This window comes from Rhodococcus sp. NPDC057529 (genome assembly GCF_042802055.1).
Taxonomy (GTDB): domain Bacteria; phylum Actinomycetota; class Actinomycetes; order Mycobacteriales; family Mycobacteriaceae; genus Rhodococcus_F.
On record NZ_JBHVEY010000017.1, the window covers coordinates 1 to 55,030 of the forward strand.

General features: G+C 67.8%; 57 protein-coding genes, 1 tRNA gene and 1 pseudogene (1 of these 59 cut by a window edge). 32 read left to right on the forward strand and 27 right to left on the reverse strand.

What is annotated here, in order from left to right:
• Positions 1-154 precede the first annotated feature (154 nt).
• Positions 155-1,771, reverse strand: coding sequence for a 4-hydroxyphenylacetate 3-hydroxylase family protein (locus ACFU5V_RS28960; RefSeq protein ID WP_378703337.1), 1,617 nt, complete (start codon positions 1,769-1,771; stop codon positions 155-157).
• Between the two features lie 24 nt (positions 1,772-1,795).
• Positions 1,796-2,356, reverse strand: a complete 561-nt coding sequence (locus tag ACFU5V_RS28965) for a flavin reductase family protein (RefSeq protein WP_378429810.1) — start codon at positions 2,354-2,356, stop codon at positions 1,796-1,798.
• Between the two features lie 165 nt (positions 2,357-2,521).
• On the opposite strand from ACFU5V_RS28965, the gene ACFU5V_RS28970 reads away from it, so the two are divergent.
• Complete coding sequence (locus ACFU5V_RS28970; RefSeq protein WP_378703338.1) at positions 2,522-3,460, forward strand: AraC family transcriptional regulator; 939 nt, start codon at positions 2,522-2,524, stop codon at positions 3,458-3,460.
• A gap of 59 nt (positions 3,461-3,519) precedes the next feature.
• On the opposite strand, the pseudogene ACFU5V_RS28975 reads toward ACFU5V_RS28970, so the two are convergent.
• Positions 3,520-3,735 (reverse strand): annotated as a pseudogene (locus ACFU5V_RS28975) (multicopper oxidase domain-containing protein); the annotation flags it as partial.
• Positions 3,736-3,786: 51 nt separating this feature from the next.
• The gene (locus tag ACFU5V_RS28980) at positions 3,787-4,734 is read right to left on the reverse strand and encodes an acyl-CoA thioesterase (protein ID WP_378703339.1); all 948 of its coding nucleotides are present in this window, start codon (positions 4,732-4,734) and stop codon (positions 3,787-3,789) included.
• A gap of 235 nt (positions 4,735-4,969) precedes the next feature.
• On the opposite strand from ACFU5V_RS28980, the gene ACFU5V_RS28985 reads away from it, so the two are divergent.
• Entirely contained in the window at positions 4,970-5,506 is a 537-nt protein-coding gene (locus tag ACFU5V_RS28985; RefSeq protein WP_378703340.1) for an intradiol ring-cleavage dioxygenase, read from the forward strand.
• Positions 5,507-5,520: 14 nt separating this feature from the next.
• On the opposite strand, the gene ACFU5V_RS28990 is transcribed toward ACFU5V_RS28985, so the two are convergent.
• A complete protein-coding gene (locus tag ACFU5V_RS28990; protein WP_378703341.1) occupies positions 5,521-6,291 on the reverse strand; it encodes an IclR family transcriptional regulator C-terminal domain-containing protein in 771 nt (256 codons plus the stop codon).
• A gap of 206 nt (positions 6,292-6,497) precedes the next feature.
• Between ACFU5V_RS28990 and catA the strand changes: the two genes are divergently transcribed.
• Genes catA through catC form a run of 3 tightly spaced genes read left to right on the forward strand, consistent with a single transcriptional unit; the run spans position 6,498 to position 8,788 of the window.
• Positions 6,498-7,340: a catechol 1,2-dioxygenase gene (gene catA, locus ACFU5V_RS28995; protein ID WP_206013314.1), complete on the forward strand. Its 843-nt coding sequence runs from the start codon at positions 6,498-6,500 to the stop codon at positions 7,338-7,340.
• 29 nt (positions 7,341-7,369) lie between these two features.
• Positions 7,370-8,491: a muconate/chloromuconate family cycloisomerase gene (locus ACFU5V_RS29000; RefSeq protein WP_378703342.1), complete on the forward strand. Its 1,122-nt coding sequence runs from the start codon at positions 7,370-7,372 to the stop codon at positions 8,489-8,491.
• Positions 8,492-8,506: 15 nt separating this feature from the next.
• A complete protein-coding gene (gene catC, locus ACFU5V_RS29005; protein ID WP_072947638.1) occupies positions 8,507-8,788 on the forward strand; it encodes a muconolactone Delta-isomerase in 282 nt (93 codons plus the stop codon).
• 49 nt (positions 8,789-8,837) lie between these two features.
• Here the strand turns inward: catC and ACFU5V_RS29010 are convergent, their stop codons facing one another.
• Positions 8,838-10,031 (reverse strand): ROK family protein, encoded by a 1,194-nt coding sequence (locus ACFU5V_RS29010; protein WP_378703343.1) that lies wholly within the window; start codon positions 10,029-10,031, stop codon positions 8,838-8,840.
• 151 nt (positions 10,032-10,182) lie between these two features.
• Here ACFU5V_RS29010 and zwf point away from each other — a divergent pair, with 151 nt between their 5' ends.
• From zwf to ACFU5V_RS29035, 5 genes are all read left to right on the forward strand, one after another.
• Entirely contained in the window at positions 10,183-11,661 is a 1,479-nt protein-coding gene (gene zwf / locus ACFU5V_RS29015; protein ID WP_378439872.1) for a glucose-6-phosphate dehydrogenase, read from the forward strand.
• Positions 11,658-13,511, forward strand: coding sequence for a phosphogluconate dehydratase (edd, locus tag ACFU5V_RS29020; protein ID WP_378703344.1), 1,854 nt, complete (start codon positions 11,658-11,660; stop codon positions 13,509-13,511). Before zwf ends, edd begins: the two co-directional genes overlap by 4 nt.
• 10 nt (positions 13,512-13,521) lie before the next feature.
• A complete protein-coding gene (gene eda / locus ACFU5V_RS29025; RefSeq protein WP_378703345.1) occupies positions 13,522-14,148 on the forward strand; it encodes a bifunctional 4-hydroxy-2-oxoglutarate aldolase/2-dehydro-3-deoxy-phosphogluconate aldolase in 627 nt (208 codons plus the stop codon).
• 28 nt (positions 14,149-14,176) lie between these two features.
• Positions 14,177-15,355 (forward strand): ROK family transcriptional regulator, encoded by a 1,179-nt coding sequence (locus ACFU5V_RS29030; RefSeq protein WP_378439867.1) that lies wholly within the window; start codon positions 14,177-14,179, stop codon positions 15,353-15,355.
• 226 nt (positions 15,356-15,581) lie between these two features.
• Positions 15,582-17,033 (forward strand): sugar porter family MFS transporter, encoded by a 1,452-nt coding sequence (locus tag ACFU5V_RS29035; protein ID WP_378703346.1) that lies wholly within the window; start codon positions 15,582-15,584, stop codon positions 17,031-17,033.
• 37 nt (positions 17,034-17,070) lie between these two features.
• On the opposite strand, the gene ACFU5V_RS29040 is transcribed toward ACFU5V_RS29035, so the two are convergent.
• Positions 17,071-17,802 (reverse strand): FadR/GntR family transcriptional regulator, encoded by a 732-nt coding sequence (locus tag ACFU5V_RS29040; protein ID WP_378439863.1) that lies wholly within the window; start codon positions 17,800-17,802, stop codon positions 17,071-17,073.
• A 167-nt stretch (positions 17,803-17,969) separates the two neighbouring features.
• Between ACFU5V_RS29040 and ACFU5V_RS29045 the strand changes: the two genes are divergently transcribed.
• The 3 genes from ACFU5V_RS29045 to ACFU5V_RS29055 all read left to right on the forward strand — a co-directional run bounded on the left by ACFU5V_RS29045 (position 17,970) and on the right by ACFU5V_RS29055 (position 21,039).
• Positions 17,970-19,364: a GntP family permease gene (locus tag ACFU5V_RS29045; RefSeq protein ID WP_378703347.1), complete on the forward strand. Its 1,395-nt coding sequence runs from the start codon at positions 17,970-17,972 to the stop codon at positions 19,362-19,364.
• Positions 19,365-19,397: 33 nt separating this feature from the next.
• Positions 19,398-19,949 (forward strand): gluconokinase, encoded by a 552-nt coding sequence (locus tag ACFU5V_RS29050; protein WP_378432394.1) that lies wholly within the window; start codon positions 19,398-19,400, stop codon positions 19,947-19,949.
• A 118-nt stretch (positions 19,950-20,067) separates the two neighbouring features.
• On the forward strand, positions 20,068-21,039 hold the full coding sequence (locus ACFU5V_RS29055) for an alpha/beta hydrolase (protein ID WP_378703348.1): 972 nt from the start codon (positions 20,068-20,070) through the stop codon (positions 21,037-21,039).
• 47 nt (positions 21,040-21,086) lie between these two features.
• Here the strand turns inward: ACFU5V_RS29055 and ACFU5V_RS29060 are convergent, their stop codons facing one another.
• Complete coding sequence (locus tag ACFU5V_RS29060) at positions 21,087-22,583, reverse strand: MFS transporter (protein ID WP_378703349.1); 1,497 nt, start codon at positions 22,581-22,583, stop codon at positions 21,087-21,089.
• Positions 22,584-22,647: 64 nt separating this feature from the next.
• Here ACFU5V_RS29060 and ACFU5V_RS29065 point away from each other — a divergent pair, with 64 nt between their 5' ends.
• Positions 22,648-23,028 (forward strand): MarR family winged helix-turn-helix transcriptional regulator, encoded by a 381-nt coding sequence (locus ACFU5V_RS29065; protein ID WP_124391110.1) that lies wholly within the window; start codon positions 22,648-22,650, stop codon positions 23,026-23,028.
• 4 nt (positions 23,029-23,032) lie between these two features.
• On the opposite strand, the gene ACFU5V_RS29070 is transcribed toward ACFU5V_RS29065, so the two are convergent.
• From ACFU5V_RS29070 to ACFU5V_RS29130, 13 genes are all read right to left on the reverse strand, one after another.
• Positions 23,033-23,836 carry a transglutaminase family protein gene (locus tag ACFU5V_RS29070; protein ID WP_378703350.1) on the reverse strand — a complete coding sequence of 268 codons (804 nt, stop codon included), beginning with the start codon at positions 23,834-23,836 and terminating at the stop codon, positions 23,033-23,035.
• Positions 23,837-23,886: 50 nt separating this feature from the next.
• Positions 23,887-24,726: an alpha/beta hydrolase gene (locus ACFU5V_RS29075; RefSeq protein WP_378432331.1), complete on the reverse strand. Its 840-nt coding sequence runs from the start codon at positions 24,724-24,726 to the stop codon at positions 23,887-23,889.
• A 70-nt stretch (positions 24,727-24,796) separates the two neighbouring features.
• Positions 24,797-26,395: a phytoene desaturase family protein gene (locus tag ACFU5V_RS29080; protein ID WP_378703351.1), complete on the reverse strand. Its 1,599-nt coding sequence runs from the start codon at positions 26,393-26,395 to the stop codon at positions 24,797-24,799.
• Positions 26,396-26,434: 39 nt separating this feature from the next.
• Positions 26,435-27,658: a cytochrome P450 gene (locus tag ACFU5V_RS29085; RefSeq protein WP_378703352.1), complete on the reverse strand. Its 1,224-nt coding sequence runs from the start codon at positions 27,656-27,658 to the stop codon at positions 26,435-26,437.
• Between the two features lie 104 nt (positions 27,659-27,762).
• A tRNA-Met gene (locus ACFU5V_RS29090) sits at positions 27,763-27,839 on the reverse strand.
• 61 nt (positions 27,840-27,900) lie between these two features.
• On the reverse strand, positions 27,901-28,539 hold the full coding sequence (locus ACFU5V_RS29095; protein WP_378703353.1) for an LON peptidase substrate-binding domain-containing protein: 639 nt from the start codon (positions 28,537-28,539) through the stop codon (positions 27,901-27,903).
• Positions 28,539-29,012, reverse strand: a complete 474-nt coding sequence (locus ACFU5V_RS29100) for a DUF309 domain-containing protein (protein ID WP_378432339.1) — start codon at positions 29,010-29,012, stop codon at positions 28,539-28,541. The genes ACFU5V_RS29095 and ACFU5V_RS29100 overlap by 1 nt, the downstream gene beginning before the upstream one ends.
• A gap of 16 nt (positions 29,013-29,028) precedes the next feature.
• Complete coding sequence (locus ACFU5V_RS29105) at positions 29,029-29,802, reverse strand: ESX secretion-associated protein EspG (RefSeq protein WP_378703354.1); 774 nt, start codon at positions 29,800-29,802, stop codon at positions 29,029-29,031.
• Positions 29,799-31,136 carry a hypothetical protein gene (locus tag ACFU5V_RS29110; protein WP_378703355.1) on the reverse strand — a complete coding sequence of 446 codons (1,338 nt, stop codon included), beginning with the start codon at positions 31,134-31,136 and terminating at the stop codon, positions 29,799-29,801. Before ACFU5V_RS29110 ends, ACFU5V_RS29105 begins: the two co-directional genes overlap by 4 nt.
• A 3-nt stretch (positions 31,137-31,139) precedes the next feature.
• On the reverse strand, positions 31,140-31,712 hold the full coding sequence (locus tag ACFU5V_RS29115) for a DUF3558 domain-containing protein (protein ID WP_378703356.1): 573 nt from the start codon (positions 31,710-31,712) through the stop codon (positions 31,140-31,142).
• Positions 31,713-31,720: 8 nt separating this feature from the next.
• Entirely contained in the window at positions 31,721-32,062 is a 342-nt protein-coding gene (locus ACFU5V_RS29120) for a hypothetical protein (RefSeq protein WP_378703357.1), read from the reverse strand.
• 97 nt (positions 32,063-32,159) lie between these two features.
• The gene (locus tag ACFU5V_RS29125) at positions 32,160-33,503 is read right to left on the reverse strand and encodes an HNH endonuclease (protein WP_378703358.1); all 1,344 of its coding nucleotides are present in this window, start codon (positions 33,501-33,503) and stop codon (positions 32,160-32,162) included.
• Positions 33,504-33,593: 90 nt separating this feature from the next.
• Positions 33,594-34,193, reverse strand: coding sequence for a TetR/AcrR family transcriptional regulator (locus tag ACFU5V_RS29130; protein ID WP_378432351.1), 600 nt, complete (start codon positions 34,191-34,193; stop codon positions 33,594-33,596).
• Positions 34,194-34,333: 140 nt separating this feature from the next.
• On the opposite strand from ACFU5V_RS29130, the gene ACFU5V_RS29135 reads away from it, so the two are divergent.
• The 6 genes from ACFU5V_RS29135 to ACFU5V_RS29160 all read left to right on the forward strand — a co-directional run bounded on the left by ACFU5V_RS29135 (position 34,334) and on the right by ACFU5V_RS29160 (position 39,774).
• On the forward strand, positions 34,334-35,479 hold the full coding sequence (locus ACFU5V_RS29135) for an acyl-CoA dehydrogenase family protein (protein WP_378432353.1): 1,146 nt from the start codon (positions 34,334-34,336) through the stop codon (positions 35,477-35,479).
• A 41-nt stretch (positions 35,480-35,520) separates the two neighbouring features.
• Entirely contained in the window at positions 35,521-36,282 is a 762-nt protein-coding gene (locus ACFU5V_RS29140) for an SDR family NAD(P)-dependent oxidoreductase (protein ID WP_378703359.1), read from the forward strand.
• Positions 36,283-36,326: 44 nt separating this feature from the next.
• Positions 36,327-37,022 carry a TetR/AcrR family transcriptional regulator gene (locus ACFU5V_RS29145; protein WP_378703360.1) on the forward strand — a complete coding sequence of 232 codons (696 nt, stop codon included), beginning with the start codon at positions 36,327-36,329 and terminating at the stop codon, positions 37,020-37,022.
• A 123-nt stretch (positions 37,023-37,145) separates the two neighbouring features.
• Positions 37,146-37,955 carry an SDR family oxidoreductase gene (locus tag ACFU5V_RS29150; protein ID WP_378703361.1) on the forward strand — a complete coding sequence of 270 codons (810 nt, stop codon included), beginning with the start codon at positions 37,146-37,148 and terminating at the stop codon, positions 37,953-37,955.
• 67 nt (positions 37,956-38,022) lie between these two features.
• Entirely contained in the window at positions 38,023-38,781 is a 759-nt protein-coding gene (fabG, locus tag ACFU5V_RS29155) for a 3-oxoacyl-ACP reductase FabG (RefSeq protein ID WP_378703362.1), read from the forward strand.
• 3 nt (positions 38,782-38,784) lie between these two features.
• Entirely contained in the window at positions 38,785-39,774 is a 990-nt protein-coding gene (locus ACFU5V_RS29160; RefSeq protein ID WP_378703363.1) for an NADPH:quinone oxidoreductase family protein, read from the forward strand.
• On the opposite strand, the gene ACFU5V_RS29165 is transcribed toward ACFU5V_RS29160, so the two are convergent.
• Positions 39,771-40,229, reverse strand: a complete 459-nt coding sequence (locus tag ACFU5V_RS29165; protein ID WP_378432364.1) for an SRPBCC family protein — start codon at positions 40,227-40,229, stop codon at positions 39,771-39,773. The genes ACFU5V_RS29160 and ACFU5V_RS29165 overlap by 4 nt on opposite strands.
• Positions 40,230-40,348: 119 nt before the next feature.
• On the opposite strand from ACFU5V_RS29165, the gene ACFU5V_RS29170 reads away from it, so the two are divergent.
• From ACFU5V_RS29170 to ACFU5V_RS29185, 4 genes are all read left to right on the forward strand, one after another.
• A complete protein-coding gene (locus ACFU5V_RS29170) occupies positions 40,349-40,969 on the forward strand; it encodes a TetR/AcrR family transcriptional regulator (RefSeq protein ID WP_378703364.1) in 621 nt (206 codons plus the stop codon).
• 99 nt (positions 40,970-41,068) lie between these two features.
• Positions 41,069-42,280 carry an acyl-CoA dehydrogenase family protein gene (locus tag ACFU5V_RS29175; protein ID WP_378432366.1) on the forward strand — a complete coding sequence of 404 codons (1,212 nt, stop codon included), beginning with the start codon at positions 41,069-41,071 and terminating at the stop codon, positions 42,278-42,280.
• Positions 42,277-43,302, forward strand: a complete 1,026-nt coding sequence (locus ACFU5V_RS29180) for a phosphotransferase family protein (protein ID WP_378703365.1) — start codon at positions 42,277-42,279, stop codon at positions 43,300-43,302. The genes ACFU5V_RS29175 and ACFU5V_RS29180 overlap by 4 nt, the downstream gene beginning before the upstream one ends.
• On the forward strand, positions 43,299-44,036 hold the full coding sequence (locus ACFU5V_RS29185; protein ID WP_378703366.1) for an SDR family NAD(P)-dependent oxidoreductase: 738 nt from the start codon (positions 43,299-43,301) through the stop codon (positions 44,034-44,036). The genes ACFU5V_RS29180 and ACFU5V_RS29185 overlap by 4 nt, the downstream gene beginning before the upstream one ends.
• On the opposite strand, the gene ACFU5V_RS29190 is transcribed toward ACFU5V_RS29185, so the two are convergent.
• Positions 44,033-44,584 carry a ribulose 1,5-bisphosphate carboxylase large subunit gene (locus ACFU5V_RS29190; protein ID WP_378432371.1) on the reverse strand — a complete coding sequence of 184 codons (552 nt, stop codon included), beginning with the start codon at positions 44,582-44,584 and terminating at the stop codon, positions 44,033-44,035. The two genes, ACFU5V_RS29185 and ACFU5V_RS29190, sit on opposite strands and share 4 nt — an antisense overlap.
• A 94-nt stretch (positions 44,585-44,678) precedes the next feature.
• On the opposite strand from ACFU5V_RS29190, the gene ACFU5V_RS29195 reads away from it, so the two are divergent.
• Genes ACFU5V_RS29195 through ACFU5V_RS29220 form a run of 6 tightly spaced genes read left to right on the forward strand, consistent with a single transcriptional unit; the run spans position 44,679 to position 48,489 of the window.
• On the forward strand, positions 44,679-45,185 hold the full coding sequence (locus ACFU5V_RS29195; protein WP_378703367.1) for a methylated-DNA--[protein]-cysteine S-methyltransferase: 507 nt from the start codon (positions 44,679-44,681) through the stop codon (positions 45,183-45,185).
• Entirely contained in the window at positions 45,182-45,673 is a 492-nt protein-coding gene (locus tag ACFU5V_RS29200; RefSeq protein WP_378703368.1) for an RNA polymerase sigma factor, read from the forward strand. The genes ACFU5V_RS29195 and ACFU5V_RS29200 overlap by 4 nt, the downstream gene beginning before the upstream one ends.
• Positions 45,670-46,272, forward strand: coding sequence for a methylated-DNA--[protein]-cysteine S-methyltransferase (locus ACFU5V_RS29205; protein ID WP_378703369.1), 603 nt, complete (start codon positions 45,670-45,672; stop codon positions 46,270-46,272). The genes ACFU5V_RS29200 and ACFU5V_RS29205 overlap by 4 nt, the downstream gene beginning before the upstream one ends.
• Positions 46,269-46,979, forward strand: a complete 711-nt coding sequence (locus ACFU5V_RS29210) for a 2OG-Fe(II) oxygenase (protein ID WP_378703370.1) — start codon at positions 46,269-46,271, stop codon at positions 46,977-46,979. The genes ACFU5V_RS29205 and ACFU5V_RS29210 overlap by 4 nt, the downstream gene beginning before the upstream one ends.
• Positions 46,980-46,984: 5 nt before the next feature.
• Positions 46,985-47,641, forward strand: a complete 657-nt coding sequence (locus tag ACFU5V_RS29215; protein ID WP_378703371.1) for an alpha-ketoglutarate-dependent dioxygenase AlkB family protein — start codon at positions 46,985-46,987, stop codon at positions 47,639-47,641.
• Positions 47,638-48,489: a DNA-3-methyladenine glycosylase family protein gene (locus tag ACFU5V_RS29220; protein WP_378703372.1), complete on the forward strand. Its 852-nt coding sequence runs from the start codon at positions 47,638-47,640 to the stop codon at positions 48,487-48,489. The genes ACFU5V_RS29215 and ACFU5V_RS29220 overlap by 4 nt, the downstream gene beginning before the upstream one ends.
• Here the strand turns inward: ACFU5V_RS29220 and ACFU5V_RS29225 are convergent.
• Entirely contained in the window at positions 48,486-50,708 is a 2,223-nt protein-coding gene (locus tag ACFU5V_RS29225) for an MMPL family transporter (RefSeq protein ID WP_378432385.1), read from the reverse strand. The genes ACFU5V_RS29220 and ACFU5V_RS29225 overlap by 4 nt on opposite strands.
• Before the next feature lie 83 nt (positions 50,709-50,791).
• Positions 50,792-52,333 carry a bifunctional 3'-5' exonuclease/DNA polymerase gene (locus tag ACFU5V_RS29230; RefSeq protein ID WP_378703373.1) on the reverse strand — a complete coding sequence of 514 codons (1,542 nt, stop codon included), beginning with the start codon at positions 52,331-52,333 and terminating at the stop codon, positions 50,792-50,794.
• Between the two features lie 116 nt (positions 52,334-52,449).
• On the opposite strand from ACFU5V_RS29230, the gene ACFU5V_RS29235 reads away from it, so the two are divergent.
• Entirely contained in the window at positions 52,450-52,659 is a 210-nt protein-coding gene (locus ACFU5V_RS29235) for a hypothetical protein (RefSeq protein WP_378432389.1), read from the forward strand.
• A 1-nt stretch (position 52,660) separates the two neighbouring features.
• On the opposite strand, the gene ACFU5V_RS29240 is transcribed toward ACFU5V_RS29235, so the two are convergent.
• The gene (locus ACFU5V_RS29240; protein WP_378703374.1) at positions 52,661-54,004 is read right to left on the reverse strand and encodes a YhgE/Pip domain-containing protein; all 1,344 of its coding nucleotides are present in this window, start codon (positions 54,002-54,004) and stop codon (positions 52,661-52,663) included.
• Positions 54,005-54,079: 75 nt separating this feature from the next.
• Positions 54,080-54,322 carry a phosphopantetheine-binding protein gene (locus ACFU5V_RS29245; protein ID WP_378432392.1) on the reverse strand — a complete coding sequence of 81 codons (243 nt, stop codon included), beginning with the start codon at positions 54,320-54,322 and terminating at the stop codon, positions 54,080-54,082.
• Between the two features lie 152 nt (positions 54,323-54,474).
• Between ACFU5V_RS29245 and entS the strand changes: the two genes are divergently transcribed.
• On the forward strand, positions 54,475-55,030 hold the 5' portion of the coding sequence (gene entS, locus ACFU5V_RS29250; protein ID WP_378703375.1) for an enterobactin transporter EntS. 710 nt of this gene lie beyond the right edge of the window; 556 of the gene's 1,266 nt are visible here — the first part of the coding sequence; its start codon is at positions 54,475-54,477; its stop codon lies off the right edge, out of view.

Sequence of the window (55,030 nt, forward strand, 5' to 3'; positions counted from 1 at the left end):
ATCCCGAACGGTTCCGGGCCAGACCGGTAGCACCAGCCCTTCCCGGACCGACGGGAATCAACACCAACGTGTCTCAGACAGGTTGACAACTTCCGATTCGAGAACTATTTCGGGTGCGGTTGCGGAGAAAGGGTGCGTCTGTGGGGTCGATCGGCTACTTGTTACCGAAGTACGAGACGTCCTCGTTGCCGATGAGGTCGGGCACCGTCCAGCCGTCGAGGTCGTACTCGGACAGGCACTGCTCGGCGAAGCCCTTCATGGAGGCGACGTCGCCCCGATTCTCGGCGGCGAACAGCAGTTCGGCCTTGACGTTCTCGTGGTTGCCGGAGTAGTTGCGCTCGTAGAGTTCGTGGCGGCCACCGAATTCGCTGCCGATCGAATCCCACAGGGCCTTCATGATCTTCACGCGTTCGACGGCGGTCATGCCGTCCGAGCCGCGGACGTACTTGTCGAGGTAGGGGCGAACGTCGGGCGACTTGAAGTCGCGGGCACTCGACGGCAGGTAGATCAGGCCGGACGCGACGTCCTGCTCGATGATCTCCTTGATCCGCGGGTAGCCCTGGATCATGAACATGCGGTAGGTGAGGCCGTATTCGAGCTTCGGGATGACGGTGTCGCCGATCCACGGCTCGGGGTTGCGTGCCATGGATTCGGTCAGTGACCAGAACAGGTTTCGCCAGCCGATCACTTCACCGACGCGGGTCTGCACACCGCGGAAGCCGCCGGCGCCGGTGGCGTCGAGGGCCTTCATCAGCATGCCGGCGATGAAGTCGAGCTTCACCGCGAGACGTGTGCAGCCCTGGAACGTGAAGCGGGGCAGGAAGCCCGACTGCGGGAAGAATCCGTTGATCTTGTCCACGTCGCCGTACATGAAGACGTTCTCCCACGGCACGAGCACCTTGTCGAAGATGAAGATGGTGTCGTTCTCGTCCATCCGGCTCGACAGCGGGTAGTCGAACGGGGAGCCCATCACGGCCGCGTTCTGCGTGAACGAGGACCGGCAGATCAGCTTCACGCCCGGTGCGTCCATCGGGACGGTGCAGATGAGCGCGAATTCCTTCTTCTTGATCGGCAGGCCGTAGTGGGCGATGAAGTTGTAGTTGGTGATCGCCGAACCGGTGGCGACGACCTTCGCGCCGGAGACGATGAGGCCGGCGTCGGTCTCCTTCTCCACTTTCATGAACACGTCGCCGACCTCGTCCGGCGGGAGCTGCCGGTCGACGGGCGGGTTGATGATGGCGTGGTTCCAGTACAGGACCTTCTCCTGCGATTCCTTGTACCAGCGCTCGGCGTTGTCCTGGAACGGCGAATACAGTTCCTTGTTGGCGTGCAGGGTGCCGAGAAACGAGGCCTTGTAGTCGGGGGAGCGGCCCATCCAGCCGTACGTCATCCGCGCCCACGTGGCGATGGCGTCGCGTTCCTTCAGCAGGTCGTCGGAGGACTTCGGCGCCTTGAAGAACGGCATCGTGACGCCGCCGTTGCCGGTGTCGGTGGAGGTGGTGACCTTGTCGACGTGCTCACCGGTGTGCATCGAGTCGTAGAGGCGGGCGGTCATCCGGATCGGGTTGCGGAACGCCGGATGCGTGGTGACGTCCTCGACACGCTCGCCGTGCAGCCAGATCTCGCGGTCGTCCTTGAGGGACTCGATGTACTCGTCACCGGTCATCGGGCGGGTGGCGAAGTTCGCGGTGCGGTTGGCTTCACAGTCCGCGGCAGGGTTGACCTTCGTCGGGTCGAGCGTGGTCTCGGGAGCGCTTTCGGTGGTGGTCATGGTCGGTCCTTTCGGATTCGGCAATCAGTGGACGGGCTGAAGGTGGAATGGGGTGAATGAGGTGGTGGAGTCGAACCATCCGCTGTTCGGATCGTCCATCGACCCGTTCCACGCGGCCGACGCCGACGGGGAACCGAGGTCGTGGAACGTGCTCCGGTAGAACAGCAGCGGATCCTTGCCGCTCGATTCGGCGGCCACGATCTCACCGATGAAGATGACGTGGTCGCCGCCGTCGTACTCCGCCCACGGTTCGCAGGACAGCGTGGCGGCGGCGCCGCAGAGGACGGGGGCCGTCGGTCCGTCGGCCCACACGGGTTCGGGGGTCTGCGGGCGCCCGGCGAAATGCATCGCGGTGTCCACCTGGTCCGCGGCGAGGATGTTGACGGCGAACGGCGACTTGCTCAAGTAGTTGCAGGCCTTCGACTTTCGGGTCAGGGTGATCTGGCACAGCCTCGGCTCGATCGAGACGGCGGTGAAGGCGGTGACCGTCGCTCCGTGCGGCAGACCGTCGGAGTTGGCGCACGTGATGACCGTGACTCCGCTGGCAAACTGCCCGAAAATATTCCGGAGTTCGCGCTGCTCCATGTCGGAGCCTCCCTTCCTGTCCGGGGCGCTGTTGAGGTACGGAGAAACGTACGACCGCGGGAACGGGGCGTCGATCCGCTGAGCGCGGAGGTGATCCGCTTTGCGCGGCGAGTTGAGGCGGGGGCCTCGATTGCATTGCGAAGTGTGCGCGGTCACACTGGTGCCATGTCGGCCACGTCGAAGATTTCCCGCCCCGAGGATTGGGACGAGGCGTCGCACGTCGTGTCGGACGTGTACTTCCCGCACACCCTCACGCCGCTGAGCAGGTCGAAGGCCACCAACACGGTCGCGGAGGCCGTGGAGTTGGGCCCGGTGAAGATCACGCACATCGGCTGGGGTGCGGACGTGTCGATCCGGTCCGACCACCCCGGCGCGTACGCCGTCAACGTCCCGCTGTCGGGGCACCTCGAGTCGGTGACCGGCAGGAACGAGGTGCTGTCGGCGCCGGGTTCCGGAACGATCTGCCCGCCCGACACGTCGACGCTCATCACCAACTGGAGCGAGGAGTGCTCGATTATCGGGGTTCGCGTCGACCGGGACCACCTGCACCGGGAAATGTCGCGGATCCTGGCCCGGCCCGACATCCAGCTTCCCCCGCAGATCGATGTGACCACCGAGAACGGCGCGAGTTGGCTCGCTCTCGTGCGGTCGCTGCTGCAGCAGATGCTGGAGTCGGACGGGGTGCTGAACAACGCCCTGGTCGCGGAGCAGTTGTCGGGGGCGGTCACCACCGCGCTGGTGCTCGCCGCCGTCCCGGACGACGGGGCCGGGGTGGGATGTGCGCGTCCGCGGATCGTGAAGCGGGTGGTCGACGAGATCCACGCCGACCCGTCCCGCGCCTGGACGGCGGCCGACATGGCCGAGGTCGCCGGGGTCAGCGTGCGCCGGTTGCAGGAAGGGTTCCGCGACTACGTCGGGGTGAGCCCCCGCGACTACCTGCTGGACGTGCGACTCGAACGCGTCCACGACGACCTGCTGCGCGCGGACGGTGCACCGACAGTCGCCGAAGTCGCGATGCGCTGGGGTTTCACCCACACCGGCCGGTTCGCGGCGGCGTACCGCCGCAAGTACGGTGTGGCGCCGTCGGAGGCGCTCCGCGGCTGACGGCTCGGGCTCAGCCGACGTAGGAGAAGATGGTCGCCATGCCGGTCCGGGACCCCGTCCATGTCGTTGCGGATGGCCAGCCCGTGCCAGTGCACGGTCGTGGGGTCCGGGAGCTGGTTGCGGAACCGCACCTGGACCCGGTCGCCGACGTTCGCGCGCAGGACCGGGCCCGGCAGTTGCGTGCTGTACAGCCACGCCGCGGTGCGCGTACCTGCGAGGTCGACTTCGGACTGCGCCGCGGTCAGCTCGTAGGCGACCGGACGGTCGCCGGGCATCCCCCGCTCCTTCCGCGGGTAGACCTTTTCCCGTGACGCTACCCGGGCGGGTTACGCGAGGGCGCCGATTCGCGCCCGGTCGCGGAGGGCGATGAGTTCGCGGGCGTGCGCCTCCAGCTTGCGATCCTCGTCGGACTGCGGAACCCACTGCCGCGCAGCCGTTGCCGCGCCGCCATCGTCGACAGCGGCGACGACGGTGAGGCAGTGGGTGGTGAGGTTCATTTCCCGGGTGCGCGGGTCGCCCGATCTCACATGCACCGAGATGTGCATGGTCTGCGCGCCCGTGTGCAGCAGGCGGGCGTCGACCTCGACGACGTGCCCGATCTGGATCGGACGGTAGAACCGGACACCGCCGGCGTACACGGACACGCACGGGGTGCCGTTCCACGACGTGCCGCACAGGTAGGCGGCCTCGTCGATCCAGCGCATCACGGTCCCGCCGTGCGTCTTGCCGCCCCAGTTGACGTCGGTGGGCGCGGCCAGGAAGCGGGTGAGTGATTCCGGTGCGGTGCCCGCGTCGGTGTAGCTCTGCTTGCTCATCGCCTCTTCGATGTCGGCCCGCAGGCCGATCCGCATGACGGCCTCCTCGGACTCGGCGCGGTCGGCGGCGGTGATGGGCTTCCACGGCGGCACGGTCGTCGGCTTTCCGGAGTCGTCGACGGCCACGAAGATGATCAGGCAGTTGCTGGCCTCGGTGAACTGTCCGGTCCGCGGGTCGGCGGACGAGACCGTGCACTGGATGTGCATGCTGGAGCGCCCGGTGTGGACGAGGCGCGCTTCGACCTCCACGAGGTGTCCGGACTCGATGGACCGGGTGAACTTGATGTTTCCGACGTACGCGGTGACGCAGTAACTCCCGCTCCAGCCGACCGCGCAGGCATACGCGGCCTTGTCGATCCATTCGAGGATGCGGCCACCCTGGACTGCACCTCCGAGTGTCGCGACCTCGGTGGGTGCGGCGAGGAAGCGGAGGGTGATGCTGCGGGGAGGGGTGGTCATCGATGTGTTCCTCGGGTGTTCGACGTGGCCGGCGCGAGGGCGCGCACCGGGCGACGGCGAAACGTCGTTGTCCGCCGGTGGCCGGGAAATTATCCCACAGTTGCCCCGTACCGACCCGTTCGCGATGTGCACGGACCGCAGTTGACGAACACCTGTGACTGCGCGCACACTCGACAACGACCGCACAGCGTTCCCTGTGTACGCACTGCGTGCACGAGAGTGATCGGATCAGGTGATGACCTCGACGTCGACGACCGCACCCCGGGCCGACCTGGCCTGCCTCGACTACGTGGACCGGGAGTTCTACCTCCCCGGGCAGCGGGTGCTGCCGTGGACCGCGAACCTCGCGGCACTGCCCGGCGAACCCGGGACGCCGCTGCGGATGACGGGTGTCGTCCGGTCCCGCACCGGCGAACCGCTGTCGGGTGCGGAGATCGAGATCTGGCACGCGGACGCCGACGGATGCTATTCCGGGTACTCCGTGGAGATCCTCCGCAACAACCTGCGCGGCATCGTCGTCACGTGCGCGGGCGGTCGCTTCGACATCGCGACGGTGCAGCCCGCACCGTGCGAATTCTCCAGCGCCCGAAGCGATGCCGACGTGGGGCACCTCAACGTGATCGTGCACGCGCGCGGGTTCCACCCGCTCGCGACGAGGCTGGTCCCGACGCCCGGCGCGTCGAGGGAAGTGGGCGGTCCCGCCGTCGAGACGCTCGTCGACGTCGGTGCCGGCGGAGTGGTCTCCTGCGACTTCGTGCTCGATCCGATCTGATCGGTGTGCCGCCGTCAGCCGGCGTAACCCATGTCCGCGCTCAGGGCGGCCGCGGCGGCGAGGACGCACGGAACGGCCTGTTCGCGGAACTGCGCCGGAGTGTTGCGCGCGGACGACGTGGAGCACGCGACCACGCCGACCACCGTGCCGCCGGCGTCGCGGACCGGTGCGGCGAGCGAGATCAGCCCCTTCTCCAGTTCCTCGGCCGTCAGTGCGAAGCCCTGCTCCCGGACCTTCGCGAGTTCGCGGTCGAGTTCGGCCGCGGAGCCGATGGTCTCCGGCCCCAGCTTCTGGAACGTGGACTCGGCGACCACCCGCTCGACGATGTCGGTGGGAGCCCAGGCGAGGAGGGCGCGGCCCATGGACGTGGCGTACGCGGGGACGCGGGTGCCGACCGAGACGTTGATGCTCATGATCCGGCGGACGGGAACGCGAGCCGCGTAGACCACGTCGGCGCCGTCGAGCACGCCGAGCGACGCGGACTCCTGGGTCTTCTCGGCCACCTCGAGCAGCCGGGGCATCGCGGCCTCGATGAGCGCGTGCGACTCCGAGTAGTGCTGTCCGATGCTGAGCACGCGAGGGGTGAGCGACCACCGGCCTCCGGCCCCTGCGACGTATCCCAGCTTCTGCAGGGTGAGCAGGATCCGGCGGACGGCGGGGCGCGACAGTCCCGCTTCGGTCGCGAGTTCGGCTAGCGTCGGGTTCGGGCGCTGGGCGTCGAAGGCCAGCAGTACGGCGAAACCGCGCTCGATGCTCTGGATGTAATCGCGATCGCTCTCGGTCATTGCGGCCTCCACCAGCGATTCGTGTGCTTCTTCGGACTCGGGGTTGACATTTCAATGTGACTGCGCGCACAGTAGTGGTGTACGCACAGCGTGATATTAGTACGCACAGCGTACATATGCAAGACCTTCCGGCGTGTGAACACCCACCGCGTCGCCCAGAACTCGATACCAGCCCTGTCCGAATTCCTTCAGCCCGAGGAGAAACGATGACCACCACCGAGAGCCCCACCGCAGCCGGATCAGGCTCCGCCGCCACTGACAAGTTCAAGGCCGAGCGCGTGAGCGCCGACACCTCGCCCGAGCGGCTCGCGGCGATCGCCAAGGACGCTCTCGGCGCGCTCAACGACGTGATCCTGAAGCACGGCGTCACCTACCCCGAGTACCGCGTGTTCAAGCAGTGGCTCATCGACGTCGGCGAGGGCGGCGAATGGCCGCTGTTCCTCGACGTGTTCATCGAGCACTCCGTCGAAGAGGTCCTCGCCCGCTCCCGCAAGGGCACCAAGGGCAGCATCGAAGGCCCGTACTACATCGAGAACTCGCCGGAACTGCCGTCCACGTGCACCCTGCCGATGCGTGCCGAGGACGAGAAGATCACCCCGCTCGTCTTCGCCGGCCAGGTCACCGACCTCGACGGCAACGGGCTCGCCGGCGCGAAGGTCGAACTGTGGCACGCCGACAACGACGGCTACTACTCGCAGTTCGCACCGCACCTGCCCGAGTGGAACCTGCGGGGCACGATCATCGCCGACGACGAGGGCCGCTACGAGATCACCACGATCCAGCCTGCGCCCTACCAGATCCCGACCGACGGCCCGACCGGCCAGTTCATCGAGGCCCAGAACGGCCACCCGTGGCGTCCCGCGCACCTGCACCTCATCGTGTCGGCGCCCGGCAAGGAGTCGGTCACCACGCAGCTGTACTTCAAGGGCGGCGAGTGGATCGACAGCGACGTCGCGTCGGCCACCAAGCCGGAACTGATCCTCGACCCGAAGACCGGCGACGACGGCAAGAACTACGTCACCTACAACTTCGTGCTCGACCCCGCGTGACCCGTTCCACCCGTACAGAAAGTGATCCGATGACCGACCTGTCGATCGTCTCCGTCGAAACGACGATCCTCGATGTGCCGCTGGTGCGTCCCCACAAGTTCGCGACCACGTCGATGACCGCGCAACCGCTCCTGCTGGTCGCGGTCGAGACCGCGGGCGGCGTGACCGGCCACGGCGAGGGCGTCGTCCCCGGCGGCCCCTGGTGGGGCGGCGAGTCGGTGGAGACGATGCAGGCGATCATCGAGAAGTACATCGTCCCGGTCCTGCTGGGGCGGCGTGTCGACGAGATCACCGGCATCATGTCGGACATCGAAAGGGTGGTCGCAAACGCACGTTTCGCGAAGGCCGCCGTCGACGTCGCGTTGCACGACGCCTGGGCGCGCAGCCTGGGTGTGCCCGTGCACACGCTGCTCGGCGGCGCCTTCCGACAAGGCGTCGACGTCACCTGGGCCCTCGGCGCCGCACCCGCCGAGGAGATCATCGAGGAGGCCCTCGGTCTCGTCGAGTCGAAGCGGCACTTCAGTTTCAAGCTGAAGATGGGTGCGCTCGACCCCGCGGTCGACACGGCGCGGGTGGTCCGGATCGCCCAGGCCCTCGAGGGCAAGGCCGGCGTCCGGATCGACGTCAACGCCCGTTGGGACCGGCTGACCGCGCTGAAGTACGTGCCCCGCCTCGTCGACGGCGGCGTCGAACTGATCGAGCAGCCCACACCCGGTGAGCAACTCGAGGTCCTCGCCGAGCTGAACCGTCTCGTCCCCGTCCCGGTGATGGCCGACGAGAGTGTCCAGACTCCGCACGACGCCCTCGAGGTCGCTCGCCGCGGCGCCGCCGACGTCATCGCGCTCAAGACCACCAAATGCGGTGGCCTCGCCAAGAGCCGCGAAGTGGTCGCGATCGCGAAGGCCGCCGGAATCGCCTGCCACGGAGCCACGTCCATCGAAGGCCCGATCGGGACCGCGGCGTCCATTCAGTTCGCCTGCGCCGAGCCCGGCATCAACTTCGGCACCGAACTGTTCGGGCCCCTGCTGTTCAGCGAGGAATTGCTGCAGGAACCGCTCCGCTACGCCGACGGCCAGGTGTCGCTGCCCGAAGGCCCCGGACTCGGAGTCGAGCTCAACATGGACGCAGTCAAGACCTGGACCAGGAACTGAGGAGGACACCACACGATGGCACTCTTTCACGTGCGCATGGACGTCGCCATTCCCCGCGACCTCGACCCGAAGGTCCGGGACGAAACGATCGCCAAGGAGAAGGCCTACTCGCAGGAGCTCCAGCGCTCCGGCAAGTGGCCCGAGATCTGGCGGATCGTCGGCCAGTACAGCAACATCAGCATCTTCGACGTCGAGTCGGCCGACGAACTGCACGAGATCCTGTGGAACCTTCCCCTGTTCCCGTACATGAAGATCGAGATCATGCCGCTCACCCGGCACGGTTCCGACGTCAAGTAGGCGCTTCGCGCCCGTGCGTGGTTGACGAGTCTCTGGACTCGTCAACCGCTCACGGGCGCGGAGCGCCTGCCAGCAGTTGGTCCACGGCGCGCACGCTGAGGACGTGGTCGAGCGCCATGGTGGCGCTGCCGACGACGCCCGACAGTTCCCCGTGCGTCCAGGGGAGGATCTGCAGCTGTTGGGTGGCGACGGCGATCGCGTTGCCGTACAGGGTTTCGCGTAGCCCGGCGACGAACGTGTCGTACGCCTGCGCCATGTCGCCGCCGACGATCACGACCTCCGGGTTGAGGAGGTTGATCGCCCCCGACAGGACCTCGCCGATCTGACGCCCGCTCTCGCGGATCATCCGCCGGGCCTCGGCGTCGCCGGCGAGCGCGAGGGTGATCACGTCGCGGATGTGCGTCACTTCACGTCCCTGCTCCTGCAGGTTGCGGACCAGCGCCCACCCGCCGGCGACGGCCTCGATACATCCCACATCACCGCAGCGGCACACCACCCCTTGTGCCGCTGCGGTTTTCGTGTGCCCGATTTCGCCCGCCGCGCCCAGGGCGCCCCGCTGCAGCACGCCGCCGGAGACGAGTCCGGCGCCGAGCCCGGTCGACGCCTTGATGAGCAGCATGTCGGCGAAGTCGCGGCGTTCCCCGCGCCGCTCGGCCAGGACCATGACGTTGGCGTCGTTGTCGACGAAGACGGGTGCGTCGGTGACGTCGGCGAGGAACGGCTGCAGCGGGACGCCGTCCCAGCCCGACATCATGGGGGAGTTCAGGCTGCACCCGCGTTCGGTGTCGACGGTGCCGGGGAGGCTGATCCCGATTCCGACCGTCCGCCCCGCGGTCTCGCCCAGGCCCTCGCGCAGCGCGAGGAGACGTCTCGCGATGACGGGCATCAGCTCGGCCGGGCTCGTGCCGATTTCCTGCTCCACGTCCTCGGCGACGATGACGTCGCCTGCGAGGTCGCAGATGGCCAGCTGGGTGCGGCTCCGGCCGATGGCGGCCGACAGCACCACACCGGCCTGCACGTGAAACGAGAGTTTTACCGGCGGGCGTCCGCCGGTCGACACGCCCTCTTCGCGTTCGACGACGAGTCCCGACGCCTGCAGTGACGACACCCGGGCCGCGACGGCCGTCCGGGACAGCCCGGTGAGGTTGCCGATCTCGGTGCGGGTGGTGGCTAGCCCTGCGCGAATGAGGGCGAAAACGTCGCCACCCGTCGCCGGGGAGGTCGTCGAGCGAGGCGTCCGCATGCAGGCCATTCAACCAACCGGACACGCGTCTGACAACGTAAGGTTCAGATCTTTGTTCGTCGAAATACTTAAGTCTGTATTGATCAAAAGCCAAAGGTCGCCTACTCTCGTCTGTGATGGCCCACACATCCGGCTTTCAGAGGGAGATGACATGTCACCAGCGACCACCGTGGAACCGTGCGATTTCGTCGTGTTCGGCGGCACCGGCGACCTGGCGGTTCGTAAGCTGCTTCCCGCGCTCTACCTGCGCGACAGGGACGGTCAGCTGCCCGCCGAAACCCGCGTGATCGGTGCCTCGCGAGCCGGTCTCGACACCGACGGCTACCGCGACAAGGTGCGAGGAGAACTCGCGCGGTTCGTCTCCGGCGATCAGCTGGATTCGGACACCTGTGAGCGATTTCTCAATCGCCTCGAATACGTCACCGTCGACGTCGCGGACCCGGCGAACTGGGCGGGCCTGCAGGACTGTCTCGCCGACCGGGACGGTGCCATCCGGGTGTTCTACCTGGCGTGCGCTCCCGGCCTGTTCGGGCCGATCTGCGAGAACCTCGCCCTGAACGGTCTCGCCGACGCGCAGTCCCGTGTCGTGCTGGAGAAGCCCATCGGCCACGACCTCGCCTCGGCCCGCGCCGTCAACGACGCGGTCGGCGCAGTGTTCGAGGAATCGCAGATCTTCCGCATCGACCACTACCTCGGCAAGGAGAGTGTCCAGAATCTGCTGGTCACTCGATTCGCCAACACGTTCCTCGAGCCGCTGTGGAACTCCTCGTCGATCGACCACGTGCAGATCAACGTCGCCGAGTCGCTCGGTGTGGGCAGCCGCGGCGGCTACTACGAGTCGGCGGGCGCGCTGCGCGACATGCTGCAGAACCACCTGCTGCAGCTGCTCTGCCTCGTCGCGATGGAGCCGCCCACCTACGTCGACCGCGAGACCGTGCGCGACGAGAAGCTGAAGGTGCTCCAGGCACTCAAGCCGATGAGTCCGCAGGACGTCGAACGCTGCACGGTCGCAGGCCAGTACGGCCCCGGGCTCGCCGACGGCAAGGCCGTCCCCGGATACCAGGACGACGTCGAGAACCCGGACAGCACCACCGAGACGTTCATCGCCGTCAAGGCCGAGATCCAGAACTGGCGGTGGGCCGGCGTGCCGTTCTACCTGCGCACCGGCAAGCGCATGGACCGGCGCTGCTCGGAGATCGTGGTGCAGTTCAAGCCCGTCCCGCACCCCATGTTCCCCGGCAGCGAAGGCCACAGCGAACCCAACCGCCTGGTCATCCAGTTGCAGCCCCACGAGGGCATGCGGCTGCACATGACGGCGAAGGAACCCGGCCCCGGCGGTATCCGCCTCAAGCCGGTGTCGCTGGACCTCAACTACATCGAAACGTTCAAGCGTCCGTCGCCCGACGCCTACGAGCGGCTGCTGATGGACGTGGTCCGGGGCAACCCGACCCTGTTCATGCGCCGCGACGAGGTGGAGGCCGCCTGGGAATGGGTCGAGCAGATCCTCGTCGGGTGGGAGAAGTCCGAGCGTGGACCGCGGCGTTACCCGGCGGGCACCAACGGACCCACCGACGCGACCACCCTGATCGAGCGCGACGGCCGCGCCTGGCACGAAGGAGTTACCGCATGACCGACGCGCCCACACCCACCGCCGACGTACACCCCGTCCTCGCCGCCGTCACCGAACGCATCATCGAGCGCAGCAGGCCCGAGCGCACGATCTACCTCGACCGCATCCGGCAGGCCGCCGACCGCGGTCCGGCGCGCGGCAAGCTGGCCTGCGCGAACCTGGCGCACGGCTTCGCCGCGTCCGGCCCGGCCGACAAGAAGGCGCTGCGCGCGTTCGTCAAGCCCAACATCGCGATCGTCTCCTCGTACAACGACATGCTGTCGGCGCACCAGCCGTTCGAACACTTCCCCCGGCAGCTCAAGGCCGCGGTCATGGAGGCCGGCGGCATCGCCCAGTTCGCGGGCGGCGTCCCCGCCATGTGCGACGGCATCACCCAGGGCCGCGACGGCATGCAGCTGTCGCTGTTCAGCCGCGACGTCATCGCGATGGCGACGGCGATCGGACTGTCCCACGACATGTTCGACGGCGCCCTCATGCTCGGCGTGTGCGACAAGATCGTGCCCGGAATGCTCATCGGCGCACTCGGATTCGGCCACCTGCCGACGATCTTCGTGCCCGCCGGGCCGATGACGTCCGGTCTGCCCAACAACGAGAAGTCGCGCGTCCGCCAGCTGTACGCGGAGGGCAAGGCCGACCGCGAGCAACTGCTCGACGCCGAGGCGGCGTCGTACCACGGTGTCGGCACCTGCACGTTCTTCGGCACGGCCAACTCCAACCAGCTGCTCATGGAGGTCATGGGCCTGCACCTGCCCGGATCCAGCTTCGTGAACCCGGGCACCCCGCTGCGGGAGGCCCTCACGTGGGAGGCGGGAAAGCGCGTCACCGGTCTCACCTCGCTCGGCGACGACTACACACCGGTCGGTGAGGTCGTGGACGAGAAGGCCGTGGTCAACGGGTGCGTCGCACTACTCGCGACCGGCGGGTCGACCAACCACACGATGCACCTCGTGGCGATCGCCCGCGCCGCAGGCATCACCCTCACGTGGGACGACCTGTCGGAACTGTCCGCGGTGGTGCCGCTGCTCGCCCGGATCTACCCCAACGGCTCGGCGGACGTGAACCACTTCCACGCGGCGGGCGGCCTCGGCTACGTCGTGTCGTCGATGCTGGACGCAGGACTGTTGCACGAGGACGTGAAGACCGTCGTCGGCGCCGGACTCCGCCGGTACGCCGAGGAGCCGAAGCTGTCCGGCGAGGGCGTCGAATGGCAGCCGGGCACCCGAATCAGCCTGGACACCAACGTGTTGCGCGGACCGGAAGATCCGTTCGACGTCAACGGCGGTCTGAAGATGCTGACCGGAAACCTGGGTTCGTGCGTGATGAAGACGTCGGCCGTCCACCCGGACCACCGCGTGGTGACCGCCCCGGCGCGGGTGTTCGACGATCAGCTCGACTTCCTCGCCGCGTACGAGGCGGGCACGCTGACCGGCGACTTCGTGGCCGTGCTCCGGTACCAGGGGCCGCGCGCCAACGGCATGCCCGAATTGCACAAGCTCACACCGGTACTCGGAGTTCTGCAGGACCAGGGCCGCAAGGTCGCGCTGGTCACCGACGGCCGGATGTCCGGCGCGTCCGGGAAGGTGCCCGCGGCCATTCACCTCACTCCCGAGGCGGCGGCGGACGGACCGCTCGCGCGGGTGCGGGACGGCGACGTCCTCACCGTCGACGCCGTGACCGGCGCCGTGAACGTGCACCTCGGCGACGAGGAACTGGCCGCCCGCCCGGCGACCGGTCGTGCGCTCGGTGCCGACGAATGGGTCGGCACGGGTCGCGAACTCTTCGCCGGCCTGCGTGCCGCCGTCGGACCGGCGACCCAGGGCGCCAGCGTTTTCCACCCCCAACCCGTCTAAGGAGTATTCAGTGACGAACAGCCCCTCCCTCCTCGACCGCGTCCCGGTCATCCCCGTCGTCGTCGTGGACAACCTCGGCGACGCGGTGCCGGTGGCCCGCGCGCTGGTGGCCGGCGGCATCCCGATGATCGAACTGACCCTGCGGACGCCGTGCGCCCTCGACGCCATCAAGGCGATCGCGACCGAGGTGCCGGAGATCTGCGTCGGCGCGGGCACGATCGTGGAACCGGTGCAGGCCGCGCAGGCGGCCGACGCGGGAGCGCAGTTCCTGGTCTCGCCGGGCAGCACCGAAACCCTGCTGAAGGCGATGTCGGACACCGGACTGCCGCACCTCCCGGGCGCGGCGACCGTCTCCGAGGTGCTGTTCCTGCTCGAGCACGGCTACCGCGAACTCAAGTTCTTCCCCGCGGAGGCGTCGGGCGGCGCGAAGTTCCTCGGCTCGATCCACTCACCCGTGCCGGCCGCGCGGTTCTGTCCGACCGGCGGCATCTCGACGTCGAACGTCGGCGACTACCTGTCGCTGCCCAACGTCGGCTGCGTCGGCGGATCCTGGCTCACGCCCGCCGACGCCGTGAAGCAGCAGGACTGGGACCGGATCAGCGGACTCGCACGTGAGGCGGCGACACTCGCCCGATAGCGCGTGACGCGGCGCGGTACGGTGAATCGTGCGCGACAGTGACAACGGTGATTCCCAGCGGCCGGGTTCTCAGTCCTCGCTGAAATCCGCCAACCAGCACCGTGTGGTCCGCGCGCTCCAGACGTCGGGTGAGCTGACCCAGGCGGAGATCGCGCGTCGCACCGGACTGGCCCCCGCCACCGTGTCCAACATGGTCAAGGAATTGACCGCGGCCGGGATGGTCGCCGTGCCGGGCGGCGACCACCCCGGCCAGCGCGGCCGGGCGGTGCGGCTGACCCGCCGGATGGGACTCGCGGTCGGGATCGACTTCGGGCACCGCCATCTCACCGTGGCCGTCGCCGACATGGCACACCAGGTGCTCGCCGAGGAACGCGTCGAACTCGGCGCGGGTCACCGCGCGGAGGACGGCGTGGTGCAGGCAGGCGCCCTTCTCGACGCGGCCCTCGACCGACTCGGCTGCGACCGCACGTCCGTCCTCGCGGTCGGCATGGGTCTGCCCGCACCGCTCGAGACCGACACCGGCGAGGTCGGCGGCCCGTCCATCCTCCCCGGCTGGGTCGGTGTCGACGCGGCCGCCATCGCGTCGGAGTATCTCGGCACCGCCGTGCACGTCGACAACGACGCGAACCTCGGTGTGCTCGCCGAACACATGTGGGGAGCGGGCCGCGGAACCACCGACCTCGCGTACATCAAACTTTCCGACGGCGTGGGTGCCGGCCTCGTCCTCGACGGCAGGCTGTACCGCGGAAGAGGCGGCACCGCAGGCGAAATTGGCCACCTGACCCTCGACGAGTTCGGGCAGGTGTGCCGCTGCGGCAACCGCGGCTGCCTCGAGACCCTCGTCGCCTCGCACGTCGTGATCGGGCTGCTCGCCCCGAGTCGCGGTCCCGATCTGAGCATCGCCGACATCGTCGGGATGGCCGAGCGCGGCGACGCCGCCTGCATCCGGGTGCTCGCCGACACCGGGCGGCACGTGGGTGTCGCGGCAGCGAGCCTGTGCAACCTCGTCAATCCCGAACGACTCGTCATCGGCGGCGAACTCGCGCTGGCCGGTGAACTGCTGCTCGGGCCGATGCGTGAGGTCGTCGGCCGCTATGCGGTGCCCAGCGCGGTCCGCTCCCTGGACATCCGCGTCGCCGAACTCGGCCCCCGCGCTCAGGTGCTCGGCGCCGTCGCCCTGGGTCTGCGATCCGCGCTTCCCGCGTGACTGTTCGCCGCTGAATCCTCGTCCGCGTCAGGCGGCGAGGTCTGAGCTCTTCGCGTGCCGTGTGTTCATTGGTGAATGCAAATCGGACAAAAGCGTCCTTCTATGTTCATGTCTTGACGATTCGTACGTTCGTTGCCTACTGTGTTCCACACCACAACGACTGCGCACTCTGCGCAGGCCTCGGCCCCACCCGAGTCTCGATCACCCCTTGCTCACGAGGAGTCCCATGACTGAAAACGTCCTGTTGCCCGGCGCGGAATCGCCCGGCGACACCGCAGAGGGCACTTCGGTTCCCGTCCGGATCGCGGTCGTCGCCGCACTCGGCGGCCTGCTGTTCGGCTACGACAGCGCAGTGATCAACGGCGCCGTGTCGGCGATCGAGGGCAAGTTCCAGGTCGAGTCGGCTCTCCTCGGATTCGCGATCGCCTCGGCGCTGCTCGGTGCCGCGGCGGGAGCGATGCTGGCCGGGCGGATCGCCGACCGGTACGGACGCCTCGTCACGATGCGGGCCGCCGCGGTGATGTTCCTGCTGAGCGCCGTCGGCACCGGATTCGCGGCCAACGTCGAGATGCTCGTGACGTTCCGGATCGTCGGCGGCATCGGTGTGGGTCTGGCCTCGGTCATCGCACCCGCCTACATCGCCGAGATCTCGCCCGCCCGGGTGCGGGGACGTCTCGGGTCGCTGCAGCAACTCGCGATCGTCACCGGCATCTTCGTCTCGCTCCTGGTCGACTACGCCCTCGCCGCGCTCGCCGGCGGATCGCAGGAAGAACTGTGGTTCGGGCTCGAGGCCTGGCGATGGATGTTCCTCGCGATGTGTGTGCCCGCACTCGCCTACGGTCTGCTGTCGCTGACCATTCCCGAATCGCCCCGCTACCTGATCGCGCAGGGGCGCATCGCCGAGGCCCGCGGCATCCTCGCGGTCCTGCTCGGCGAGAAGGGCCTCGATCTCAAGATCGAGAGCATCCGTTCGACGCTGGCCCGCGAGACGCAGCCGTCGATCCGCGACCTGAAGGGCTCCGCGTTCGGCCTGATGCCGATTGTGTGGATCGGTATCGGACTGTCGGTGTTCCAGCAGTTCGTCGGTATCAACGTGATCTTCTACTACTCGAGTGTCCTGTGGCAGGCCGTCGGCTTCGACGAGGGCAGCTCCCTGCAGATCACGGTCATCACGTCGGTGGTCAACATCGCCACCACTCTCATCGCCATCGCCTACATCGACCGGGTGGGCCGCCGGCCGCTGCTCATCATCGGCTCCGCCGGCATGGCCGTGACGCTCGCGACCATGGCGTTCATCTTCGGAACCGCCTCCACCACCGTCGTGAACGGTGTCACGACGCCGCAGCTGACCGGGCTGCAGGGGCCGATCGCGCTCGTCGCCGCCAACCTGTTCGTGGTCGCGTTCGGAATGTCCTGGGGCCCGGTCGTGTGGGTTCTGCTCGGCGAGGCGTTCCCCAACCGCATCCGGGCCGCCGCCCTGTCGCTCGCCGCGGGCGCCCAGTGGGCGGCGAACTGGCTGATCACTGTGACGTTCCCGTCCATGAAGGACTTCTCGCTCGGAATCTCGTACGGCTTCTACGCCGTCTGTGCGGTGCTGTCACTCGTCTTCGTGCTGCGCTGGGTCAAGGAGACGAAGGGCGTGGAACTCGAAGCCATGCACTCCGATTCGATCGTGTAGGCCGTTTTGGGCCACGACGGCGACACCCGCGGGGATCTCACTCGCGGGTGTCTTCGTCGTCCTTCATCTGTTCGACGGCCGTCGCGGATTCGCTCACGATCGCGCGCATGGCCGCCTCCGCCGCATCCGCGTCGCCCATCTGGATGGACGACGCCACCACGCCGTGCAGGCGGATCGCCTCGGTCTCCGCGACGTGCGGCATCAGCGAGTGCCGGGTGCGGCCCTCCAGCACCTCCACGACGATCTGCGACATCGCACGCAGCAGGGGATTGCCCGACGCGGTCAGCAGTGTGCGGTGAAAGTCGGAGTCGTGGGCCAGGTACGCGTCCGTGTCCGCGGCGCGGGACGTCGACGACATTCCGATGACGGCCGCCGTCAGCGCCCCGCACTGCTCCGGCGTCGCCCGTGCCGCCGCGAGACGTGCGGCGAGCGGTTCGATGCCCGACCGCAGTTCGCTCAGGCTCGACAGCTGGTCGAACCGCTGTGGTCCGGCGAGTTTCCAGCGAATCACGCTCGGGTCCAGGGAGTTCCAGTGCTCCTCGCTCAGCACGGTGATCCCGACGCGGCGGCGGACCGCCAGGAGTCCGAGGGATTCGAGGACGCGGACCACCTCGCGGACGACGGTGCGGGAGACGGAGTACTGGGTGACCACGTCGTCGGCGGAGATGCGGGTGCCGGGCGCCAGGGCTCCGGCCACGATGTCGCCGCCGAGTCGATCGAGCACCGTTTCGTGCAATTGCCGGTACTCGGCGCCCTCTGCGTTGGTCATCCGCCGATGGTCCCACGGTCGCTTCCATTGAACACACGTTGGCGCGCCCTTCACACTCTAAGTAGTACTTAATATGCCCAGGGCTTGAAATCGTATGGTTTATGAGGCACAGTGACCTGAGTCACGAACAACGGTCATTCCAACACCGATCTCCCTGGAGCAACAGAATGAGTACCGCGTCACTACTCGCAGCGGCCGAGAGCGCCGGCACCGACGCGCAGCTGATCACGGCCGCCGTCGTCGGCGTCGCCGTCATCATCGCGCTGATCACCTGGCTCAAACTCCACCCGTTTCTCGCACTGTCGATCGGCGCCGTCGGCGTCGGCATCGGCGCAGGTCTCGGTGCCACGGACTCGGTGAAATCGTTCGTCGAGGGCTTCGGTGCCACGATGGGCAGCGTCGGAATCCTGATCGGATTCGGTGCCATGTTCGGCAAGCTGCTCGCCGATTCGGGTGGCGCCGACCGCGTCGTCGACACCCTCGTCGGGCGTGCCGGACCGCGGACGCTGCCCTGGATGATGGCACTGGTCGGCGCGGTGATCGGCCTGCCGATGTTCTTCGAGATCGGCCTCGTGCTGCTGATGCCGGTCATCATTCTCGTCGCGCGCCGTTCGGGGCTGTCGCTGATGCGCATCGCGATTCCCACCCTGGCGGGCCTGTCGGCGATGCACGGTCTCGTTCCGCCCCACCCCGGACCGCTGGTCGCGGTGGCGGCGCTCAACGCGAACCTCGGGCTCACCCTCGCTCTCGGCGTCGTCGTCGCGATTCCCACCGTCATCGTCGCCGGACCGCTGTTCAGTAAGCTGGCGGCCCGCTGGGTGGACGTCCCCGTCCCCGAGCTCTACGTGACGGTCGAAGACCGGGAAGGCGCCGAAGCCGCCGCGGAGCGTCGCCGCCCCAGTTTCGCGGCCACCCTGTCCGCCATCCTGCTCCCGGTCGTCCTGATGCTGGGCAAGGCAGTGGCCGACGTCGTCGCCGCCGACTCGGAGTCGCCCGCGAAGGCGCTGCTCGACTTCCTCGGAACGCCGGTCGTGGCCCTCGGACTCGCGGTGCTCGCCGGAATGCTGCTCCTCGGCCGGGGCGGCGGCATGGACCGCAATGCCATCGCGGCGTCGCTGGAGAGTTCGCTGCCCCCGATCGCCGGAATCCTCCTCATCGTCGGCGCGGGCGGCGGATTCAAGCAGGTCCTGATCGACACCGGCATCGCCGACGTGATCGCCGAAGCGATCAAGGGCAGCGCCCTTCCCGTCCTCTTCCTCGCCTGGCTCGTGGCCGTGCTGATCCGTGTCGCCACCGGATCGGCCACCGTCGCGACCGTCACCGCGTCCGGCATCCTCGCGCCCGTCGCCGCCGAGTTGACGTCTACGCACGTCTCGCTGATGGTGCTCGCGATCGGCTCCGGCTCGCTGTTCCTGTCGCACGTCAACGATGCGGGATTCTGGCTGGTGAAGGAATACCTCGGCGTCACGGTGGTGCAGAACCTGAAGACGTGGACGGTGATGGAATGCATCATCTCCGTCACCGGTCTGGCCGGTGTCCTCGCGCTGAGCGTGTTCATCTAAAGGGGGTCGAGAATGTCGAGTGAGGTTGGTGAGATGCACGTGAGTACGCGCGAACCGGTAGGACGCACCCCGCAGACCGCGGATCCCGTCCTGGTGCTGATGGGCGTGTCCGGCTCCGGGAAGTCGACGGTCGCGGGAATCATCGCCGGCGCGATGGGCTGGGACCTGCAGGAGGGCGACGCGCTGCACCCACCCGCGAATGTCGCGAAGATGGCGTCGGGGCAGCCGCTGACCGACGAGGACCGCTGGCCGTGGCTCGATCTCGTCGCCGGGTGGATCCGGGACCACACCGACAACGGTCTTCCCGGGGTCATCACCTGCTCGGCGCTCAAGCGCAGCTACCGCGACGTGCTGCGCGGCGACAACGTCGTGTTCGTGCATCTCGCCGGGTCGCGGGCGCAGATCGGCGAACGGCTGACCGCCCGGCTGGACCACTTCATGCCCCCGTCGTTGCTGGACACGCAGATCTCGACGCTCGAGCCGATCGAACCCGACGAGGACGCCATCGTGGTGGACGTGGGCGGATCGCCGACGCAGGTGGCGGCGGAGATCATCGCTCGACTGGAGCAGCGGCTCGGCCGGTGAACCTCTGGTAATCGGACGGAAATTCAGTCGAAGTCGCTCGGTAACGGGCGGCTTCGACTTACCGTGGCGTAAGGTCGTCCATTTAGCTGGACAAGCGTCCGATACAACGGAGGGCAGTATGCGAACGCGTGAATCGATCGTGTGGCACTGGGATGTCAGTCGGCGGGCGCGAATGACGTTCTGGTTCGCCAGGGCTTTCGTCAAACCGCTGTTCACGATATGGCCGACGACGGACCGCGGCATCGAACTCCTCGCGGCTCTCGACGAGTTGATCGACCGGCTACCCAAGCCGAAGGGGCTCGACATCGAGGCGATCTCGCTCGGCGGGGTGCCGTGCGAGAAGATCACCCACCCGCGGCCCACCGTCACCTCGATGGACGGCGCCACCATCCTCTACTTCCACGGCGGCGGATTCGTGTTCTGCGGACTCGCCACCCACCGGGCGCTGTGCGGGCTGCTCGCCGCGCGGTCGGGTGCGCCCGTCGTCTCGGTCGAGTACCGGCAGCTTCCCAAGGGGGCGATCGGGGCGTCGCTGGTGGACGCGATGACCGCATACACCGAGGTACTGAAGGTCTGCGACGACCCCAGCCGGGTGATCGTCGCGGGGGACTCGGCGGGCGGGTACCTCGCGATGAAGGTTGCCGAAGTCGCCGCGCTGCGGGGCATTACCCGGCCGGCGGCCGTCATCGGGTACTCCCCGCTGCTCAACCTCGACCTCGAGGATCACGACCCCGATTTCATGAAGCGCGACGCGTACCTGCCGATGTCGCAGGTGGCGAAGCTGAAGGACCGCTGGCTGGCCGGGCCCGACCAGATTCCGGGTGCCCAGTCGCCCGTGAACTCGGATCCGGCGCTGTTCCCTCCGGTCTTCCTCACCGCCGCCGAGTACGAGATCATGCGGCCCGACGTCGAGATCATCACCGACCGGTTCGATCGAGAGGGACGGCAGATCGAGACCCACATCTGGAGTGGGCAGATCCACGCGTTCCCGGTGATCGGCAAGGTGTTGCGGGAAAGTCGCACGATCATCGGGCTCACTGTCGATTTCGCGTCCCGCGCACTCACGGAGTCGAAGCGGCACTCGGCCTGAACGGCGGAACGGGTGGGCCTGTGCCCACCCGTTCTGCCGTCCGCGGACTACGCGGGGTTGAGCACTCTGCGCAGCAGCGGTGACACCGTGATCAGCAGTCCCAGCAGGGCGACACCCGTGACGAGCACGAGGCCGGAGTGGAATTGGTGGAACCCGGCGCCGCTGATGCCGGTGGCGGTGTGCGAGCCTGCGGTGACGAGCGCGGTGGTCAGTGCCAGCACGAGCGCGGCACCGACCTGTGCGGACGTCTGCACGAGCCCCGACGCCAATCCCTGCTCGGAGTCGTCGACACCCGACGTGGCCTGGGCCATGATCGACGTGAAGCCCAGTGCGAAACCGACACCCAGCAGCACCACGCTCGGCAGGATCGCGATCGTGTAGTTCGGCTGATCGCTCCCGGCGAAGAGGAACCACAGGTAGCCGAGGCTCAGTGACGTGAGTGCCGCGATGATCATGCGGGCGGTGCCGAACGCGTCGATCAGTCGTCCCACGAACGGCGACCCGAAGGCCACGATGATGCCCGCGGGGAGAAGGCCCAGCGCCATCTCCAGCGGCGACCAGCCGAGCACCGACTGCAGGAAGATCGTCATCATGAACTGGAAGCTCAGGTAGGAGCCGAACAGCGCGACGATGCTGAGGTTCGCCCGCACGATCGAGCCGACCCGCAGAATGCTCAGCCGCACGAGCGGGTGCGCGACCCGGTTCTCCACGACGAAGAACGACGCCAACAGGGCAGCGGCCAGTGCGAACGAGCCCAGCGTGAGCGGATCGGCCCAGCCGCGGGCCGGTGCCGACACGACGGTGTAGACGGCGAGCAGCATGCCCGACACCAGCGTGGCGGCTCCCGCGACGTCGTGGCCGCCGGTGTCGGCGGCACGGTCGCGGGGGATCAGGACGGCGCCGGCGACCAGGGCGAGCACCGCGAACGGCACCGGCATCAGGAACGTCCAACGCCACCCGGCGCTGGTCAGCAGCCCGCCCAGGATCAGTCCGGACGAATAGCCGCTGGCTCCGAAGACGGAGAAGATCGACAGCGCCCGGTTGCGGGCGGGCCCCTCCTTGAACGTGGTGGTGAGGATCGACATCGCGGTCGGCGCGGTGAACGCGGCGGCGAGGCCCTTCACGAAGCGGCTCGCGATGAGCAGCGTGCCGTTGTCGACGAGTCCGCCGACCAGGGACGCGATCGCGAACACGGTCAGCGCGATCAGGAAGACGCGGCGGCGTCCGAGGAGATCGGCGGTGCGTCCGCCCAGCAGCAGCAGACCACCGAATCCGAGGACGTATCCGTTGATGATCCATTGCAGCGAGGTGGTCGACAGCCCGAGTTCGGTTCCGATGGAGGGCAGTGCAACACCCACCATCGAGACGTCGAGACCGTCGAGGAACATCACGAGGCACAGCACGGCCAGGACGCCCCAGAGGCGGGGAGTCCAGGCCTGGTCGGTCGACGGGGCGGTGGTGGCGCCCGACGAGGTGGCGAGGTCCGGGGTGGCGTCGCTGATAGTCACAGGGAGAATGTAGATGCACGTGCAATCAATGCGCAAGCACTAATTCCGTTTGCATTTAATTCGCTTGCACGTTTTTCGTCTGCGCGCTAGGGTGCGGATCATGAGCTCAGAAGCGGACCTGCGCGACACGTGGCGGCTGCTCGCGAGCCGATACAACTCGATTGCGTGCGAGTTGGATCGTGAGATGCAACACGCGCACGGGCTGAGCATGAGTGACTTCGAGACACTCGACCGACTGATGGACGCCACCTGCGACCGACCACGGATGCAGGACCTGGCGGCCGAGATGTACCTCAGTCCCAGCGCGCTGTCCCGGAGCGTGGCCCGGCTGGAGAAGGCGGGCCTGGTCGCCAGGGCGCTGTGCGAGGCGGACCGGCGGGGCGTCTTCGTCGACGTCACCGACGCCGGCCGCAAGGTGCACGCCGACGCCAGTAAGATTCAGCTGGGTGTACTCACCGAAAGGCTTTCGGAAGCAACCTGATTCGTCACGTCAACGAGGTGGGTGTCGCGTAGTCGTCGGACGGGAACTCGCCGTCGACGACGGCGGTCACCACCGTGTTCTCGAGCGTGATCGCACCGCCGTGATTGTCCAGGAACGCGGTGTCCGCGGCGTCGCGCCCCGTCGCGATCCGCAGCAGTGCCGACCGCGGGGCCAGCCGGGTGGCGTCGACCACCCGCCACTCGGAATCGACGAACGCCTCGACGACGGCGTGGAAGTCCATCGGATCGCACCCCGGCGCATACACCGCCGCCAGCCGCGCCGGGATGGTGACGGCCCGCAGGAGCGCGACCGTGAGGTGGGCGAAGTCACGGCACACCCCGGCCCCGGACAGCATCGTGTCGACGGCACTGTCGGTGGATCTGCTCGACCCCGCCTGATAGAGCAGCCGTGACCCCACCCACGTGGTGATGTCCTGCAGCAGTTCCGGATGTGGCTTCGACAGGTTGAACTCCCCGCCGGTGAAACCGAAGAACTTGTCCGCCTCGGCATACCGGCTCGGGCGCAGGTACTTCGACAGGTCGTAGTCGGTGACGGGAGGCGAATCGGCCTTACCCACAACCGAAGCCGAGTACTCGACGTGCAGCGAACCGCGGGGGCTGTCCAGCAGATGGACGCGAGTACCGTGCTCCGCCACCATCTCTCGTGCCTCGACCGGCTTACCGTCGAGAGTGAACGTCAGCGACTCCGACAGCTCCGAACCGGGCGTCCGGGCCACCGCGATCTTGAATTCGAGACTGGTGGGGTCGGTGACCTCGATGTCGAGAGTGGCGGTGGCGTGACGTTTCATCCGCCCATCCTGGCATCCCACGTCCGAGGGTGCAGAACACCCCGGCCGAGTCAGGCACCAACGCGTGGCCGCAACCACTCGACGAGATCGTCGAGCACCTCCTCGTTCTCCGGTTCGTTGAACACCTCGTGGAACAGGTTTTCGTAGATCTCCACCGTGAGATCCTCCGAACCGGCGTACTCCGCGATGAGTTCCGTGCCGTGCACGCTCGCGAGCCCGTCGTCCCGGCCGTGCTGGAGCAGCAGGGGAACCGTCAACGACGGCAGGCGCTCCGGCAAATGCTCGGCAGCCAGAATCATTCCGCGCGCAATCCCCGCAGGCACCTTCCCGTGGTGGACGAGGGGATCCTCCTCGTAGGCCGCCACGACCGCCGGATCGCGGGACACCAGCTTCGCGTCGAGCGACTCGACGGGCACACCGGGGAGGAAGCGGCCCACCAGCTTGCCGATCTCGACCACCACGCGCGGTGTCCCGCTCGTCACGTCGACCGCGGGCCCGGACAGCATGAGTGCCTTCAGGTCCTGCTGGTGGTCGAGGGCGTACGTCAGTGCGATGGAACCGCCCATGCTGTGGCCGAGGAGGAATCGGTCGGTGCCCGGCCAGTCCGTCGACGCGATGCCGAACAGCTGGTGCAGGTCGTCGGTGAATTCGCGCCAGTCCTTCAGGTGGACCCGTTTGCCGCCCGACCGCCCGTGCCCGCGGTGGTCGGGCGCGTAGATCGCGAGATCGAGTGCCCCGAGCCGCTCGATCACGTGGTCGTAGCGCCGGGCGTGCTCGCCGAAGCCGTGGCACAGCACCAGCACGCCGCGCGGGCGCCGCTCGGGAAGCCACACGTCGTAGACGATAGGAATTCCGCCGACGCCGGCGAAGGACGATTCTCGATGCTGCATGATGCCCCTTCGTGGTCCGAATTCGACGACTCAGATCATTGCACGGTGAGGTACCCCGACAAGCGGAAAATTAGGGGATCGGTCCCTTCGACAACAGGTCGATCACGGCTCGGGAGGTGCGCCGTCGCAGCCATCCACGCGGCCCGTCCTCGCCGAGCGCGGCGCGGGCAGCGTTCAGGCCCGACACCCCGTGCACACCGCCGCCCGGGTGCGCCGACGCGCTGCCCAGGTACAGGCGCTGAACGGGGGTTTCCGAGCGGGAGATGCCCGGCCCCGGCCGGAAGACCAATTGCTGATGGAGTTGCGCCGTCCCTCCGTTGACGGCGCCGCCCACGAGATTCGCGTCGGCCGCCTCGAGATCCGACGGGCGCTGGACGACACGCCCGGCGACCCGCTCCGCGAAACCCGGTGCGTGGGCCTCGAGGACGTCGTCGACCCGCGTTGCCAGTAGGTCGGCGGACGCGTCGTCGATGATGTCGCGCGGTAGATGCGTGTACGCCCAGGCGCTTTCGGTGCCCTCCGGTGACCTGCCGGGATCGGCGGTCGTCATCTGCCCGAACAGCAGGAACGGGCGGGCCGGGACGGTGCCGGTGGTCAGGTCGGCCATCCACCGGACGAGGCCGTTGTCGTCGGCACCGAGGTGGACGGTCCCCGCGCCGCTCAGGCTGGGCGAACGCCACGGAATCTTCTGCGACAAGGCGTAATTGACCTTCAGCACCGGCGTGTCCCACTCGAAATGCTCGAGGTCGGCACGCACCCGGGTGGGGACGGCATGATCCGGCAACAGCGACCTGTACAGCGCGGGCGCCGAGACGTCGGCGATCACCGCCCGGCGTGCCGTGTAGCGCACACCCGACGCCGTCCGCACGCCGACGGCGCGACCGGACCGAACCTCGATCCCCGTCACCGCGTCGCCGTAGTGGAAATGCGCGCCCGCGTGCTCGGCCCGGCGGACCATCGCGGCGGACAACTCGCCCGCGCCGCCCACCGGGACGGGGTACCCGCCGTCCTGGGCGAGCATCGTCAGGATGTACCCCATGACACCGCTGCCCGGTGCGTCCGGAGGCGTGTCTGCGTGCATCGCGTTGCCCAGCAACAGCAGTCGTGCCGCCTCGCCCCGGAACAGTTCGTGCGCCATCCGCCGTGCAGGCAGGAGGAGGAATCGGGCCACTCTCAGCGACTCGGCGGTGCCCAGCCGGCGCAGCAGGGCGCTCGGGCCCCGCACGGGCGGGAACGGGCTGAACAGGATGCTCAGCAGCGGTTCCTTGATCTGGTGCCACTGCTCGACCAGCGCCGTCCACGCGACGCCGTCGCCCGGTTGCCTCCGTTCGAGGTCGGCGGCCGTGTCGGCCGGGTCGGGATGAATCACCGGCGCGTCCTCGTCGGCAGCGGAGCGGGCGTGCCCGACCGCGCGGGGCGCATGACTCCACCGCAACCCGTGCGACTCGAGGTCCAGCCCGCGCAGCGCGGGGGACACGGTCGACAGGGGATAGAACGCGCTGAACAGGTCCGACGTGAAGCCGGGGACGAGTTCGGCCGACCTCACCGCGCCGCCGGGCGTCGGCTGCGCCTCCACGACCGCGACGTCCCAGCCTGCATCGGCGAGAGTCGCGGCCGCGACGAGCCCGTTGGGACCGGATCCGATGACCACTGCGTCGACGTTGCTCACCCGACCAGGCTGTCAGAAAAGCCAGCGCTCCGCTCGAAGCTAGAGGGACGACGGTGTGAATGTCACCGGCAGATGCTTCAGCCCGTTGATGAAGTTGGAGCGCAGCCGCTGGGCCGGCGCCGTCTGTTCCATGTCGGGCATCCGACGCAGAATCTCACTCAGCATCACCTTCATCTCGGCGCGAGCGAGGTTGGCGCCGAGACAGAAATGGTGACCGCCGCCGCCGAACGCGATGTGCTGCGAGTAGTGGCCGGTGGGCCGGTCGATGTCGAACGTGTACGGATCGTCGAACACCGCCTCGTCACGGTTCCCCGACATGTGCCAGATGACCACCCGGTCGCCCTCCGAGATCTCGACGTCGTGCAGCACCGTGTCCCTGGTCGCGGTCCGGCGGAACTGCATGACCGGTGTGGCCCACCGCAACCCCTCCTCGATCAGGGCGTCGAGCCTCGCCGGATCCTCGAGGACCTTCCGGCGCTCCTCGGGATGTTCCATCAGCGCCAGCTGGGTGTGCGAGAGGGCGTTGCGGGTGGTCTCGTTCCCGGCGACCGCGAGCAGCATGAAGAACATGTTGAAATCCAGTTCGCCGAGCTTCTCGCCGTGCACGTCGGCCTGGATGAGAGCGGTCGCGATGTCGTCGCGCGGGTGTCGCTTGCGGTCCTCGAACATCTCCAGGCTGTAGGCGAACATCTGGCCGGCCGCCGCGCGCTCCTGACCTTCCTCGAGGTGGAATTCGGGATCGGACGAGCCGATCATCTGATTCGTCAGGTCGAAGATGAGCTTGCGGTCCTCCTGCGGCACGCCGAGGAAATCGGCGATCGCCTGCAGCGGCAGTTCGGACGCGACGTCGACGACGAAGTCGCACTCGCCGCGCTCGATCACCGCGTCGACGATGCTCGTGGCGCGCTGCGCCAGAATGTCGTGCAGCTGGCCGATACGGCGGGGCGTGAAGCCCTTGCTGACGATCTTCCGCAGCGCCGTGTGATCCGGTGGATCCATGTTCAGCATCATCAGCTGCTGGCCCGCCAGGTCGTCGGGGGCCAGATCGTCGATGTAGGTGGCGCCCCGCCACGACGAATACGTCTCGGCGTCCCGGTTCACCGTCACGATGTCCGCATGCCGGGTGACACACCAGAAGGGGGCGCCGCGCTCGTCGAGATGCCGGTATACCGGAGCCTCGCGCCGCAACGTGGCGAACATCTCGTGGGGCACGCCCTGCACGAAGGTGTCCGGGTTGTAGAGATCGACGTCGGCGAGCTGCACGGTCCCTCCTGAGGCCTCACGTACGAGAATACGTTCTAGTCCTGGAGGATGTGCCGACAACGAAAACGGCCCCGGAGAAATGAATCTCCGGAGCCGTTTCCACTTGGTAGCGGGGACAGGATTTGAACCTGCGACCTCTGGGTTATGAGCCCAGCGAGCTACCGAGCTGCTCCACCCCGCGTTGCATTGACAACACTACACCCTTCCCGGAGTGCTCTTGACCAACCCCGGGGAGGGCTAGGTCACATCAGCCGGAACTGGGCCATTTCGATGGCGTTCTCGATCGCCTCGGAAACTTCCCGCAAGCGCTCGTCCGCGCCGGCCGCAGCGAGAATCTGCAGGCGATCGGCGTCACCCATCGGAATGTACGTGGCGATCTCGTACAGCCGCGTGCCCAGCGACCCGCGGAACCCGCCGATGACCGGAACGTCGGGCGGGACGTTCCCGGTCTCCGTCGCGAGACGCCGGAGGAGGCCGTACAGGAATTCGAGTCGCTCGATCAGCGACGGGAATTCGTAATCCGCCGTCTGGGTGCCGGTGTTCTCGTCCGGCCACACATCCACCTCGGCGATCGGATACGGGTTGTCCGGCAACCACTTCGACACCTTGATGCGTTCCTCGGTGCGGCAGAACAACTCGTACCGGCCGTCGCCGATCGACGCGTGGGATTCGATCCGCGCGATCGTGCCCACGTCGTGGCGCACGTCGCCGCCACCCACCTCGTTGCCGCGGGCAATCAGGACGACCCCGAATCGCGGACCGTCCGGTGCGTCCAGGCAGTCGCGGACCAGTTCCTGATAGCGGGGTTCGAAGACGTGGAGGGGGAGCTGCTGACCGGGCAGCATCGTCGAGCCCAGCGGGAACATGGGGAGCAGAGACATCAGGGGATTCTCAATCGGGGTACGGGCGTCGCCGGCAACGGGTCGACGCGATCGATCTCGTCCGTGAGGTGTTCCGACCACGTCAGGAGGCCGGCGATGTCGAGGCCGTGTGGCGCCTCCACCTCGTAATGCCGGATCCGGTCGTGGCCCTGGCGCAGCAGTGACCGCGCACCGGTCTTGTTGCCCCGCATCAGGTGGGTGAGACCCACCGCGAGCTGCGCGAGGCCCTGCCACAGTTCCCGCTCGTCCTCGGGGGCGATCTTCCACGTTCCCTCGAGGATTTCGTGGGCGTGGAACGGCATGCCGTGGTCGAGTAGCCGCTGCGCCTCGGTGATCGCCTCGTCGGGCGGCAACCGCAGGTCGTCGGGGATGCGGGGCACACCCTCGGCGTCGTGAGGCAGAGGTCGGCCGAGCTCGTCGCGGGGGCGTGCGTTGAGTGGCTTCCCCGAGCCATCCCTGTCCCGATCGGTCATGGGACAAGGGTAACGCTCAGCCGCGGGTCGGCGAAGGTTTGGCAGAGGTGTTGGCAGAGGTGTTGGCAAGGGCCGCAGACACGCGTTTCGACAACTCGTCGCGAACCACCCGGACCGTCGCCGACCGCAGGTGAACACGGTCGTCCTGGTGATAGAGGTACCGGCCGTCCTGTTCCACGTCGATCCACGTCAGTTCGCCCAGAACGGGCTCGTCGAGTCCGCTGCGCGCACCACGGATGCAGATGTAACCGATCCCGGTCCGCGGTCGGCCGACGATCCGCCGGAGCAGAGTGCCGTCGGAGGCCCGGGCGTTCTGGAGGACGGATGTCGTGGTGGTTCGGTTCTGGATGTCGTCGGGGTGCGCGGTCAGCGACGGGGTTCGTCCGGGAGCGCAGTCGGGTAGGTCGTCCAGGAGTTGGGCGGTGAACCCGTCGACGCTCTCGGCGCCCGCGTCGATCCGGATGTCGCCGCGTCCCGGTTCGCCGCGGAGCTGTTCGGCGACGACGGCGACCCGGCCACGGATGCTGCCCCTCCGCCGAATCCCGGAGTCGAGTTCGGGGGAGGGGGCGAGCACCGTGACGGACACGTGCGGGTTTCGCAGCGCCTGGATCGCCGCAACCAGTTTCGGTTCGTCGAGCGCGGACCGCCACTGCTCCAGTTCGCGTTGCTGGATCGCGTACTGGTCCGCCGTCGCCGCGGCGGACCGATACTTCAGCGGGTACGGCATCCGATCGAGATCGGTTGCCTCCCACAGGCACATGAACTGGGCTGACGTCAGCCGCCAGTTCATGCGCCGATCACCGGCGGTGCGACGGGGTCGAGTGTGCCGATCAGTTCGTTGCCGTTGTCGACGGTGATGAGGTAGCTCGGCGTCTGATGCTCCGTGTCGCCCTCACCGTTTCCGCCTACCCGGCCGGGCGCACCCATCATGCCGGGTGCCATACCCATCCCGGGACGACTCATACTCGGTTTCACCGGTGTCGCCGCTGCGGCAGCGGCCGCCGCCCCCGCACCCGCCGCGGCACCACCCGACGGGATCGGGCCACCCGGAACCACACCGCCCGAGCTGGGCTCGGACTCGCGTTTGTCATTCTTCCGGCGCGTGCCCGATGCCGAACCCCCGACGCCCGAACCCCCGGCGCCCGATCCGCCGGCGATTCCGCCGTAACCCGTACCGCCCGCACCGCTGCTCGACTGCGAACCTGCACCAAAAGCGTTCGGCGCATTCGCAGCCGCAGTCTGTGCAGCCGAACCGGATCCGGCACCGGCACCGGCCCCCTGATTGGCAGCGGCCTCGGCATTCGCTGCAGACGTGGTCGCCGCATCATCCCTAGCAGACTCCCCGTCCCCAGGGGTCTCGCCATTCGCAGACACATCGCCATTCCCCGACACGGAGGAGGTGCTGCTGTCGGATGCGTTCCACGGATTTGAACCCTGTGGCACCGTTCCGTACGAACTCGGCACGCCGGCGGAGCCGGGACGGTCGCCAGATGGCGTGTAGGGCTCCGGTAACTGCGGGACATTCGTGCCGACGTCCCGGTAGTTCGGCACGTAGATCGCCTCCAACCTCCGAACCGCCTCGAGACGTGCGGCTTCCCTCTCAGTGTCGGACCTTTCGGCCGCAAGCGGGCTCAGTGGGAGTTGAGACAGGACACTTTCGGAACTGGCCGGCTGAGGAACCGAGGCTTTCACATCCGCAGCCGCACTGCTCAGGATGTCGAGTTTGACGGCAATTGCCGCGATGCTCGATGTCAGTTGACCGCTCGTGGCAGCGAGCTTCTCGGTCGCCTGTGCGGCGGCGTCCGCCGCGGCACCCTCCCAACGTTCGGAAATCGTGTTGCGAAGAATCGCGAAGCCAAATGCGAGAGGGAGCGAATTCGAGATGCTGTGGCAGGCTTGGGCGAGTTGACCGATGGCATCGGGAACCATGGTCTGTGCCTTTGCGTACATTTCTTCGTGATCCATACCGTGGAAGCTCTCCATGGTGCGGATGTACGGTTCGTCTGTTCCTGACCCTGCGGTCAGCTTTTCCGCCGAGTTATGTAAGCCCGTGCGGCGTTGCTCGCCTGCTCCATTCGGACTTATCGAGTCGAAGATCGTGGACACAACATCATTGGGCGGCACGGCTTAGCCCTCCTTCGGAATATAGCGTTCGAAGATCCGGGCGGTATCTTCCAAGCCTGCACACCATTCGGATTCGGGAGCGGGCGCTCCGGTACCTTTGAATACGCTGCGATCGACTATGAGAACCCCATAGGACGTCTCGATTGAGATCGCACACGCATCTGGTTGGTCGGCTTCGACCTTCAGTAGCGCCCGCCGACCGTTGACGTCGATGTGTGTTGCGTACGCCCTGGACTTCTCTTGTTCTTCAGCGAAACTGATGTTGCCCGAGAGGACATTTAGTCCGTAAAGACGTCGGGGCGTGTCATAGCTGCATCCAAGGAACGTGTATTCGTCTGGTGTGAAGTCTGCATTCTCTTCACTGCTGGGGTCGTATCCAGCTTCGATCAAAGCCGTATCCGGAACGTCGAGACAGGGGTCGAACGTTACGTGCGGTCGGTCGGACTTATCGATGTGCCGTGGGACACGCGTTAGTGATACCACAGCAGCAGAATCTCCGGGGTCCTGCTCATTCGTCGATTGAGTGCTGCAGCCTGCGATGAGCAGGGTGATCGCGACAGCACCGATGTGCGCCATTCTTGGGCTCATTTGTCGGTTCCCACCTGGACGGTGGCAAGGGCCTGTCCGATTGCACTGTCAGTTTCCGCGAAAGCCTCTCCACCCGCTGCGAAGGTCTCCCGCATCGCTTCGATGGCATATCGGAATTGGTTCAGACGTTCGATCATTGAACCCGTTCCTCCGCCACCGTTGAACTTTGCCTCGTACCCGGATTGCAGTTCTTGCGCGGAGTCGAAGCCGCCGAATCCGGAGACATTCTTCAAGGCCCTTGCCTTTTTGAGAGCGCCGTCAAGCTGCTCTAGCATCTCGTCGCAGACCCCGACACACTTCTCGATGGCGTCATCTTCCAGACGCAGTGTTTTGCTCATTCCCATCCCCCCAGTGCTCGACAGGACCCCCTCGGCCGCGTGCGGAGATGCTACCGCACGGGTGTGTCACTCGGTCTAGTGTGCAGCGCTGCAATGTTCAGGCTGCGTTGAGGAATTCGATGAGGATGCGCTCGACGGGGGAGTCGGTGTGAACCTCGCGGAATGGCAATGGTTTCGGTAGTGGGGGTGCCGTCGATCGGTACCGGTGTCCGGTGGGGGTGTAGATCTCGATGTGGTGCAGTCCTCCGGGCACCTGACGAGGGGTAGCGGTCCATCCTGCGCCTTGTTTGGCGTAGTTGCAGGCTGCGCACACAGCGGCGCCGTTGTACGCGGTCGTGGGGCCCTCGCTTTCGCGGGGGCGGATGTGGTCGTGGTGCCGGATCGGGGCATCGCACCAGGGTGTCCGGCAGGTTCGGTCGCGCAGATCGATCAGCCTTGCCAACCCGGCGGGGAAGCAGCGGGCCTGGGACTCGGTCGCGGTCAGCGCCCCCGACTGCGGGTTGGCGTACAGGCGGCGCAGGTTCACCCGCGTCGCATTCCCGGTGTCGGGATCGATCGCTGCCTGGACTGCCTCGGAAATCCAGTGCCCCGCCAGTTCGGCGGGAACGGGACCGTATCCCTGAACGTGGGCGGGTTCGGATCCGTTGTCGAGGAGGGCGCGGTCGGAGATGACCAGGTTCACGGTGATCGGCGGTGTCGTCGCCGTGTGGTGTGTGCCGGTGACTCGGGACACGAGGAGGTCGGCCATGATCTGCGACCGCGTGCGTTCGTCGCCGGCGGCGAGGATCGAATCGGCGTCACGGGCGAGTGTGGCGTGCACCGCGACCCCCTGCGCGACCGGCAGCAGGGCGGTGACGTAGGCCATGGTGTCGGGTGCGGGACGGGAGGTGACCCGCCGATCCGACACGGCCTTGCGAGCCCGCCGCACCACGGCCTCGGCGTCGAATTCGGCGGCGACCGAGCGAACTTTCGCGCACACCGCCTGGTCGCCGAGCCCGTCCAACGTTGCCGGGTCGCCGCACAGCAGAGAGTCGATTGCTGTGCGATCTTCCCTCGTCAGGCATGCGGTTTCGCGGACGAGGATGGTGGCTCGCCACTCGCTGAGTAACCCTCGTTCGAGTAGGGCCAAGGTACAGGGCATCTCGTGGGCGAGAGCGGTCGCCATGCCGAGGTGGCGACCACCGCGAAACGGTGAGTCCCGGCGTGCCAGCGCCACCTGGTTGGCGATGCCGCGTCCTCGCTGCGCCAGCGGCACGTTGCGGTCCGCTCGTTCAGCTCGGATGGAGGCGTCGAGGTCGGCGGTCACCCGGGCCTGCACGCCGGCGCAGGCGGCTTTCACTTCTTCCAATACCCGAAGTACGTCGATGCGCGTCGCATCGTCGATATCCCGATCGAGTTTCGGCAACTCGGCCAGAAACGCGATGACCGCCCCTGCATCCACCCCGACCCCCCGACTGCCGAAACCCCCGAATCGAACGTATGTTCTACACTAGCCCACCCACGGCACCCCGGCAATACCCAAATGCATTACCTACGCTGCCCCGACCAGTCGCATGGCGAGGCCGGCGTAGAGGTCCGCGACGGCCTCGGGTTCGGTGTAGGCGCCTGCGGGAAACCAGCGGCAGATGTCGACGCACAGTGACATGAGGGCGAGGGTGACGCCTTCGCCGTCGGGGACGGTGAATTCGCCGGATGCGGCTCCGGCGTCGACGACGGAGCGGACGATGTGGGTGATGTCGCGGCGCAGTTTGACCACGTCGCGGTAGTGCTCCGGCGTGAGGGCGTTGAGTTCGTACTGGACGACGCGGGCCTGTGCGTGGTGGGTGGCCTGCCAGCTCGCGAATGCGCGGATCAGCGCCTGCAGTCTCGTGGACGGCGACTCGCCGGGTAGGTCGGCGTTTCTCACGACGTCGAGTGCGCCGGTGTGGCCTTCGTAACTGATGGCGAAGAGGAGTTCTTCCTTGGAGCGGTAGTGCGGGTACATCGCGGCCGGGCTCATATCGAGGCGGGCGGCGATCTCGCGAGTGGTGGTGCCGCCGTATCCGCTGGTCGCGAACGCGTCGACGGCCGCGGCGCGGATGCGGGCGGCAGCCTTGGACGGGCTGATCACCTGGCTGGGTGATTCGCTCATGTCTGTCTCCATCCTCGGCTGCGCGGCTGTTGACAATACCGCGTCACGCCATCAGTATAAGCAAGCGCTTAGAAAATAAGCAGACGCTTACATGCTCGAAGCGTGAACCAGTCAAAGCTCGATATCCAGAAGGAGCGGTCATGCGACGCACCCTGTACGGCCCCGATCACGAGGCATTCCGCGAATCGGCCCGGGAGTTCGTGAACCGCAACCTGCTGCCGGTGGCGGACAAGCTCATCGCGCAGCGCTTCATCGACCGGGAGATCTGGCTCGAAGCGGGCCGCAACGGTTTCCTCGGCCTCGAGGTCCCGGAGGCGTACGGCGGAAGCGAGGCCGGCGACTACCGGTTCAACGCGGTTCTCGCCGAGGAGCTTTCACGGGCGAGTGCGGCCGTGTCGTCGAGCTTCGGCATTCACGCCGACGTCGTCGCCCCGTACCTCGTGCAGTTGACGACCGAGGAGCAGAAGCAGCGCTGGTTGCCCAGGTTCTGCACCGGTGAACTGCTCACCGCGATCGGCATGACCGAGCCCTCCGGCGGGTCCGACCTCGCCTCGCTCAAGACCACTGCGGTCAAGGACGGCGACGACTGGATCATCAACGGTTCCAAGACGTTCATCACCAACGGCTACAACGCCGACCTGGTGATCGTCGCCGCGCGCACCAGCCCCGAGAAGAAGTCCAAGGGCATCACGCTGTTCGCCGTCGAGACGGGCATGGAGGGCTTCGAGCGCGGACGCAAGCTCGACAAGGTCGGCCAGCACGAGTCCGACACCGCCGAGTTGTTCTTCGAGAACGTGCGTGTGCCGTCGGCGAACATCATCGGTGAGATCGATCGCGGGTTCATCCACATGATGGAGATGCTGCCGCAGGAGCGTGTCGGCGCCGCCGTCTCGAATATCGCGCACGCCGCGCCGATCCTCGAGGAGACGATCCAGTACGCCAAGGACCGCAAGGCATTCGGGCAGCCCATCGGGTCGCTGCAGTGGAACAAGTTTCTTCTCGCCGATCTCGTCACCCGTGTCGAGGTCACCCAGGCGTACGTCGACAACTGCGTTGCCGCACACGCCGACGGCGAACTGACGGCAGTGGACGCCGCCAAGGCCAAGTGGTGGACCGCCCAGGTGCAGAACGAGGTCCTCGACCATTGCGTGCAGTTGCACGGTGGTTACGGGTTCATGACCGAGTACCGTGCCGCGCGTGCGTGGATGGATGCTCGTGTCACCAAGATCTGGGCCGGTTCGAACGAGATCATGAAGGAACTGATCGGCCGCGACCTCGGCCTCTGAGTCCGTACCCCCACAGCCCGACGACAAAGGAGTCGCTTCGTATGTCCGTTCTCGACAAGTTCAGCTTGACCGATCGGGTGGTCGTCGTGACCGGTGCGTCGTCGGGCCTCGGGGTGGCGTTCGCGCAGGCGGCGGCGGAGGCGGGCGCCGACGTGGTGCTGGCTGCGCGCCGCGCCGACCGTCTGGCGAAGACCGCGGAACTGGTGCGGGCGGCGGGACGTGAGGCGTTGTGCGTCGCGACGGACGTCGTGGACCCGGCGCAGGCGCAGAACATGATCGACGAGGCGATGGAGAAGTTCGGCCGCGTGGACGTTCTCGTCAACAATGCCGGTGTCGGGACGGCCGTCCCCGCGACGAGGGAGACGCCGGAGCAGTTCCGGCAGGTCGTCGACATCAATCTGAACGGTTCGTACTGGGCGGCGCAGGCGGCGGGCAGGGTCATGAAGCCGGGTAGCGCGATCGTGAACATCGCGAGCGTGCTGGGCCTCACGACCGCGGGACTTCCGCAGGCCGCGTATGCCGCGAGCAAGGCCGGGGTCATCGGTCTGACCCGCGATCTGGCGCAGCAGTGGGGTGCCCGTAAGGGTATCCGGGTGAATGCGATCGCTCCCGGATTCTTCGAGACGGAGATGACGGACCAGTACCAGGACGGGTACCTCGAATCGATGAAGTCGCGTCTGGTTCTCGGTCGCCTCGGTGACCCGGAGGAGCTGGCCGCGACCGTGGTCTGGCTCGCGTCGGACGCCGCCGCGTACGTCACCGGTCAGACGATCGCGGTGGACGGCGGCATCACCATCACCTGAGCGCTGGGTTGGGCGGGGCTGCGGTGCTGGCGTATAAGTAGGAAATGACCACGCGCACCGTCCATGAAGAGTGGGACGACCAGCCCGCCCCGTCGATGGCGGCCACCGATCTGCTGCGGGAGCCTCCGGCGACCCCTCGCGGTGCACGCACACGCGCGGCGCTGGTGGCGGCTGCGCGGACGGTGTTCGAGCGGTCCGGGTACCTCGACGCCAGGCTCACCGACATCACGAAGGAAGCGAACTGCTCGACGGGGTCGTTCTACACGTACTTCGACAACAAGGAGCAGGTCTTCGCCGCCGTGCTGGAGGTGGCGCAGGAGGACATGATGCACCCGGGCATGAAGCGGGTCCAGGACACCGACGACCCCTACGCGGTGCTGGAGGCGAGCAACCGCGCCTACCTGGAGGCCTACCGGCGCAACGCCAAGCTGATGGGGCTGCTCGAGCAGGTGGCGCACATCGACCCGGCGTTCGCGGATCTGCGGCGTCAGCGGGCCGACGCGTTCATCGCGCGCAACGCGCGGGGGATCGCCGAGCTCCAGGCGCGGGGTATCGCAGACAGGGAACTGGACCCGATGCTGGCGTCGCGGGCGTTGTCGGGGATGGTCAGCAGGCTGGCGTACAACGTGTTCGTGGCCAGCGTGAACGGGACCGACGGCTCTCCTGTCGACTTCGACGATGTCGTGTTCACGACGACGCGGATCTGGGCGAACGGACTGAGGTTCCCCGAGCGGAGCTGAGCTCTCGCCGGCGGCGTGAGCGTGTGGGACACTTCGGTCCGCAAAACTGAATCCGACACCGGGTTCAGGTGATTTCTGTGGAAGACTGGGGCCACGTCCGTGTCCCCTCGAGGGAGGAATCTCGTGCAGGTTGCGCAGAAGGTCGCCGTCGTCACCGGTGGCGGAGGTGGAATCGGCAGTGCACTCGCGGAGCGGCTCGCCGCCGAGGGTGCCAAGGTCGTCGTCACCGACCTCGACGGCACCAGGCTGGAAACGATCGTCCGGAGAATCGACGCCGAGCATCCCGGCGCTGCGCTGGCAAAGCAAGCCGACGCGTCCGACGATGCTCAGATCGCGTCGGTCATCGACGCCGCGGAACAGGCCTTCGGGCCCGTCGACCTCTACTTCGCCAATGCGGGTGTCGCGGCAGGCGACCAACTCGAACCCGACGACGCCGTGTGGGACCTCGCCCTCGATGTGAACGTCCGAGCGCACGTCCGGGCGGCCCGCCGCCTCGTTCCCGGCTGGATCGAGCGCGGGGAGGGGTACTTCGTCAGCACCGCCTCTGCCGCCGGGCTGCTCACCCAGATCGGTTCCGCCCCGTATTCGGTGACCAAGCACGCCGCCGTCGGATTCGCCGAATGGCTGTCGGTCACCTACGGCGACAAAGGCGTCCGCGTCAGCTGCCTGTGCCCGATGGGTGTCAACACCACACTGCTCACCGACGACGCCGCCCTGTCGGCCACCGCCGCACGCGCCGTCACCACTGCGGGCTCGGTGCTCGAGCCGGCCGAGGTAGCCGAATGCGTGCTCGCCGCAATGGAAGCCGAGCAATTCCTGATCCTTCCGCACCCCGAGGTGCTGGAGATGTACCGGCACAAGGGCGCCGACTACGACCGATGGATCCGGGGCATGCGCCGCTACCAGGCGTCGCTCCTGGCCCAGCCGTCCTGACCCGACCGAGAAGCGAACTGCGCAAAGACCGTACGAAGACCGAGAACAACCAGCATGGAGGAAACAAGTGAGCCAGGAACGTAGAACCGCCATCGTCACCGGGTCGGCGAGGGGCATCGGCGCCGCCGTCGCGAAGCGGCTGGCCGAGGACGGGTACGCCGTCGCCGTGCTCGACCTCGACGAGGCCGCATGTGCCGGCACCGTCGACGCGATCAAGGCCGCGGGCGGCGAAGCCCTGGCCGTGGGCGCGAACGTCGCCGACGAGGCGTCCGTCGCCGCGGCAGTCGAGCGGGTGGCCAATGAACTGGGCGCCCCGACGATCCTGATCAACAACGCCGGAATCACCCGCGACAACCTGCTGTTCAAGATGACCGTCGACGACTGGGACGCCGTGATGAACGTGCACCTGCGTGGCGCGTTCCTGATGTCGCGGGCCGTGCAGAAGCACATGGTGGACGCCAAGTTCGGCCGGATCGTGAACCTGTCGAGCACGTCCGCGCTCGGCAACCGCGGGCAGGTCAACTACTCCGCCGCGAAGGCGGGCATGCAGGGCTTCACCAAGACCCTGGCGTTCGAACTCGGAAAGTTCGGTGTCACCGCGAACGCGATCGCGCCCGGGTTCATCGAGACCGAGATGACGGCCGCGACCGCCGAGCGGGTGGGCGTCGGCTTCGAGGACTTCAAGAAGGCGGCGGCGTCGCAGATCCCCGTCAACCGTGTCGGGCAGCCGGAGGACATCGCGCACACCGCGTCGTTCTTCGTCAGCGAGGGCGCCGGATTCGTGTCGGGGCAGGTCGTCTACGTCGCCGGTGGACCGAAGGACTGATCGATGAAGGCGTGGCGTGTACACGAACTGGGTCAGCCGCGGGACGTCCTGACGTTCGAGGACATCCCCGACCTCGAGCCGAAGCCCGGAGAGTTGCTGGTCAAGGTGCTCTCCGCGGCCGCCAACTTCCCGGATGTGCTGTTGTGCCGCGGTGAGTACCAGATCACACCGCCGCTTCCGTTCACTCCCGGCGTGGAGCTGTGCGGCGAGGTGGTCGAGCTGGGGGAGGGCGTCACCGGGTTCTCCGTCGGCGATCGGGTGATCGGCATGCCGAGCCTGCCGAACGGCGGGTTCGCGGAGTTGGCCGTCATGTCGGCGGCCACCGCGTTCCCCGCCCCGGAGGCCCTCGACGACGCCGAAGCGTCGGCACTGGCGATCGGGTACCAGACGGGATGGTTTGCGCTGCATCGCAGAACGCAGATCCAGCCCGGCGAAACCCTGCTCGTGCAGGCCGCGGCAGGTGGAGTGGGCAGCGCGGCCGTGCAACTGGGCAAGGCGGCAGGCGCCAAGGTGATCGGCGTCGTCGGCGGGCCCGAGAAGGCGGCCTACACGCGGGAACTCGGTGCCGACCTCGTGATCGACCGGCACAGCGAGGACTTCGTCCAGGCCGTGAAGGACTTCACGGACGGTCGCGGTGCGGACGTCGTGTTCGATCCGGTGGGCGGCGACTCCTACACGAAGTCGACCAAGTGCATTGCGTTCGAGGGGCGCATCATCGTGATCGGGTTCGCGAGCGGCACCATCCCGTCACCCGGGTTGAACCACGCGCTGATCAAGAACTACTCGATCATCGGGCTGCACTGGGGCCTGTACAACGCGTACGACCCCGCCGCCATCCGACAGTGTCACGACGAGCTGACACGGATGGCCGCGGCCGGCGAGATCACACCGATGATCAGCGAGCGACTCGGGCTCACCGACGTCGCGGACGGCATCGGACGCCTCGGCGAGGGGACGACGGTCGGTCGGCTGGCGTTCCTGCCCGGACGCTAGCGGGTGCGCTTCGCGTACAGCTCCTCGAGGTTGTGCCGCAGGGTGGCCTCGGTGTTCTTCACGGCCGTTTCGACGAACGGTTCGACGATGAGACCGAGGGCCTTGCCGGTGAGACCGCCGGGGAGTTTGTACGCGAAGTCCACGCTGATCTCGGTCTTGTCCTCACCGTGCGCGGTGAACTCCCAGGTGGAGGAGTTGGCGGCGCCGTCGAGCGACGCCAGGGTGATCACCCGGTCCTGCACCCACTCGGTGACCTCGAGGCGGGAGCGCAGGGTGCTCGGGCCGATGTGTATCGCGGCGTCGAACGTCGACTCCAGCCCCTGGTCGAATTCGCCGATCGGACGGAATTCCGAGACTCCGAACATCCAGTCGGGGACCGTCCGGTAGTCGTCGATGTACGCGAAGGCCACGTGGAGGGGCACGGCTGCGATCGCGGAGTGACGGACGTGGATCATCGGGTGGTCCCTGGCTCTCTGTCGGAGAAGGCTGTCGATCTGGGCGACCTCGTTCGACTCTAGTCAACTCCCGCGACCACGGCACGGGAGCGGCGGGTTCCTGTTCTACCGTAGGACCCATGACGGTAGAGGGCACCCAGCGCGGCAGTTCGTGGCGTGAGTACACCGACCAGGGGTTGTCGAAGGTTCTGGCCGCGGCGCTGGCGGCGTTCGTCGAGAAGGGCTACGACGGCGCGTCGATCCGTGAGATCGCGTCCCGCGCCGGCCTCTCGGTCCCCGGTCTCTATCACCATTATCCCTCCAAGCAGGCGTTGCTGGTGGGGCTGACGAATGTCGTGATGCGGGATCTCCTCGATCGCAGTCGCGCGGCGGTGTCCGAGGCGGGACCGACGCCGGGGGATCGGTTCGACGCGGTCATCGAGTCGTTGCTGCGGTTCCACATGTTCCGGCGGGAACAGGCGTTCGTCGCGTCCCGTGAGACGCGGAGCATGGAACCGGAGAGCAGGCGGGCGTACGTCGCGCTGCGCGACGAGCAGCAGGAGATGCTCGACGACATCGTTCGCGACGGGGTGTCGGCCGGGCATTTCCGGACACCGTTCCCGGAGGACGCGAGCCGCGCCGTGGTCACCATGTGCGTCGCGGTGTCCACCTGGTACCGCGAGGACGGGTCGTTGTCGCCCGACGAACTGGTCGAGCGGTACCTGGCGATCGCGAGGAGTGCCGTCGGCGCATCCGGCTGAGGCTTGACCCCGTTCCGAACCTGTGGGATTCTCGGGAACGACTTCGACCGAGCGAGTGATCGGTCGGTACCGGAGTCGCCGTACTGACTGGAGGTAGTTGTGGCGATCGATCTGTCCTATGCACCCGAGGTGACCGCACTCGTCGAGAAGACCGAGGCGTTCATCCGCGAAGTCGTGCTGCCCATCGAGGACGAGCACGGCGGCGACATCACCGCCGCCGGTGGCGACACCCTGCGCGTGCAGATGCAGAAGGCGGCCAAGGACGCCGGGATCTTCGCCCCGCACGCACCCGTCGAGTACGGCGGACACGGCCTGAACATGACCGACCGCGCGCCCGTCTTCGAGGCCGCCGGCTACTCGCTGTTCGGCCCGACGGCACTGAACATCGGCGCACCCGACGAGGGCAACGTCCACATGCTCGCGCACATCGCGAGCCCCGAGCAGAAGGAGCGGTTCCTCGCCCCGCTGGCGCACGGCGACGTGCGGTCGGCGTTCGCCATGACCGAGCCGTCGCCCGGAGCGGGTTCCGACCCGTCCGCGCTGACCACGCGCGCCGAGAAAGTGCCGGGCGGGTGGAAGATCAACGGCCACAAGTACTTCATCACCGGAGCCGACGGCGCCGGATTCTTCATCATCTTCGCCCGCACGTCCGGCGTGCCCGGCGACCGCGGCGGCGCCACGATGTTCCTCACGCCGGCCGACGCCGAGGGGCTCACGGTGGGGCGTCACATCGACACCCTCGACCGGGCGATGATCGGCGGGCACTGTGAGGTGTTCTTCGAGGATCTGTTCGTCCCCGACAGCGGGGTCCTCGGCGAGGTGGACCAGGGATTCGCCTACGCGCAGGTCCGGCTCGGGCCCGCCCGGATGACGCACGTCATGCGCTGGCTGGGTGCCGCGCGCCGCGGCCACGACGTCGCCGTGGCGCACGTCGCGCAGCGTGACGGTTTCGGCGGCAAGCTGGGCGATCTCGGCATGGTCCAGAAGATGATCGCGGACAACGAGATCGACATCGCCGCCACCCGGGCACTGCTGACGCGGGCCTGCTGGGAACTCGATCAGGGCGGCCACGCGAGCAACTCGACCTCCATCGCGAAGACCTACGCCGCGGAGGCGATCTTCCGGATCGTCGACAACTCCGTGCAGATGTGCGGCGGCCTCGGCGTGTCCGGCGACTTGCCCCTCGCCCGGCTGTCCCGTGAGGTGCGGCCGTTCCGCGTGTACGACGGACCGTCCGAGGTGCACCGCTGGGCCATCGCCAAGCGCGTGGTGGGTGCCGCGAAGAAAGCCGCGCGGGAGGCAGGCGCATGAGTGAACATCGCGGCCTCGATCTCGTTGCTCTGCAGAAGTTCCTGTCCGATTCGAATGTCCCTCTGAATGGCGAGTTGCGGGCCGACCTGATCTCGGGCGGCAAGTCCAACCTCACGTACGCCATTCTCGACGACTCCTCGCGGTGGGTGCTGCGAAGGCCGCCCACCGCGGGGCTCACACCCTCCGCGCACGACGTCGCCCGCGAGTTCCGCATCACCTCGGCGCTGCAGGGCACCGACGTGCCGGTCGCCGCGACCGTCGCGCTGTGTGAGGACGACAGCGTGATGGGCGCGCCGTTCACCGTGGTCGAACACGTGACGGGTCAGGTGATCCGGACCAAACCGGAACTCGACGCGCTGTCCGACGCCGACATCGACGCGTGCACCGACGAACTGGTCCGTGTGCTCGGCGCGTTGCACAACGTCGACTACGACGCCGTCGGGCTGGGGGAACTCGGTCGTCCGGACGGATATGTGGCCCGGCAGGTGAAGCTGTGGGCGAGTCAATGGGCGCGAGTGAAGACGACGGATTCCGCCGACGTCGACCGCCTGCATGCCGCGCTGGCCGAGTCGATTCCGCAGCAGTCGGAGTCGTCGATCGTGCACGGCGACTACCGCATCGACAACACGATTCTCGCGCCCGGTGACGTCAGCACCGTCGCGGCGGTCGTGGACTGGGAACTCTCGACGCTCGGAGACCCGCTCACCGACGTCGCTCTGATGTGCGTCTACCGGCATCCGGCTCTCGACCTGGTGCTCGGCGAACCGGCGGCGTGGACGAGCCCGCGACTGCCGTCGGCCGACGATCTCGCGCAGCGCTACACGCTGGCCTCGGGGCGTGACCTGGTGCACTGGAACTTCTACCTGGCGTTCGCGAACTTCAAGCTCGCCGTCATCGCCGAGGGCATCAACCACCGCTACCGGGCCGGCGCCACCGTCGGTGACGGATTCGACAAGGCGGGCGACGCGGTGCCCGAATTCATCGCCGCGGGCCTGCGCGCCCTGAAAGGACAGACCGTATGAGCCGCAGCGCACTGATCACCGGCGCCTCGCGTGGCATCGGACTCGGCATCGCCACCCGGCTCGCGGAGCAGGGGTACGGGCTGACGATCACGGCCCGCGACCGGGAGCGGCTCGAAGCGGTGGCCGCCGACCTGCGGACCGCGGGGGCGAAGGACGTCGTCGTGGTCGCCGGGGATCTCGCCGACGAGGAATCGGCGGGACGCGTCGTCGAGGCCCACGCTTATGCCTTCGGTTCGCTGAACGCACTGGTACTCAATGCCGGTGTGGGCACCGCCGGCGCCATCGGCGAATTCCCCATGCGCCGATTCGACAAGAGTCTGGGCGTGAACCTGCGGGCGCCGTTCAGCCTGTTGCAGCAGTCGTTGCCGCTGCTCCGGACCGGTGCGGCGGAGAACCCGGGACGCGGATCCAAGATCGTCGCCCTGGCATCGATCACCGGCGTGTACGCCGAGGCTGGGCTCGCCGTCTACGGGGCGACCAAGGCGGCGCTGATCTCGCTCACCGAGACATTGAACGTGGAGGAGTCCGGCAGCGGGATCTCCGCGACCGCACTCGCCCCGGCGTACGTCGACACCGACATGGCCGCGTGGACGCACGACACGATTCCACCCGAGACGATGATCGAGGTGAACGACATCGTCGAACTCGTCGACGCCGTGCTGCGACTGTCCTCGCGCGCGGTGGTCCCGAAGATCGTCGTCGGACGGGCCGGAACGGACGGCTACCGCGCCTAGTCCTCGTCCTCCTGCGCCTCGCCGCGCTTGCGGAAGAACTTGAACCCGGGGACGCCCTGGATCGCCTGACGCACCCCCTGGACTTCCTCGAGCAATTGGTGGATCTCCGGCGACACGGTGTCGAGGGTCGCCAGGATCGGCATGAGCCCCTCCATGCGCATCGTCAGCTCGGGCAGGTGGTCCACCAACCCGATCGCGGCGTGAATCTCCTCCTCGGTGAGGTCGTCGACGAACCGCTGCGCCAGCGGCGCGGCCTTCGTCGCGAGCGGCTCGTAGAGGCCGATCAGGGTCTGCGCCGACGCGGACGTGGTCCCCGCCGTGGCGACGACGGTGGCCGCCGCTTCCGCAACCGCGTTCGCCCGCGCCACCGCGATCTCGGCACCGTCGCTGATCGCCTCGATGCGGGCGATCAGCACCTCGACCTGGTCCAGGAGGACGCCGATCCGGCCGGGAAGGGAGACGACGAGTTCAGCGGTGTCCACCGACCAGCGGGCGATGCCGGTGACGGTACGCACCAGGTCGCGGGTGCCGAGTTGTACGAGAGCCATCGGCCCATCCTGCCTGATGCATTCCGCATCTCACGTTTCGGTCGTGGCAGACGTCTACCTTTCAGAGGCCCGTACACCTGGAAGGATTGGCACCGTGAATGCCGACCAAGCAGCACACACTGTCATCGATTCGCCGATCGGCCCCCTGACGCTGGTGAGCGTCGGCGGGGTGCTGAGTGGCATCTACATGGTCGAACACAGGCATCAGCCGAATCCCGCGACGTTCGGCGCCCGCGAGACCGCAGGGTTCGACGAGGCAACCACCCAGCTCGCCGAATACTTCGACGGCCGGCGGACCGATTTCACCGTCCCGCTCGCCGCGCGGGGCACCCCGTTCCAGAAACGGGTGTGGGACGCGCTGCGCACCATCCCGTACGGCGACACGTGGACGTACGGTCAGCTGGCGGATTCGCTCGGCACCCCGACCGCGGTTCGCGCGGTGGCGGCGGCGAACGGCCGGAATCCGATCAGCATCATCATTCCGTGCCACCGGGTGATCGGGAGCAACGGCAACCTGACGGGGTATGCGGGCGGTCTCGACCGCAAACGGTTCCTGCTCGAACGCGAAGCGGAACGGGCGGGGCTCCGGCTGAGCCGATGACGCTGAAGCCGTTCGAAGACGTCGTGGCCGAGCACGGCCCGACGGTCCTGCGGGTCTGCCGGGCCGTGGTCGGTCCGGTGGACGCCGAGGACGCGTGGTCGGAGACGTTCATCGCCGCGATGCGCGCATACCCCGATCTGAGTCCGGAGAGCAACGTCGAGGCGTGGCTGGTGACGATCGCGCACCGGAAGGCGCTCGACCACATCCGTGCGCGCGACCGGCGGCCCGTCCCTACCGACGATCTGCCGGAGCAGACCACCGACCGCGGGCTTCCCGGCGGCCACGACCCGGAGTTGTGGAAAGCGGTCGGTGCCCTGCCGATGAAGCAGCGGGCGGCGGTGGCGTACCACTACCTCGCCGGGCTGCCGTACACCGAGATCGCGGTGATCCTGGGCAACTCCCCGGCCGCGTCGCGGCGGGCGGCCGCGGACGGCGTCGCGGCGCTCCGCAAGGCCCTCTCGATCTCTGTGAGTGGAGACATCACATGAACATGCCCGACATCGTCTACTCCCTGTACCCGTTGGACTCCCCGGTGGAGCAGAAACTGCGGGAGCGTCTCGCCGCCGCCGCCGCCGAAGCCGGACTCCTCGACGTGGCGTACCGGACACTCGACACCCCGGTCGGTTCGCTGCTGCTCGCCGCCACCGATCGCGGGCTGGTGCGGGTCGCGTTCCCCAGTCAGGATCACGACGCCGTGCTGCAGACCCTCGCCGAACAGATCAGTCCCCGGATCCTGCGGGCACCGGCCCGGCTCGACCGGGTCGCCCACGAGATCGACGAGTACTTCCTCGGCAGGCGCACGAATTTCGACGTTCCGCTGGACTTCCGGCTGTCCAAGGGATTCCGGCTCGAAGTGCTGCGCCACCTCCCCGACATCGACTACGGGCACACCGCCAGTTACGCGGCGGTCGCGGTCGCGGCGGGCAGTCCGAAGGCGGTGCGTGCGGTCGGCACCGCGTGCGCGCTCAATCCACTGCCCGTCGTGGTGCCCTGCCATCGGGTGGTCCGCAGCGACGGCAGCATGGGTCAGTACGCCGGTGGGCCGGAGGCCAAGTCGATTCTGCTGACCTTGGAGGCGGCGGCATGAGCACCGTGACGCAACGCGTGAACGCTCTGGATTGGCCGACGCTGCACGCCGAGACCGACGCCGTGGGATGCGCGCAATCGGAGCAGATCCTGACCGCCGAGGAATGTGGGCAGATCGCGGACATGTACGAGGAGGTCGAGCGTTTCCGGTCCACCGTGGACATGGCCCGGCACCGCTTCGGCTCGGGACAGTACCGGTACTTCGACTATCCGCTACCGGAGGTCGTGGCCGAACTCCGCGCCGCCTTCTACCCGAAACTGCTTCCCGTGGCACGGGACTGGGCGGTCAAGCTGGGGCAGCCGTCGCCGTGGCCGGACACCCTGGACGAATGGCTGGACATGTGCCACGACGCCGGTCAGAAACGGGCGACGCCGATCCTGCTCAGCTACCGGGCGAACGACTGGAACGCGCTGCACCGCGACCTGTACGGCGACCTGGTGTTCCCGTTGCAGGTGGTGATCGGACTCGACCGACCGGGGGTGGATCACGAGGGCGGCGAGTTCATGCTCGTCGAGCAGCGGCCCCGCGCCCAGTCGCGAGGCACGGTGACGACGCTTCGGCAGGGTCACGCGCTGATCTTCACCACCCGGGACCGTCCCGTGCGCTCGACCCGCGGCTGGTCGACGGGACCGGTACGGCACGGCGTCAGCACCATCAGGCGCGGCACCCGCCGGACCCTCGGCCTGGTCCTGCACGACGCGGAGTGACCGTGATGTCTGCCTTGATACCCCGACCCCGGACCGTGGTGGCGCCCGGCGCCGTCCACGTCCCCGACTGGCTCACGCCGGCCGAGCAACGCCACCTGGTGGCCGAATGCCGGGGATGGGCCACCGGGCCGGTCCCGATGCGGGCCGCGCAACTGCCGACGGGACACCGCATGTCGGTGCAGACGGTGTGCCTCGGCTGGCACTGGAAGCCGTACTCCTACTCGCGCACCGCCGACGACGCGGGCGGTGGGCGTGTCGCGCCGGTGCCCGACTGGCTGGTCGAACTCGGCAGGCGGGCGGTCGGCGACGCATACGGGGAGCCCGCCGCCGGGTACACACCGGATGCCGCGTTGATCAACTTCTACGACGACACCGCGAAGATGGGAATGCACCAGGACAAGGAGGAACGATCCGACGCGCCCGTGGTGTCGTTGAGCATCGGCGACACGTGCACGTTCCGGTTCGGGAATACTGCCACCCGCACCAAGCCGTACACCGACGTCGAACTGCTGTCCGGCGATCTGTTCGTGTTCGGCGGCGAGTCCCGCTTCGCGTATCACGGAGTGCCGAAAGTGTTTCCCGGCACGAGTGATCCGGACTGCGGGTTGACGACGGGGCGACTGAACATCACGCTGCGGGTGACGGGACTCGAGGACACATGAGAATGCGATTGCCGTATCGGGGTCCGTTCACCCATGCGCCGCTGTGGGGCGCGCTCCGCGCGCACACCGTGGCCGGGCTCGAGCGGCACGACCCCGACGGAACCCACACCCGGGTGCTGAACGGCCCGCACGGTCCGGCGCTGGTGTCCGTTCTCGTGCGTCCCGCCGACGGGTATGTCGAGGCGGACCTGACACCGGCGGACCCGGATGATGTCGAAGCGTTGACCGCCACGGTCCGGCGCTGGCTCGACCTCGACGTGGATCCGGTGCCGATCGACGCCGCGCTGAGCCGCCACCCGCAGCTCGCGCCGCTGGTGGCGCAACGGCCGGGACTGCGGCGCCTGGGGAGCGTGGACGGATTCGAGACGGCGGTCCTGACCGTTCTCGGGCAGCAGGTTTCGCTGGCCGCTGCCCGGACGTTCGGCAGCCGGCTCGTGGCCGCGTACGGCAGGCCCGTCCACGACGGATTCTTCGCGTTCCCCGAACCGCAGACGCTGGCGGCGCTCGCACCCGAACAGTTCCGTTCGACCCTCGGTCTCACCGGGGCCCGGGCCCGGACGGTGCTCGCGCTCGCCGAGGCCGCGTCGAACGGACTGCGCCTCGGCGCGGACACCGACCCGGCCGAGTTCCGGACCGGCCTGCTCGCGCTGCCCGGCATCGGCCCGTGGACGGCGGACTATCTGACGGTGCGGGTATTGGGCGACCCGGACGCGTTCACACCCGACGACCTCGTCCTCAAACGGGCGATGGGGGTCAAGACCGGCAGGCAGGCAGCGGAACTCGCCGAGGCGTGGCGGCCGTGGCGGGCGTACGCCCTGTTTCACCTGTGGACGGCGGAAGCGTATTAGTCTTTGGCCTTCGCCAGCGCGGACGGCCACCAGATCTTCTTGCCGATGTCGTGGGAGAGCGCTGGGACGAGGATGCTGCGCACGATGATCGTGTCGAGCAGCACGCCGAACGCGACCGCGAAGCCGACCTCGGCGAGGAACACCAGCGGCAGCACACCCAGCACCGCGAACGTCGCGGCGAGCACGACACCGGCCGACGTGATGACCCCACCGGTCACCGCCAGACCGCGCAGCACACCGGATTTGGTGCCGTGCTCCTCGGTTTCCTCGCGCACCCGCGTCATCAGGAAGATGTTGTAGTCGATGCCGAGGGCCACCAGGAACACGAACGCGAACAGCGGGAACGCGGGATCCGCGTTCGCGAAATGGAAGACGTGGGTGAAGAACAGGCCGCACACGCCGAGCGTCGCCGCGAACGACAGGACCACGGTCGCGATGAGGATGATCGGCGTGAGCAACGCGCGGAGCAGGAGGGCCAGCACGACGAAGATGACGACGAGAACGATCGGAATGATCAGGTTCCGGTCGTGCACCGACGCCGTCTGCACGTCGAGAGTGGTTGCCGTGCTGCCACCGACGAGCGCGTCGGCGCCGGGCACGGCGTGCGCCGCGTCCCGCAGTCGTTTCACCGTATCGAGGGCTTCCGGGGAATCGTACGAATCGGCGAGGGTCACGTTGACGACCATTCGCCCGTCGATCGGTGCGGCGGTGAGGAAGTCGGGTGCGCACCCCTGCCCGGCCGCCGAAGCCACCGCCGCCGGGTTCGCTTTGACGAGGGCGGACAGCTTCTCGACATCGACCTGCGGGCACACCGCGCCGGGATCCGTCGACACACCCTCCACACCGGTCACGGCCGCGATGACCGCGTCCGTCTGATCGGCGTTGGTGACGATGACGGCGGGCGCGCCGGCGCCCGGATCGAACTTGGAGTCGTACAACTCCTGGCCGACGACGGCGTCGGGGCGGTTGGTGAAGTTCTCCGAAGACGACAGCCCGTCCGTCTTCAGGCTGCCGATGCCGACGAGGAACAGCACGGCCAGCAGCACCGTCGTCCCGATCCAGAGGGGGCGGTCCTTGCTTCCGACCTGGGAGGCGATCTTGCCCCACAGGCCGTGTGTGGTGAGGTCTGCGGCCTCGTCCACCTTGGGTTTCCGCGGCCAGAACACCCATCGTCCCGCCGCGGACAGTGCCACGGGAAGGAACGTCATCATCACGAGGTACGTGCACGCGATGCCGATCGCGGCGACCGGCCCGAGGCTCTTGTTGGAGTTCAGTTCGGAGAACGTCAGGCACAGCAGGCCGAGGATGACGGTGACCGCCGACGCCGTGATGGCGGGGGCGGACTCCTTCCAGGCCTTGGTCATGGCGTCGAATCGGCTGGGGTAGAAGTGCAGTTCTTCCCGGTAGCGGGAGATCAGGAGCAACGCGTAGTCGGTGCCCGCCCCGATCACGAGGACGAACAGGATGCCCTGACTCTGCCCGGTGAGCGTGAGCACCTCGGCCTTGGCGAGGAAGTAGATGACCATCGACGCCAGACCGAGCGCCAGCAGTGCCGAGAAGAGCGGGAAGAACCACAGCACCGGGGAGCGGTACACCACCAGCAGGATCAGGACCACCACGAGCAGTGCCGCCCCCAGCAGGGCGCCGTCGAGACCGGCGAACGCGTCGATGAACGCCACCAGCAGACCGCCGGGACCGGCGGGAAGCACCTCGAGCCCGGGTGCGGCGTCCTTTGCGGCGGTGAGGACGTTCTCCTCGGTGGCGGCGAGCACGTCGCCGGCGACCGCCGTGCCGTCCTCCTTCGCGACGAGGGGGACGAAGATCGACGCCGTGGTGCCGTCCTCCGAGAACTGCGGCTGGGACATGCCTTCGGCGTCGACGCCGTCGACGGCCGCGATGGCGTCGTGCGCCTGCGCGACGGCGGCCTTGTCCTGGTCGGTGAGCGGTGCGTCGCTGTGGAACAGCACGAAACCGGGGATGGTTTCGACGGTGAGGAACTTGGACGATTCGTTGGTGACGATCGTCGACTCGGCGGAACTCGACAGGTAGGCGGCGTTGTCGTTCTTCTGGACCTCGGTGAGCTTCCCCTGGAAGGATCCCCCGAATCCGCCCGCGAAGAACGCGGCGATCGCGATGGCCACGATGGTGAACGCGGGCCAGCGAAATCTGCGCGACTTCTCGCCGCTCGTGCTCGAGTCCGTCGAATCCAGCTTCGTCATGGGTTCTCCTTCGCCGCCCCCGCCAGCAGTGCGTCCCAGTACACCACGCCGGGCGCACCCGCGACACCGGAAATCTGCGCGGGTCAGGCCTCGTCGGAGGTTTCGGCGTAACAGTCCCGCACCGCCACATCCATCGGAAACCGCACCCGCGTCTCGCCGAACAGCAACCGGGTGGCTACGTCGACAGCGCCGAGAACGTGCCGCGTCGCCGACTCCGGGTCCCGGGTGTGCACCATCACCTCGTCGTGCTGGAAGAAGACCAGTTCGCTGTCCGGTTCGTCGGCCAGGCGGCGTCGCAGATCGGCGAGCACGCACAGCGCCCACTCTGATGCCGTGGCCTGCACCACGAAGTTTCGGGTGAACCGGCCGCGGGACCGCGCGTCGCCGTGGGACCAGAAGTCGGGTGACGGCGGCGGGCAGGCGCGGCCGAGCCACGAGTGCACGACCTCGCCGCGTTCACCGGCGCGGGCCGCCCTCTCCACGTATTCGACGGCGACGGGGAAGCGGGTGCGCAGCAGGGTGAGCAGTGAACGGGCCTCGCCGGCGGTGGCGCCGTACAGCACACCGAGGATCGCGACCTTGGCCTTGCCGCGGTCGCCGTCGAACGTCTCCGCCGCGACCGGTGCGTACAGGTCGTCGGCGCCCGCGGCGGCGACCATGCGGGTGTCACCCGACATGGCGGCCAGGATGCGGGGTTCGAGTTGGCCGGCGTCGGCGATGACGAACGTATGGCCCGGGTCTGCGATCACGCTCGACCGCAGCGGTTTCGGAATCTGCAGTGCGCCGCCGCCGCGGCTCGCCCAGCGGCCGGACACCACGCCGCCGGGAACGTAGACCGGGCGGAACCGGTCGTCGCGGACCCAGCTCTCCAGCCACTGCCAGCCGTTCGTGCTGAACAGCTTGGACAGATCCCGATGGTGCAGGAGCAGCGGGACGGCAGGGTGATCGACGTCGCGCAGCAGGTGTTTGCGGGTCGACGCGAGTTCGATGCCCTCGCGGCGAAAGGCGTCGACGACCTCGACGTGGGACGCCGGGTTGATGCGACGGCCGAACGCCGCCCCGATCTCGACGGTGACGTCCTGGATGCGCTGCGGCAGGTCGTACCCGGCGGGCCGGGGCCCGAGCGTCGTCTCGAGGAACGCGCGGTGGGCGGCGGTGGAGAACGGCAGCCCGTCGACACTCATCTCCGCGGCGGCCAGCGCTCCCGCGGACTCGGCGGCCACCAGCAGGTCGAGTTTCGCATCGTCACCGATCGTCTTCCGCTGCTGCGCGAAATCCGTGACCACCTGCGCCGGATCCGTGACGGGTGCGGTGTCGAACAGGCCGGGGCGTTCGTCGACGGGTTCGTCGGCCGGCGGTGCGGGAACACCGTCGCGCATGCTGAGGACGGCATGGGTGAGTGCGAGGTCGTGGCAGCGCCGCACCCGCACCCCGGCCCGCAGCAGCGCCGGATAGACGGCGGCGGTACTCGTCCAGACCCAGCGGGGGTGCTCGGCTGCCTCGATGTCGCGGACCGCGGCCACGCCGTCGGAGTGCCGACGCGGCGCCTCGACCGGGACTCCCTCTGCATCGGTGCGAACGGTCGTCGCGCCACCCTCGGCGCCGGGAACCATGACCACTCTCACGGGCCCAGTCTGCTCTGCGCCACCGACAGGCGACAATCCGCCGCCGGACGGGGGTGAATCCGCAGGTCGGCACTACACTGAACGCAGACGCTTCTCGCCGGAAGGAGGGGCATCCGATGGCAACCATCGAAGAGTTCGAGCAGACGGTGACCGACAAGGTGATCGCCGGACTGCACGACCGATTCGCCGACTACGAGCGCCGCGGAGTCGGACTCGCCGAACTCGGCGACCCCGATCGGTTCGTCGAGCGGATCCTGGCGGCGGTGCCCGCCCCGCATCCCTGGTACGAACAGTTCGGCTCGGCCTGGTCGTCCGCGCCCGCGTGACTCACGTCCCGGCCGCGTCCACCGGTGCGGGTTCGGTCTGTGCCTTGTGACGGCGGTGCAGACCCTTGCGGTCGTAGAACCGGGTGATGACGGCACCGAAGACGAGGCCGATGAGCAGTCCGGCGAGGGTCATCCACACGGCGTGGATGAGGCCGGCGTCGCCTGATGCGCCGAAGAACATGATGGCGCGCACCCCGATGTAGATCTGGTGCATCGGTTCGAACTCACCGAGCCACGTGTACAGCCGCGGCGCCGCCTCGAGCGGGATCGTGCCCCCGGACGAGGGGAGCGCCAGGACGACGAAGACCAGCAGGTTGATGAGCAGGCCCAGGTTCCCGAACGCGGCCATCACCGACATCGCCGTGATCCCGACGGCGGCGATCGCGAACGCGCCGTACTCCCACAGCGCGAGCGGATCGGTGATCGGCAGCCCGAGGGCGGAGCTGATCCACAGGTAGAGCCCGGACACGATCATCGCCAGCGCGACCATCACCGCCCATTTGATCAGCAGAGTGTTGAAACGGGAGATCGGGACCGCCTCGTTGTGGAGGTACAGCGGCCCGACCTCGGTCGGGGTGAATCCGAGCATGCCGTCGATCAGGGTGCTCGCGATCGTCGCACCGGTGAATCCGGCGAGGACGATCAGCAGCGCGTAGTAGAACGCCGCCAGCCCGAAACCGGTGCCGTCCGGCAGCGGGTTGTGAGCCACGACCCGCACGTCGATGGGGTCGTCGAGCACCAGCCGGCTCGCCCCCGACAGCTGGAGATCGGGGGCCGTCGCCTGGAGTTGCTGCGTCACCTGGGTGGTGAGCTGTTCGCCCATCGTCTGGTTGGCCTTGTCCATCGCCATCTCACCGATGTTCTGGACGAGGTTCGCGCTGATCGTGCCGGCGCGGGGGTTCGTGTAGATGGTGATCACGGGACGCTCGACGTCCCCGGGGATCACGCTGGCCTGGGCGAGGATGAGTGTGCGTTTGGTGAAGTCGCTCGGGATGACGATCGCGCCGTAGATCTCCCCGTTGTCGAGTGCGGACTGGGCCTGCGCGATCCCGATCTGCCGCAGTTCGATCTTGTTCGGGTCGACGCCCTCGAGGAGGCCCGTCGCGATCTGGTTGCCGAAGTTCTGCTGCTGCGGCGGATCGGAGTTGGGCAGGGTGTCGCCCTCGTCCTGGTTGACGAGGGCGATGGGGAAGTGGTGGAGGTGCTCGGGGGGATTGAGCATGCCCCCCATGTACAGCGCGGCGAGCAGGGACATGACGACGGAAACCAGGAGCACGGGAGCTATCCAGAACCGCGGTGTCCGCAGCACGCTCATCTTGCCGGTATCACTGGTTTCGTGTGCCATGGCCCCTCGCGTCCTCCCGTGTCCGGGTCGCTCCCCGGATCGACCAGCCGGATCAAGAGTAGGCGGTGGGGCCGCTCAGTGCGCCGAAGTGACCTCGAACCAGGCGTCGAGCGTCGGCTCACCGACGAGGTCGACGAGATCGACCTGGACGCCGTCCGCGCGCCACCGTTCGACCAGCGCCATCACGCGCACGGAGTCCATACCCTCGTCGAGGAGGTTGGCGTCGTCGTCGATCTCGGCGACGGGGACGTCGAGGACGTCGGCGACATCGGCGCGGATTCGATCGCGGGTCGGAACTGTGCTGGGAGCGGAACTCACTGTCGTCCTCCGGTGCGTCGGCCGGACCACGGCGCGTTGAGCCGGTCCGGCCGCATGGGGTAGGTTTCTGGGTTAGTGAAGCCTAAGCATAGTTGCTCTCCGCGCGAACGGCGAAACGGAGAGCTGTTGCAACCGAATGTGAATGGATGACAATGGCTGGATTATCGCGATACGCAATCGACTTGACGCCTCTCCGGACGAGTCGCGAGTTCCGATACATCTTCATCGCCCGCACGATCTCCATCTTCGGTCTGGGTCTGCTGCTGGTTGCCGTGCCGCTGCAGGTGTACGACATGACGAATTCCACACTGGCAGTGGGCGCGGCGAGCATCGTCGTGGGCTCCTCGGTGTTCATCGGCACCCTGTTCGGCGGCGTGATCGCCGACCGGTACGACCGCAGGCCGGTCATCTCGCTCGCCCGTGGCGCCGCAGGGGTTGCCTTCGCTATTCTCGCGGTCAACGCGTTCCTGCCTACACCCCAGCTGTGGATCATCTACCTGTGCGGCGTGATCGAGGGCCTCGCAGGCGGCATTTCCGCGACCGCACTGATGGCGGTGATCCCGTCGCTGCTGCCCAAGGACAAGATGGCCGCCGCCGGCGCGTTGATGACCGTGATGGCCGATCTCGGAACCGTCGCGTCACCCGCCATCGGCGGTGTGATCATCGCCGCGACGTCCGTGGGCACCAACTACGTTCTCGCCGCGGTGT

Excerpts from the sequence above, each read along its gene's own strand:
- ACFU5V_RS28960 (WP_378703337.1), bottom strand. The coding sequence starts at position 1,771 with ATGACCACCACCGAAAGCGCTCCCGAGACCACGCTCGACCCGACGAAG.
- ACFU5V_RS28965 (WP_378429810.1), bottom strand. The coding sequence starts at position 2,356 with ATGGAGCAGCGCGAACTCCGGAATATTTTCGGGCAGTTTGCCAGCGGA.
- ACFU5V_RS28970 (WP_378703338.1), top strand. The coding sequence starts at position 2,522 with ATGTCGGCCACGTCGAAGATTTCCCGCCCCGAGGATTGGGACGAGGCG.
- ACFU5V_RS28980 (WP_378703339.1), bottom strand. The coding sequence starts at position 4,734 with ATGACCACCCCTCCCCGCAGCATCACCCTCCGCTTCCTCGCCGCACCC.
- ACFU5V_RS28985 (WP_378703340.1), top strand. The coding sequence starts at position 4,970 with ATGACCTCGACGTCGACGACCGCACCCCGGGCCGACCTGGCCTGCCTC.
- ACFU5V_RS28990 (WP_378703341.1), bottom strand. The coding sequence starts at position 6,291 with ATGACCGAGAGCGATCGCGATTACATCCAGAGCATCGAGCGCGGTTTC.
- catA (WP_206013314.1), top strand. The coding sequence starts at position 6,498 with ATGACCACCACCGAGAGCCCCACCGCAGCCGGATCAGGCTCCGCCGCC.
- ACFU5V_RS29000 (WP_378703342.1), top strand. The coding sequence starts at position 7,370 with ATGACCGACCTGTCGATCGTCTCCGTCGAAACGACGATCCTCGATGTG.
- catC (WP_072947638.1), top strand. The coding sequence starts at position 8,507 with ATGGCACTCTTTCACGTGCGCATGGACGTCGCCATTCCCCGCGACCTC.
- ACFU5V_RS29010 (WP_378703343.1), bottom strand. The coding sequence starts at position 10,031 with ATGCGGACGCCTCGCTCGACGACCTCCCCGGCGACGGGTGGCGACGTT.
- zwf (WP_378439872.1), top strand. The coding sequence starts at position 10,183 with ATGTCACCAGCGACCACCGTGGAACCGTGCGATTTCGTCGTGTTCGGC.
- edd (WP_378703344.1), top strand. The coding sequence starts at position 11,658 with ATGACCGACGCGCCCACACCCACCGCCGACGTACACCCCGTCCTCGCC.
- ACFU5V_RS29035 (WP_378703346.1), top strand. The coding sequence starts at position 15,582 with ATGACTGAAAACGTCCTGTTGCCCGGCGCGGAATCGCCCGGCGACACC.
- ACFU5V_RS29040 (WP_378439863.1), bottom strand. The coding sequence starts at position 17,802 with ATGACCAACGCAGAGGGCGCCGAGTACCGGCAATTGCACGAAACGGTG.
- ACFU5V_RS29045 (WP_378703347.1), top strand. The coding sequence starts at position 17,970 with ATGAGTACCGCGTCACTACTCGCAGCGGCCGAGAGCGCCGGCACCGAC.
- ACFU5V_RS29050 (WP_378432394.1), top strand. The coding sequence starts at position 19,398 with ATGCACGTGAGTACGCGCGAACCGGTAGGACGCACCCCGCAGACCGCG.
- ACFU5V_RS29055 (WP_378703348.1), top strand. The coding sequence starts at position 20,068 with ATGCGAACGCGTGAATCGATCGTGTGGCACTGGGATGTCAGTCGGCGG.
- ACFU5V_RS29065 (WP_124391110.1), top strand. The coding sequence starts at position 22,648 with ATGAGCTCAGAAGCGGACCTGCGCGACACGTGGCGGCTGCTCGCGAGC.
- ACFU5V_RS29070 (WP_378703350.1), bottom strand. The coding sequence starts at position 23,836 with ATGAAACGTCACGCCACCGCCACTCTCGACATCGAGGTCACCGACCCC.
- ACFU5V_RS29075 (WP_378432331.1), bottom strand. The coding sequence starts at position 24,726 with ATGCAGCATCGAGAATCGTCCTTCGCCGGCGTCGGCGGAATTCCTATC.
- ACFU5V_RS29095 (WP_378703353.1), bottom strand. The coding sequence starts at position 28,539 with ATGTCTCTGCTCCCCATGTTCCCGCTGGGCTCGACGATGCTGCCCGGT.
- ACFU5V_RS29100 (WP_378432339.1), bottom strand. The coding sequence starts at position 29,012 with ATGACCGATCGGGACAGGGATGGCTCGGGGAAGCCACTCAACGCACGC.
- ACFU5V_RS29105 (WP_378703354.1), bottom strand. The coding sequence starts at position 29,802 with ATGAACTGGCGGCTGACGTCAGCCCAGTTCATGTGCCTGTGGGAGGCA.
- ACFU5V_RS29115 (WP_378703356.1), bottom strand. The coding sequence starts at position 31,712 with ATGGCGCACATCGGTGCTGTCGCGATCACCCTGCTCATCGCAGGCTGC.
- ACFU5V_RS29120 (WP_378703357.1), bottom strand. The coding sequence starts at position 32,062 with ATGAGCAAAACACTGCGTCTGGAAGATGACGCCATCGAGAAGTGTGTC.
- ACFU5V_RS29130 (WP_378432351.1), bottom strand. The coding sequence starts at position 34,193 with ATGAGCGAATCACCCAGCCAGGTGATCAGCCCGTCCAAGGCTGCCGCC.
- ACFU5V_RS29135 (WP_378432353.1), top strand. The coding sequence starts at position 34,334 with ATGCGACGCACCCTGTACGGCCCCGATCACGAGGCATTCCGCGAATCG.
- ACFU5V_RS29140 (WP_378703359.1), top strand. The coding sequence starts at position 35,521 with ATGTCCGTTCTCGACAAGTTCAGCTTGACCGATCGGGTGGTCGTCGTG.
- ACFU5V_RS29145 (WP_378703360.1), top strand. The coding sequence starts at position 36,327 with ATGACCACGCGCACCGTCCATGAAGAGTGGGACGACCAGCCCGCCCCG.
- ACFU5V_RS29160 (WP_378703363.1), top strand. The coding sequence starts at position 38,785 with ATGAAGGCGTGGCGTGTACACGAACTGGGTCAGCCGCGGGACGTCCTG.
- ACFU5V_RS29165 (WP_378432364.1), bottom strand. The coding sequence starts at position 40,229 with ATGATCCACGTCCGTCACTCCGCGATCGCAGCCGTGCCCCTCCACGTG.
- ACFU5V_RS29170 (WP_378703364.1), top strand. The coding sequence starts at position 40,349 with ATGACGGTAGAGGGCACCCAGCGCGGCAGTTCGTGGCGTGAGTACACC.
- ACFU5V_RS29180 (WP_378703365.1), top strand. The coding sequence starts at position 42,277 with ATGAGTGAACATCGCGGCCTCGATCTCGTTGCTCTGCAGAAGTTCCTG.
- ACFU5V_RS29185 (WP_378703366.1), top strand. The coding sequence starts at position 43,299 with ATGAGCCGCAGCGCACTGATCACCGGCGCCTCGCGTGGCATCGGACTC.
- ACFU5V_RS29190 (WP_378432371.1), bottom strand. The coding sequence starts at position 44,584 with ATGGCTCTCGTACAACTCGGCACCCGCGACCTGGTGCGTACCGTCACC.
- ACFU5V_RS29200 (WP_378703368.1), top strand. The coding sequence starts at position 45,182 with ATGACGCTGAAGCCGTTCGAAGACGTCGTGGCCGAGCACGGCCCGACG.
- ACFU5V_RS29205 (WP_378703369.1), top strand. The coding sequence starts at position 45,670 with ATGAACATGCCCGACATCGTCTACTCCCTGTACCCGTTGGACTCCCCG.
- ACFU5V_RS29210 (WP_378703370.1), top strand. The coding sequence starts at position 46,269 with ATGAGCACCGTGACGCAACGCGTGAACGCTCTGGATTGGCCGACGCTG.
- ACFU5V_RS29215 (WP_378703371.1), top strand. The coding sequence starts at position 46,985 with ATGTCTGCCTTGATACCCCGACCCCGGACCGTGGTGGCGCCCGGCGCC.
- ACFU5V_RS29220 (WP_378703372.1), top strand. The coding sequence starts at position 47,638 with ATGAGAATGCGATTGCCGTATCGGGGTCCGTTCACCCATGCGCCGCTG.
- ACFU5V_RS29225 (WP_378432385.1), bottom strand. The coding sequence starts at position 50,708 with ATGACGAAGCTGGATTCGACGGACTCGAGCACGAGCGGCGAGAAGTCG.
- ACFU5V_RS29235 (WP_378432389.1), top strand. The coding sequence starts at position 52,450 with ATGGCAACCATCGAAGAGTTCGAGCAGACGGTGACCGACAAGGTGATC.
- ACFU5V_RS29240 (WP_378703374.1), bottom strand. The coding sequence starts at position 54,004 with ATGGCACACGAAACCAGTGATACCGGCAAGATGAGCGTGCTGCGGACA.